Source organism: Lelliottia sp. (genome assembly GCF_045627565.1).
Lineage (GTDB): Bacteria > Pseudomonadota > Gammaproteobacteria > Enterobacterales > Enterobacteriaceae > Enterobacter.
The window spans coordinates 286733-344403 of record NZ_JAZQNX010000008.1; the positions used below are offsets into that span (position 1 = coordinate 286733).

General features: G+C 52.4%; 42 protein-coding genes and 2 CRISPR repeat arrays (2 of these 44 running past the window's edge). Of the genes, 23 read left to right on the forward strand and 19 right to left on the reverse strand.

What is annotated here, in order from left to right; all coding sequences use genetic code 11:
* The 3 genes from artI to ACKI5T_RS06225 all read right to left on the reverse strand — a co-directional run.
* Positions 1-142, reverse strand: partial view of an arginine ABC transporter substrate-binding protein ArtI gene (gene artI, locus ACKI5T_RS06215; protein WP_012016779.1) — the beginning only. The gene continues 590 nt to the left of window position 1, outside the view; only the first 142 of its 732 coding nucleotides appear in the window; its start codon is at positions 140-142; the stop codon falls past the left edge of the window.
* Between the two features lie 19 nt (positions 143-161).
* A complete protein-coding gene (artP, locus tag ACKI5T_RS06220; protein ID WP_407436370.1) occupies positions 162-890 on the reverse strand; it encodes an arginine ABC transporter ATP-binding protein ArtP in 729 nt (242 codons plus the stop codon).
* Positions 891-1107: 217 nt separating this feature from the next.
* Positions 1108-1626 carry a lipoprotein gene (locus tag ACKI5T_RS06225; RefSeq protein ID WP_407436372.1) on the reverse strand — a complete coding sequence of 173 codons (519 nt, stop codon included), beginning with the start codon at positions 1624-1626 and terminating at the stop codon, positions 1108-1110.
* 164 nt (positions 1627-1790) lie between these two features.
* Here ACKI5T_RS06225 and ACKI5T_RS06230 point away from each other — a divergent pair, with 164 nt between their 5' ends.
* Both ACKI5T_RS06230 and ACKI5T_RS06235 read left to right on the forward strand, forming a co-directional pair.
* Positions 1791-2114, forward strand: a complete 324-nt coding sequence (locus ACKI5T_RS06230; protein ID WP_407436374.1) for a heavy metal-binding domain-containing protein — start codon at positions 1791-1793, stop codon at positions 2112-2114.
* Entirely contained in the window at positions 2111-2941 is an 831-nt protein-coding gene (locus ACKI5T_RS06235; protein ID WP_407436376.1) for an N-acetylmuramoyl-L-alanine amidase, read from the forward strand. Before ACKI5T_RS06230 ends, ACKI5T_RS06235 begins: the two co-directional genes overlap by 4 nt.
* A gap of 6 nt (positions 2942-2947) precedes the next feature.
* Here the strand turns inward: ACKI5T_RS06235 and ACKI5T_RS06240 are convergent, their stop codons facing one another.
* The 4 genes from ACKI5T_RS06240 to poxB all read right to left on the reverse strand — a co-directional run bounded on the left by ACKI5T_RS06240 (position 2948) and on the right by poxB (position 8367).
* Complete coding sequence (locus ACKI5T_RS06240; protein ID WP_407436378.1) at positions 2948-3961, reverse strand: NAD-dependent epimerase/dehydratase family protein; 1014 nt, start codon at positions 3959-3961, stop codon at positions 2948-2950.
* 92 nt (positions 3962-4053) lie between these two features.
* On the reverse strand, positions 4054-5490 hold the full coding sequence (locus ACKI5T_RS06245; RefSeq protein WP_407436380.1) for a DUF2867 domain-containing protein: 1437 nt from the start codon (positions 5488-5490) through the stop codon (positions 4054-4056).
* 10 nt (positions 5491-5500) lie between these two features.
* A complete protein-coding gene (gene ltaE / locus ACKI5T_RS06250) occupies positions 5501-6502 on the reverse strand; it encodes a low-specificity L-threonine aldolase (protein WP_407436382.1) in 1002 nt (333 codons plus the stop codon).
* Positions 6503-6648: 146 nt separating this feature from the next.
* Positions 6649-8367, reverse strand: a complete 1719-nt coding sequence (poxB, locus tag ACKI5T_RS06255) for a ubiquinone-dependent pyruvate dehydrogenase (protein WP_407436384.1) — start codon at positions 8365-8367, stop codon at positions 6649-6651.
* A gap of 152 nt (positions 8368-8519) precedes the next feature.
* On the opposite strand from poxB, the gene ACKI5T_RS06260 reads away from it, so the two are divergent.
* Positions 8520-8954, forward strand: coding sequence for a DoxX family protein (locus ACKI5T_RS06260; protein ID WP_012016788.1), 435 nt, complete (start codon positions 8520-8522; stop codon positions 8952-8954).
* 199 nt (positions 8955-9153) lie between these two features.
* Positions 9154-11230: direct repeats of the CRISPR family, unit length 28 nt; unit sequence GTTCACTGCCGTACAGGCAGCTTAGAAA.
* A 121-nt stretch (positions 11231-11351) separates the two neighbouring features.
* Here the strand turns inward: ACKI5T_RS06260 and hcr are convergent.
* From hcr to aqpZ, 4 genes are all read right to left on the reverse strand, one after another.
* Positions 11352-12320 carry an NADH oxidoreductase gene (hcr, locus tag ACKI5T_RS06265; protein WP_407436386.1) on the reverse strand — a complete coding sequence of 323 codons (969 nt, stop codon included), beginning with the start codon at positions 12318-12320 and terminating at the stop codon, positions 11352-11354.
* Between the two features lie 9 nt (positions 12321-12329).
* A complete protein-coding gene (gene hcp / locus ACKI5T_RS06270) occupies positions 12330-13982 on the reverse strand; it encodes a hydroxylamine reductase (RefSeq protein WP_407436388.1) in 1653 nt (550 codons plus the stop codon).
* A 143-nt stretch (positions 13983-14125) separates the two neighbouring features.
* Positions 14126-15025 (reverse strand): lysine exporter LysO family protein, encoded by a 900-nt coding sequence (locus tag ACKI5T_RS06275; protein ID WP_407436390.1) that lies wholly within the window; start codon positions 15023-15025, stop codon positions 14126-14128.
* A 124-nt stretch (positions 15026-15149) separates the two neighbouring features.
* Entirely contained in the window at positions 15150-15845 is a 696-nt protein-coding gene (gene aqpZ, locus ACKI5T_RS06280) for an aquaporin Z (protein WP_407436392.1), read from the reverse strand.
* Between the two features lie 369 nt (positions 15846-16214).
* Here aqpZ and ACKI5T_RS06285 point away from each other — a divergent pair, with 369 nt between their 5' ends.
* On the forward strand, positions 16215-17873 hold the full coding sequence (locus tag ACKI5T_RS06285) for an ATP-dependent endonuclease (protein WP_407436394.1): 1659 nt from the start codon (positions 16215-16217) through the stop codon (positions 17871-17873).
* On the opposite strand, the gene ACKI5T_RS06290 is transcribed toward ACKI5T_RS06285, so the two are convergent.
* A complete protein-coding gene (locus ACKI5T_RS06290) occupies positions 17870-18826 on the reverse strand; it encodes a VirK/YbjX family protein (protein ID WP_407436396.1) in 957 nt (318 codons plus the stop codon). The two genes, ACKI5T_RS06285 and ACKI5T_RS06290, sit on opposite strands and share 4 nt — an antisense overlap.
* Before the next feature lie 159 nt (positions 18827-18985).
* Here ACKI5T_RS06290 and macA point away from each other — a divergent pair, with 159 nt between their 5' ends.
* Together macA and macB are read left to right on the forward strand one after the other, a co-directional pair.
* Positions 18986-20101 (forward strand): macrolide transporter subunit MacA, encoded by a 1116-nt coding sequence (gene macA, locus ACKI5T_RS06295; protein ID WP_407436398.1) that lies wholly within the window; start codon positions 18986-18988, stop codon positions 20099-20101.
* Positions 20098-22038, forward strand: a complete 1941-nt coding sequence (gene macB, locus ACKI5T_RS06300) for a macrolide ABC transporter ATP-binding protein/permease MacB (RefSeq protein WP_012016796.1) — start codon at positions 20098-20100, stop codon at positions 22036-22038. Before macA ends, macB begins: the two co-directional genes overlap by 4 nt.
* Before the next feature lie 68 nt (positions 22039-22106).
* On the opposite strand, the gene cspD is transcribed toward macB, so the two are convergent.
* Entirely contained in the window at positions 22107-22328 is a 222-nt protein-coding gene (gene cspD, locus ACKI5T_RS06305) for a cold shock-like protein CspD (RefSeq protein WP_059178475.1), read from the reverse strand.
* 319 nt (positions 22329-22647) lie between these two features.
* On the opposite strand from cspD, the gene clpS reads away from it, so the two are divergent.
* From clpS to cas6f, 9 genes are all read left to right on the forward strand, one after another.
* Positions 22648-22968: an ATP-dependent Clp protease adapter ClpS gene (gene clpS, locus ACKI5T_RS06310; protein WP_012016798.1), complete on the forward strand. Its 321-nt coding sequence runs from the start codon at positions 22648-22650 to the stop codon at positions 22966-22968.
* Between the two features lie 27 nt (positions 22969-22995).
* Entirely contained in the window at positions 22996-25275 is a 2280-nt protein-coding gene (clpA, locus tag ACKI5T_RS06315) for an ATP-dependent Clp protease ATP-binding subunit ClpA (RefSeq protein ID WP_407436401.1), read from the forward strand.
* A gap of 973 nt (positions 25276-26248) precedes the next feature.
* A complete protein-coding gene (locus ACKI5T_RS06320; RefSeq protein ID WP_407436403.1) occupies positions 26249-26497 on the forward strand; it encodes a hypothetical protein in 249 nt (82 codons plus the stop codon).
* Between the two features lie 176 nt (positions 26498-26673).
* Positions 26674-28146: direct repeats of the CRISPR family, unit length 28 nt; unit sequence GTTCACTGCCGTATAGGCAGCTTAGAAA.
* 342 nt (positions 28147-28488) lie between these two features.
* Positions 28489-29466 (forward strand): type I-F CRISPR-associated endonuclease Cas1f, encoded by a 978-nt coding sequence (gene cas1f / locus ACKI5T_RS06325; protein ID WP_407436405.1) that lies wholly within the window; start codon positions 28489-28491, stop codon positions 29464-29466.
* Positions 29463-32687, forward strand: coding sequence for a type I-F CRISPR-associated helicase Cas3f (gene cas3f, locus ACKI5T_RS06330; protein ID WP_407436407.1), 3225 nt, complete (start codon positions 29463-29465; stop codon positions 32685-32687). Before cas1f ends, cas3f begins: the two co-directional genes overlap by 4 nt.
* 376 nt (positions 32688-33063) lie before the next feature.
* On the forward strand, positions 33064-34371 hold the full coding sequence (gene csy1 / locus ACKI5T_RS06335) for a type I-F CRISPR-associated protein Csy1 (protein WP_407436409.1): 1308 nt from the start codon (positions 33064-33066) through the stop codon (positions 34369-34371).
* Positions 34368-35303 (forward strand): type I-F CRISPR-associated protein Csy2, encoded by a 936-nt coding sequence (csy2, locus tag ACKI5T_RS06340; RefSeq protein ID WP_407436411.1) that lies wholly within the window; start codon positions 34368-34370, stop codon positions 35301-35303. Before csy1 ends, csy2 begins: the two co-directional genes overlap by 4 nt.
* A gap of 14 nt (positions 35304-35317) precedes the next feature.
* Positions 35318-36316 carry a type I-F CRISPR-associated protein Csy3 gene (gene csy3 / locus ACKI5T_RS06345; protein WP_407436413.1) on the forward strand — a complete coding sequence of 333 codons (999 nt, stop codon included), beginning with the start codon at positions 35318-35320 and terminating at the stop codon, positions 36314-36316.
* A gap of 9 nt (positions 36317-36325) precedes the next feature.
* A complete protein-coding gene (gene cas6f / locus ACKI5T_RS06350; RefSeq protein ID WP_407436415.1) occupies positions 36326-36880 on the forward strand; it encodes a type I-F CRISPR-associated endoribonuclease Cas6/Csy4 in 555 nt (184 codons plus the stop codon).
* A gap of 62 nt (positions 36881-36942) precedes the next feature.
* Here cas6f and ACKI5T_RS06355 read toward each other — a convergent pair whose 3' ends face one another.
* Entirely contained in the window at positions 36943-38193 is a 1251-nt protein-coding gene (locus ACKI5T_RS06355) for a hypothetical protein (protein ID WP_407436417.1), read from the reverse strand.
* A 132-nt stretch (positions 38194-38325) separates the two neighbouring features.
* On the opposite strand from ACKI5T_RS06355, the gene ACKI5T_RS06360 reads away from it, so the two are divergent.
* Together ACKI5T_RS06360 and ACKI5T_RS06365 are read left to right on the forward strand one after the other, a co-directional pair.
* Positions 38326-39876, forward strand: coding sequence for a bifunctional metallophosphatase/5'-nucleotidase (locus ACKI5T_RS06360; RefSeq protein WP_407436419.1), 1551 nt, complete (start codon positions 38326-38328; stop codon positions 39874-39876).
* Positions 39877-39900: 24 nt separating this feature from the next.
* Positions 39901-41442: an aryl-sulfate sulfotransferase gene (locus ACKI5T_RS06365; RefSeq protein ID WP_407436421.1), complete on the forward strand. Its 1542-nt coding sequence runs from the start codon at positions 39901-39903 to the stop codon at positions 41440-41442.
* A gap of 81 nt (positions 41443-41523) precedes the next feature.
* On the opposite strand, the gene infA is transcribed toward ACKI5T_RS06365, so the two are convergent.
* The 5 genes from infA to trxB form a co-directional block, all read right to left on the reverse strand.
* Positions 41524-41742, reverse strand: a complete 219-nt coding sequence (infA, locus tag ACKI5T_RS06370; protein WP_002211347.1) for a translation initiation factor IF-1 — start codon at positions 41740-41742, stop codon at positions 41524-41526.
* Positions 41743-42030: 288 nt separating this feature from the next.
* Positions 42031-42735 carry a leucyl/phenylalanyl-tRNA--protein transferase gene (gene aat / locus ACKI5T_RS06375; RefSeq protein ID WP_407436423.1) on the reverse strand — a complete coding sequence of 235 codons (705 nt, stop codon included), beginning with the start codon at positions 42733-42735 and terminating at the stop codon, positions 42031-42033.
* A gap of 46 nt (positions 42736-42781) precedes the next feature.
* Positions 42782-44503: a heme ABC transporter ATP-binding protein/permease CydC gene (cydC, locus tag ACKI5T_RS06380; protein ID WP_407436425.1), complete on the reverse strand. Its 1722-nt coding sequence runs from the start codon at positions 44501-44503 to the stop codon at positions 42782-42784.
* Complete coding sequence (gene cydD, locus ACKI5T_RS06385) at positions 44503-46269, reverse strand: heme ABC transporter permease/ATP-binding protein CydD (protein ID WP_407436427.1); 1767 nt, start codon at positions 46267-46269, stop codon at positions 44503-44505. The genes cydC and cydD overlap by 1 nt, the downstream gene beginning before the upstream one ends.
* Positions 46270-46382: 113 nt before the next feature.
* Positions 46383-47351, reverse strand: coding sequence for a thioredoxin-disulfide reductase (gene trxB, locus ACKI5T_RS06390; RefSeq protein WP_407436429.1), 969 nt, complete (start codon positions 47349-47351; stop codon positions 46383-46385).
* Between the two features lie 549 nt (positions 47352-47900).
* Between trxB and lrp the strand changes: the two genes are divergently transcribed.
* The 6 genes from lrp to dmsA all read left to right on the forward strand — a co-directional run.
* Positions 47901-48395 carry a leucine-responsive transcriptional regulator Lrp gene (gene lrp, locus ACKI5T_RS06395; RefSeq protein ID WP_000228473.1) on the forward strand — a complete coding sequence of 165 codons (495 nt, stop codon included), beginning with the start codon at positions 47901-47903 and terminating at the stop codon, positions 48393-48395.
* 134 nt (positions 48396-48529) lie between these two features.
* Positions 48530-52279, forward strand: coding sequence for a DNA translocase FtsK (locus ACKI5T_RS06400; RefSeq protein ID WP_407436436.1), 3750 nt, complete (start codon positions 48530-48532; stop codon positions 52277-52279).
* A 127-nt stretch (positions 52280-52406) separates the two neighbouring features.
* Positions 52407-53021: an outer membrane lipoprotein chaperone LolA gene (lolA, locus tag ACKI5T_RS06405; protein WP_012016812.1), complete on the forward strand. Its 615-nt coding sequence runs from the start codon at positions 52407-52409 to the stop codon at positions 53019-53021.
* A 9-nt stretch (positions 53022-53030) separates the two neighbouring features.
* Positions 53031-54374, forward strand: coding sequence for a replication-associated recombination protein RarA (gene rarA, locus ACKI5T_RS06410; protein ID WP_407436438.1), 1344 nt, complete (start codon positions 53031-53033; stop codon positions 54372-54374).
* A 92-nt stretch (positions 54375-54466) separates the two neighbouring features.
* Positions 54467-55759 (forward strand): serine--tRNA ligase, encoded by a 1293-nt coding sequence (gene serS / locus ACKI5T_RS06415; protein WP_407436440.1) that lies wholly within the window; start codon positions 54467-54469, stop codon positions 55757-55759.
* Positions 55760-55963: 204 nt separating this feature from the next.
* Positions 55964-57671: the 5' portion of a dimethylsulfoxide reductase subunit A gene (gene dmsA / locus ACKI5T_RS06420; protein ID WP_407436442.1), read on the forward strand. It continues 737 nt past the right edge of the window; 1708 of the gene's 2445 nt are visible here — the first part of the coding sequence; its start codon is at positions 55964-55966; its stop codon lies beyond the right edge, outside the window.

A 57671-nucleotide genomic window follows, 5' to 3' on the forward strand; every position in this document is an offset into this window, starting at 1 on the left:
CGTCAAAGCCCACAATTTTGTTGTTTGCATCGATAGACTCAAACGGAGGATAAGAGGCTTCGGTGGCAAAGCGGATAGTCTGTGCTGCGGTAGCGGAAAGGCTGATGCTAGCAAGCAGTGCGGCAATCAATACTTTTTTCATTATCATTTTCCCTAACACATCAGTGAGATAAATAGTTTTTAAAGGCGTCAGTTTGCGGAGCGGTGAAGCAGCTCGCATCCCCTTGCTCGACGATAAGACCGTTTTCCATATACACCACGCGGCTGGCGGTTTTGCGCGCCACTTCCACTTCGTGCGTCACGATGACTTGCGTGATATTCGTTTCAGCCAGTTCGCGGATGATGCTGACGATCTGGGCGGTAATTTCCGGATCCAGCGCGGCGGTTGGCTCATCGAACAGCAGCACAGCGGGTTCCATCATTAGCGCACGGGCAATAGCGACGCGCTGCTGTTGACCACCGGAAAGATGCAGTGGATAGCGGTCGCTGTAAGGTTTCAGGCGCAGACGGTCCAGTAACTTTTCGGCACGCGCCAGCGCCTGATCTTTGCTTAAACCCAGCACGCGGCAGGGCGCTTCAATCAGGTTTTGCTGTACGGTCAGGTGCGGCCAGAGATTATATTGCTGAAAGACCATGCCGACGTTCTGACGCAAATTGCGGATCGCTTTCTCAGACGGCGTTTTGGCAAAATCAAAGTGATTTCCGGCGATAGCAAGCGTGCCGGAGCGTGGCATTTCAAGCAGGTTAAGGACGCGCAGCAGTGAGCTTTTACCTGCGCCGCTTGGGCCAAGTAAAACCAGCGTTTCGCCCTCGGGGCAGTTCAGCGTGATGTCGAACAGCGCCTGGTGTGCGCCGTAGAAGCAGTTAATGCCGTTTAGTTGAATACTCATCGGGGCAGTCTTTACTCATCCAGGCAATCTATAGCAATTGAGGCCGCAGATAGTACCGTTGACAGAATAGTTATGCAATATTTATGCGTTAAAAGTTAAATATAACCCGTAATTCTATCTAAACATAGCACAAAATAGCGGAAGGCAAATGGGGCGAGAATAAATGTCGGCATTCCTCATGAAATGCCGGACATTTTACGGGGGTAACGGTTTTTACTCAGCGATTTTCAATCGACTGGCGCAGCGTGCCAGCCGGGGCGTGGACGCTGCCACCGATATAGCGGACGTCATCAATTGCCCAGCATTGACCTTCGCGGATCATCAGCACTTCATCCTGCCAGGACTGGTCGCCCTGAGTCAGTTTCACTCTTAACGGGATGTTTCGTGCGTCGGTATTTGGGATGGTCGAGGCGCTGGCAACCTTCGCACTGTCAGGCGGCGTGGTGCGACTGGAGAACGGATCGGACTGAAGCAGCGCGTTGTGCTGCGGGTCGCGAGTGGCATCGCTCAGCAGTTTCGCCAGGTTGTCGCTCAGATACGGGCGCAGGGCGGTGATGTCGTTGCTGCGATGCTGAATTCGGTAGTCGTAGAACTGCTGGGCTACCACATCAGGACCGCCGTCAATGCAAGGGCCGCTGCGGGTTCCGATATCCTTGAAAGCCGGTGTAACAGGCGTGGTGCAGGCGCTGAGCAGCAGCGCGCAGGGCACCAAAAGCGTCAAAGCAGAATAGCGCATGTTGATTTCCTTAATGATTAACTATCCTTTCAATCATAGCGTAACGAACCGATAATGCTGGGGAAGTGATGCGCTAAGGCATTGAACGCTATACCCGTCATACTTCGGGTCGCCGACGGGGTGTCGCTACACGACGGTTCAGGGCATATAAAAGGAGAGACACAATGCAGTTTTCAACAACCCCTACGCTGGAAGGGCAAACGATCGTCGAGTATTGCGGCGTGGTGACGGGTGAGGCCATCCTAGGTGCGAATATTTTCCGCGACTTTTTTGCGGGCATCCGCGATATCGTCGGTGGACGTTCCGGAGCCTATGAAAAAGAGTTGCGCAAAGCGCGTGAAATTGCATTCAAAGAGCTGGGCGAGCAGGCCAAAGCGCTGGGCGCTGACGCGGTGGTAGGGATTGATATCGACTATGAAACGGTTGGTAAAGACGCCAGCATGCTGATGGTGAGTGTCAGCGGTACCGCGGTGAAAACGCGTCGATGAAACGTTTGTTGTCCCTTTCCCTGCTGGCGTTGCTGCTGGCGGGATGTGCGGGTGAAAAGGGCATCGTCGATAAAGGGGCGTATGAGCTGGATACCCGCCATCAGGCGCAGGCTGCGTACCCGCGCATCAAAGTGCTGGTCATCCATTATACGGCTGATGATTTCGACAGTTCGCTGGCTACGCTGACTGATAAACACGTCAGCTCGCATTATCTTATTCCGGCTAAACCACCTGCGCCAGATGGCAAACCGCGTATCTGGCAACTGGTGCCTGAAAGCGAACTGGCCTGGCATGCGGGCGTCAGTTTCTGGCGCGGAACGAACCGCATTAACGATACGTCGATTGGCATTGAGCTGGAAAACCGGGGCTGGCAGAAAACGGGTAGTGTGAAGACCTTTACCTCGTTTGAACCCGCGCAAATCGCCGCGCTCATTCCGCTCGCCAAAGACATTATCGCCCGGTACGACATCAAGCCGCAGAACGTGGTGGCGCATTCTGATATTGCCCCTCAACGCAAAGACGATCCCGGCCCGCTATTCCCGTGGCAAGCGCTTGCCCAGCACGGGATTGGCGCATGGCCCGATCCGGCTCGCGTCGCGTTTTATCTCAACGGAAAGCCGCCGTATCAGAGCGTAGAGCCTGCAGCATTGCTCGATCTGCTGGCGCGTTACGGGTATGAAGTGCCGGAAAATAGCACTGAGGCACAGAAGAAACGCGTCATTATGGCGTTTCAGATGCACTACCGTCCCGAGGTCTGGAACGGTATTGCGGATGCGCAGTCCATGGCGATTGCCGAGGCGTTATTAGAAAAGTACGGGCAGGGATAATTCGCGTTAGCGGTGCAGTTTGCCGTGATCGCGCAGCCACGCCGCCGTGCGCACAATGCCCTCGTCCAGCGTGACGATAGGCTTGTACCCCAGCTCGTTTTCAGCACGCGTGGTGTCCAGCGTAAAATCAAAATTAAGCTTCGAAACGCCGTAGTGGGTCAGCGCGGGCTCTTTGGCTGATTTATTGCCAAAACGCTCCATGCTGCGGGCGATCATGTCCAGCATCGGGTAGGGCACAGAACGAATGCGACAGTGAATATTCAGCTCGTCAATCAGCCGTTGCACGATGTTGCGCAGGCTCTGCGGTTCGCCGTTGGTGATGTTGTACGCGCGCCCTGAAACAAGATGATCGCACTCCGGCTGGCTCGCCAGCCACATCGCATGAATCGCATTTTCAAAATAGGTCATATCCACCAGCGCATCGCCACCGCGCGGCAACAGCACGCTGCCGTAGTGATGCATCATCTGCGCCAGACGCGGGATAAACACTTTATCGTGCGGCCCAAACAGGCTTTGCGGACGCAGAACGGTAAAGCGCGTATGAGGGTTTGACTGCGCCAGCAGATCGATGACCTCTTCGCTGGCAGCTTTGCTGCGCGCAAATTCGCAGGCGAACCGTGCGGGGCGGAAATCTTCCTGGATATTGCGATGATGGTGATAATCGAAATAGAGCGACGGAGAGGAGACATGAATGAAATTACGCACCCCCCACGCGACAGACCATTCGCCGAGACGGCGGGTGGCGCGAACGTTCGCGAGGTCAAAGGCTTCCTGCGTTCCCCAGGGCGAGGTAAAACTGGAGCAGTGCCACAGCGTATCGATTCCGGCGAGCATCACTTTTGCCTGCGAAGAAACCAGCTCCGTCAGGTCGGCCTGGATGAATTCCGCCCCCATTTTTTGCAGGAGCCTACCCATCGCTTCGTTGCGGCCGGTGGCTCTAACGTTGATGCCTTTGTTGCGAAGAAACTCGACCGCATTTCGGCCTAAGCCGCTGGTGGCGCCGGTAACCAGTACCTTCATATCAATCCACTGTGTTGAAAAGAATTTCGTGCGCATTCTTCCGTGAATCACGCCACGATGCAATGGGAAAGGTGAAAGAATCAGAGTATTAATCAGACTTTTTCTGTCTTGTGTTCTGCAAGATGCGCAATCCGTTTTGCCATGCCGCGGAAGATAAACAGGTGTGCCGGAATCATCAACAGCCAGTAGAAAAGCCCCGGCATTCCGTGCGGATGCCACCACGCACGCACGTCCAGTTCACGGTGATCGCCTTTGTCTTTCAGCGTAAAGCATAACCGCCCAAGGCCGGGCGCTTTCATGCCGAACAGCAGCGCCAGCTGTTTTTCTGGCTCAACGATAATCACTTTCCAGCTATCGACCGTATCGCCTGGCTGGAGCATGGCGTGTGCTGGACGGCCTTTTGCCAGCTTGTGTCCCACCAGCAGATCCAGCATCCCGCGCGTTTGCCAAAGAATATTGCCAAAGAAATAGCGCTCTTTGCCGCCAATTTGATTCACCACTTCCCAGAGGGCTTCAAGGCTGGCGCTGGTTTTTACCGTGAATCCCGCCTGTTTGGCGTAATAACCGTACTCCGGACGCCAGCGGGCAAAGGCCTGCGCGTCGTAACCCCAGTCGCTGGAGTTCACCAGTTTTTCTTCTTCTTTTAACGTGTTGCGCACGGCGTCGTCGAAACGAATCAGATCCTGTGGGATTAGCGCACGCAGTTCGCGGTCATCGGCCAGCAGATCGTGTTTCAGCCCCTGGATCAGCGCTTTGGCCGTCGTCGGCGGAACGGACGTAATGACGTTCAAAAACCAGACGGAGATCCAACTGGTCGGGAAGGGGATGGGCACCAGCAAGCGGCGACGCCCGCTGACCCTCATAAAATGCTCAAACTGTTCCTGATAGCTCAGCACTTCAGGCCCGGCCGCTTCCAGCACGCGATGTTGTGCGCTGGGATGATTCAGCAGTTCTATCAGATAATGCAGCAGATTTTCTAGCGCAATCGGCGTGGTGCGGGAGCGCACCCAGCGCGGCGGCGTGAGAATCGGCAGGTTGTAAACCATATCGCGCATCACTTCGAAAGCCGCTGACCCTGCGCCCACGATGATCCCGGCACGTAATTCGGTGAGCGGAATATCGGCACTGCGCAGCGTTTCCGCCGTAAGCTGGCGCGCGCGCAGGTGATCGGACTGCTCGCTTTCAGGCGCCTGCAATGAGCTTAAGAAAATAATCTGCTTAACGGGCGTTTCCAGCAGGGCATCACGTACGTTCAACGCCACCTGGCGCTCGTGCGCGATAAAATCACCGCCTTCGCCCATGCTGTGCACCAGATAATAGAGCGTATCGACGCCTTCCAGCAGGACGGGCAGTTCCTTCGGCCAGTTGAGATCAACATTGTGACAGCGGACGTTGGGCAGGTTTAGCTTCTGGAGGCGCTCAGTGTTGCGTGCCGCCGCCAGCACCTGATGTCCTTGCTCACTTAATGCGGACGTCAAATGCTGACCGATATAGCCACTGGCGCCGAGCACCAGAATACGTTGCGGCACGGTGTGCTCCTTAGCGCTGTAAAAAGGCCTGCCAGTGTTTGACCACGTCAGAAAGCTGTTCGCGGCTCACGTCAAGGTGCATCACCAGGCGCACTACTGCGGAAGCGTTGATTAGCACGCCACGGGATTTCATGAATTCGCCCAGCGCGGCGGCGTTTTCATCACCCACGCGAATGAACAGCATATTGGTGTCGTGACGCATCACGTCCGCGCCGATTTCACGCAGTTGAGTCGCCATCCACGCGGCATTATCATGATCGTCTTTCAGACGCGCGACGTTGTTTTTCAGCGCATACAATCCGGCCGCGGCCAGAATCCCGGCCTGACGCATGCCGCCGCCGGTCATTTTACGCCAGCGGTTGGCGCGCTTGATGTAATCCGCATCGCCCACCAGCAGCGAGCCGACCGGCGTTCCCAGACCTTTGGAAAGACAAATGGTGAACGTATCGCAGTATTGGGTGATCTCTTTCAGCTCGCAGCCATACTCCACCACGGCGTTAAAGATGCGTGCACCGTCGACGTGCAGCCCCAGATTGCGCTCGCGGGTGAAATCCCATGCGGCTTTCAAATATTCGCGCGGAAGCACTTTCCCGTTGTGGGTATTTTCCAGACTGAGCAGTTTGGTCCGTGCGAAGTGAATATCGTCGGCTTTGATTTTGGCAGCGACTTTATCCAGCGGCAGGGAGCCGTCAGACGCGGCGTCAATCGGCTGCGGCTGAATGCTGCCGAGCACCGCTGCGCCACCGGCTTCGTACAGATAGTTATGCGCGCCCTGGCCAACAATGTACTCTTCGCCGCGCTCGCAATGGCTGAGTAATGCCACCAGATTGGCTTGCGTGCCGGTAGGCAGGAACAGCGCCGCCTCTTTACCGCTTAATTCCGCGGCGTAGCGCTGGAGTTCGTTGACCGTTGGGTCATCACCGTACACGTCGTCCCCGACCGGGGCGGTCATCATCTCTTCAAGCATGGCGCGACTCGGACGGGTGACGGTATCACTGCGTAAATCAATCATGGCATATCCTTATATACACGCATCTTTCACGCCTTCGCGTTAGCGGCACCCGCAAACCCCAGTCACGTTCTGTGCTTCTGGGGTTTTCAGGCTCGCCGCCTTGACGCATCACGAATGATTTTGCGTATGACTTTAAAAGGATATTTTTACCTGAGCCAGTTGGTTTTTGCTAGCTCCATCACTTCGTCACCGCGACCGCTAATAATGGCGCGCAGCATATAGAGGCTAAAGCCTTTGGCCTGCTCCAGTTTGATTTGCGGCGGGATCGCCAGTTCTTCTTTGGCCACCACCACATCCACCAGCACCGGGCCGTCGATGGAAAATGCGCGCTGTAGTGCTTCGTCCACGTCCGCAGCTTTTTCCACGCGAATGCCCGTGATACCACAGGCCTCGGCGATTTTTGCAAAGTTGGTATCGTGCAGATCCGTGCCGTCAGTCAGATAGCCACCGGCCTTCATCTCCATCGCCACGAATCCCAGCACGCTGTTATTGAACACCACAATTTTCAGCGGCAGTTTCATTTGCACCACCGACAAAAAATCGCCCATCAACATGCTGAATCCGCCGTCGCCGCACATGGCGACAACCTGACGCTCTGGCGCGGTGGCTTTTGCGCCCAGCGCTTGCGGCATGGCGTTGGCCATTGAACCGTGGTTGAAGGAGCCGATGAGTCGGCGTTTCCCGTTCATTTTCAGATAACGCGCGGCCCAGACGGTGGGGGTGCCCACATCGCAGGTAAAGATGGCATCATCAGCGGCGAAATGGCTGATCTGCTGCGCCAGATACTGCGGATGAATCGCCTTTTCGCTCGGTTTAGCGAGATCGTCCAGCCCTTTGCGCGCGTCGCGATAATCACTGAGCGCTTTGTCGAGGAATTTGCGATCGGTTTTCTCTTCCAGATGCGGGAGCAGGGCCGTGAGCGTGGCTTTGATATCGCCAATCAGCGCCATATCGACCTTGCTGTGCGAACCGATGCTGCCGGGATTAATATCGATCTGGATGATTTTCGCGTCCGTCGGATAGAACGCGCGATAGGGGAATTGCGTGCCGAGCAGCACCAGCGTGTCGGCGTTCATCATCGCGTGGAAGCCGCTGGAGAAACCGATCAGGCCGGTCATCCCCACGTCGTAAGGGTTGTCATACTCCACATGTTCTTTGCCGCGCAGGGCGTGAACAATCGGTGCTTTTAATTTTCCGGCAAATTCCAGCAGTTCTTTGTGCGCGCCCGCGCAGCCGCTGCCGCACATCAGGGCAATGTTGCTGGAGTAGCGTAAAAGCTGCGCCAGTTTTTTTAATTCTTCTTCCGCTGGCGTGACAACCGGCTGCGGCGCGGGATACCAGTGCGTGCTTGCCCCTTCTGGTGCGGCTTTCAAGGCCACATCCCCCGGTAAAACCACGACCGAAACGCCGCGATTAAGGATCGCTTTGCGCATCGCAATCGCCATCACCTGCGGGATTTGCTCCGGGGTGGAAACCAGCTCGCAGTAGTGGCTACATTCACGGAACAGCTCCTGCGGATGCGTCTCCTGAAAATAGCCGCTGCCGATTTCGCTCGACGGAATATGCGCCGCAATGGCCAGCACCGGAACGTGGTTGCGATGGCAGTCGAACAAGCCGTTAATCAAATGCAAATTGCCTGGGCCGCACGATCCGGCGCAAACCGCCAGTTCACCTGTCAACTGCGCTTCCGCGCCAGCGGCGAACGCGGCGACCTCTTCATGGCGCGTCGGCATCCATTCGATGGTGCCCATTCGGTTCAGGCTGTCGCTTAATCCGTTCAGAGAATCGCCGGTCAAGCCCCAAATGCGTTTCACTCCGGCTTGTTCCAGCGTTTTCGCGACGTAAGCCGCTACGGTCTGTTTCATGGGTGTCCATCTCCGTTATGTGATAACGCTTACAAGCTTAGAAGAAAATGGCCGTTCTGCCCGTCAAATCCCCCTGATTAATAGTTACTTTCATTGTGCAACAATTCGTCATATTCTGATGAAACTTCAAGTAAAAACAGGAATCATTTCATATGGTTAAATCATTGTTAATTGCTGTTAATAAAACGCTAACGCATGAAGATTTTGGCAAGCTTTTACTGCGACTGGCGGTGGGCGGACTCATGCTGTTTCACGGGCTGCACAAGCTGATTGGCGGCGTGGATGGCATTAGTGGCATGCTGGTGGCTAAAGGATTACCCGGGTTTATCGCGTATGGCGTGTTAATTGGTGAAGTGGTAGCGCCTGTGCTGATTGTGCTGGGCATTCTGACGCGTCCGGCAGCGCTGGTATTGGCCTTCACGATGATTGTCGCCTGGCTGATGGTTGGCACAGGCAAAACGTTCGCGCTGGATGCAGTAGGCGCATGGGCGATCGAAAGCCTGGTGTATTTCTTTATTGGCGCATTAGCCGTCGCGTTTTTGGGTGCAGGGCGTTATGCCTTAGCCAAAGATCCGGCCTGGAAATAAGGTTTTATCCGGACAGGGCGAGTGTGATGTCGATATAAAAACGCGCATCTATAAAAAGGGTTCTTCGGAACCCTTTTTTGTGGGTGTTATTTAAGTTATTGATATTTATAAGTGGAATGAACATCTGCGAAAAAAGGGTTTGGCTGGCTGGAATCCAATTTCACTTTGTATATCAAAAAGAAAGGTGTAGATTGCTTCAGTTCACTGCCGTACAGGCAGCTTAGAAAATGAATGCGGCATGGAGCCAGGCAGGTTTATTCGTTCACTGCCGTACAGGCAGCTTAGAAATGACGGCGTAAAGGTCGCGCCGTCAAGGGTCAGTTCACTGCCGTACAGGCAGCTTAGAAAAGTCGGCTCGCGGCTGTGGCTGTTGAACCGTGGTTCACTGCCGTACAGGCAGCTTAGAAATAAAATTGGCTGTTTTGCATAGATGTCGCTCCGTTCACTGCCGTACAGGCAGCTTAGAAAGCTGCCCTTGCAACATCAGGGCCGTGGTATTCGTTCACTGCCGTACAGGCAGCTTAGAAATCGCCCGTAAATCCACCAGTGCTGGTGAAGCAGTTCACTGCCGTACAGGCAGCTTAGAAACTGGTCGATAATCATCACCTTATCGTGTTGAATTGTTCACTGCCGTACAGGCAGCTTAGAAAGTGGGGCGGGTTCTAATATTCCGGTTGATTCGGTTCACTGCCGTACAGGCAGCTTAGAAATTGCCGCTGCCTCATCGCCGGTGATTTGCCCAGTTCACTGCCGTACAGGCAGCTTAGAAAGCTCTGCATGTGTCCACGCTTTCCACGATTTAGTTCACTGCCGTACAGGCAGCTTAGAAAATTTTAAAGACGAACCCCTGCTCGGTGAGCGCGTTCACTGCCGTACAGGCAGCTTAGAAAAGAAGGGATATTGATTGCCCAGGCTGGCTAATTGTTCACTGCCGTACAGGCAGCTTAGAAATGGCTGATAAGAAGCGCAGCACCGTCACCATTGTTCACTGCCGTACAGGCAGCTTAGAAAATTTTGGGACTGTGGCAAGTGAATATTCAAAGTGTTCACTGCCGTACAGGCAGCTTAGAAATCGCGCGGGTCAAATAGGAGTTAAAAGTGTTTGTTCACTGCCGTACAGGCAGCTTAGAAATACCCCTTTTTTACCCTCGGGAAGTCCGAGACGTTCACTGCCGTACAGGCAGCTTAGAAATGACGAAAACAATAATAAAAAAAATAAATTGGGTTCACTGCCGCACAGGCAGCTTAGAAAAATGTAGATTTAGAAGGTTTCGCAGGGAGTGCGTTCACTGCCGCACAGGCAGCTTAGAAAGATCACGTAAACCGGATCATCTACTTTGAAAGTGTTCACTGCCGCACAGGCAGCTTAGAAAAAAGTCCGCGTTTTTCCTCGTTTTCTTTAGCTGTTCACTGCCGCACAGGCAGCTTAGAAAGCGCTTACGAATCGACGAAAACCGATCACGCGGTTCACTGCCGCACAGGCAGCTTAGAAATGACAGCCATTTATTAGCCGCTGCGCGGGTGTGTTCACTGCCGCACAGGCAGCTTAGAAAGTTCCAGTTTTCGCTATGAATAGCAGCGTTATGTTCACTGCCGCACAGGCAGCTTAGAAAGTGCTGGATAAGTTACACCAGAAATGGTACGAGTTCACTGCCGTACAGGCAGCTTAGAAATCCCAGCGTGGCTTAATCAGGCGCTCATATACGTTCACTGCCGTACAGGCAGCTTAGAAAATTTGGGCAAGATCACCGAGGACCACGGCAAGGTTCACTGCCGTACAGGCAGCTTAGAAACGTCCGATTTAGCCTCAATTTCGACCAGTAACAGTTCACTGCCGTACAGGCAGCTTAGAAAACATCCTCCAAATCCGCGCCACCCTTTATCGTGTTCACTGCCGTACAGGCAGCTTAGAAACTCGTGGGGTCATACATTGACCTGCCGGTGCGCGTTCACTGCCGTACAGGCAGCTTAGAAATCAAATGCAGGGTCCTTATACTGGCGGCGGTATGTTCACTGCCGTACAGGCAGCTTAGAAAGTTATGAAAATTGATTGCAGTTACGTCAATAAGTTCACTGCCGTACATGCAGCTTAGAAACAAAATAAACCCGATAACTACGGCTCCCGCGTGTTCACTGCCGTACAGGCAGCTTAGAAAAGAACGTCAATCATGCTGATGGGCGCGTCTCTGTTCACTGCCGTACAGGCAGCTTAGAAATTTGTGGCACCAGTGCTACCGAAACCCATCGCGTTCACTGCCGCACAGGCAGCTTAGAAAAGTTCGAAAGCCTCAAACGAGCCGAATGACCGGCTCACTGCTGCACAAGCCGCGTAGAAATAATCCAAATAAAAAGGCCAGCTGATGCTGGCCTTTCGCGTTTTAACAGGCGGGAACGATATTACGCCAGTACCAAATCACCCTGCGGATGGCAGGAACAGGCCAGCACGTAGCCGTCGGCGATTTCTGCCTCCGTCAGCGTCATGGTGCTGTTGACGGTATATTCACCGGAAACCACTTTCGTTTTGCAGCAACCGCACACGCCAGCGCGACAGGCAGCGACAATCGGAACGTTGTTGCTTTCTAGCGCTTCCATTAACGTCGTGCCGACGCGACCAAAAAAGGTCTGCGCCGGTTGCAGCCTGGTGAATTTCACGCCGCTGGTCGCGGCTTCAGCCACGGGCGTGAAGAACTGCTCTTTGAAGAAGCGAGTGACCCCTAGCGCATGTACCTCTTTTTCGACAATGTCCATATACGGCGCAGGCCCGCAGGTCATCACCGTACGCGATGCGATGTCCGGCACGCTTTGAAGTAGTTCATGACTCAGACGACCGGCCACAAAGCCGTGAGTCGCGTTATTTTCTGCCACCATCGTCACAGGATAATTTCGCCATTCGTCGGCAAAAATCACATCTTCGGGGGAGCGCACGCTAAAGATAACCTGCACATCAGCGTGCGGACGATTTTTTGCCAGCCAGCGACGCATCGACATCACCGGCGTCACGCCACAACCCGCAGCAAGCATCAGGAATTTATCATCGGCTTTGTCGTCGCAGGTGAAATCACCCTGCGCGTCGGAGAGCCAAATATAATCCCCGCGCTTGACGTCGTTGGTCAGCCACTGCGAGCCAGCGCCCTCATCAATACGGCGGATGGTGAGCGTAATGTACTCGCTGACGCCCGGCGTCGAGGAAAGGGTGTACGCACGCAGTGTGTCCGCCGCGTTGCGAATGCTGACCAGCGCGTACTGACCCGCACGGTACGGATAAAAGTCATGGCACAGCAGTGAAAGTGTCCACACATCCGGCGTCTCCTGATGGATGTGATGAACCTGCATCCGCCACGGGCATTGTGAGGTTGGCATCGTCATAAATCCTCCTTACGCGCTCAGCAGTTGCTGCATGTCTTCTTCTACGGTCGTCACGGAACGCAGACCGAATTTTTCGTTCAACACGGCCAGCAGATCCGGGGTCAGGAAGCCAGGCGCGGTCGGGCCGGTGACAATATTGGTGACGCCCAGCGACAGCAGGGTCAGCAGGATCACGAGCGCTTTCTGCTCGAACCAGGAAAGCACCAGAGACAGCGGCAGATCGTTCACGCCGCAGCCCAGTTTCTCTGCAAGCGTCACGGCCAGAATGATCGCCGAGTAGGCATCGTTACACTGACCGGCATCAATCAGACGCGGCAGGCCTTCGATATCGCCGAAGTCCAGTTTGTTAAAGCGGTATTTACCGCAGGCCAGGGTCAGGATCAGGCAATCCTGCGGGACGCTGGTGGCAAAATCGGTGAAGTAATTACGTTCTCCGCGTGCGCCGTCACAGCCGCCAACCAGGAAGATGTGACGCAGTTTTTCGCGGCTCACCAGATCGATGAGGGAATCGGCAGCGCCAAGAAGCGTCTCGCGACCAAAGCCCACGGTGATCATGTGCTCGATTTCGCTGAACGGGAAGCCCGCCATCTGCTGCGCCTGGGTGATGACCGGTGCGAAATCATCACCTTCGAGATGACTGACTCCCGGCCAGCCGACGATGCTGCGGGTCCAGATACGATCGTCATATGAACCGACGGTCGGATCGATAATGCAGTTTGAGGTCATTACGATTGGGCCGGGGAAGCGAGCAAATTCTACCTGCTGATTCTGCCAGCCGCTGCCGTAGTTCCCGACCAGATGTTTGAATTTGCGCAGCTCCGGATAGCCGTGGGCGGGCAGCATTTCGCCGTGGGTGTAGACGTTAACGCCTGTCCCTTCGGTTTGTTGCAGCAAATTATAGAGGTCTTTCAGATCGTGACCGGAGATCAAAATACACTTACCGGCAGTCGCTTTCACATTCACCTGTGTTGGCGTTGGGTGACCGTACGTGTCGGTTTCGCCTGCATCCAGAATGCTCATCACTTTGAAGTTCATCTGGCCAATTTCCATTGAGCACTCCAGCAGAGCGTTCATATCGGAAGGCCAGGTCCCCAGCCACGCCATGATTTTGTGGTACTGGGCGTAAATGGCGTTGTCGTACTGACCGAGGACGTGGGCGTGTTCCATATAGGCCGCCGCACCTTTCAGGCCGTACAGGCACAGCAGGCGCAGGCCGAGAATGTTCTCACCGATGGCCGCTTTATCTTTGTTCGGGGTGAATTCTGCCGCCTGACGTTGCAGGTCGCCCAGATCCTCGCTCACCAGCCGCAGGTCAGCCATTGGGTTATCTACCGCAGCATTGGCATCTGCATTCAGGCTTTGTGCTTTCAGTGCTTCGCGCAGGGCAATGGCTTCACGCGCGTAGCCCACAATGCGTGGAGAGTCGAAGTTAACGTTAGTCAGCGTGGAGAAAAAAGCGCGCGGTGCGAAGTTATCGACATAGTGATCCACAATGCCGTATTCACGCGCTTTTGCGGCCCAGGCGGACAGGCCTTGTAGGGCCGCAATCAGGAGATCTTGCAGGTCAGACGTTTCTGCGGTTTTACCGCACATACCTTGCGAGTAGGAGCAGCCGTTGCCGGCAGGGGTACGGATGGTTTGTTCACATTGCACACAAAACATAATCACACCTGTTAAAGTTATATTTTAGATACATGTTTAAGGTTATGCGCTTGGCGGGACGTAGAAAAGGTCTTTCTTCTACAAAGTAAAGGGATATTGATTTAGCGCAATTTTGGCGGTAGAGGGCTACCGCCAGAGAGGTATCAGGCGGAGAAAACAGCCATCAGAATCGGTACCAGCAGACTCAAAATAAAACCATGCACGATGGCGGCGGGCACCAGCTCCAGCCCACCCGAGCGCTGTAAAACGGGCAGCGTGAAGTCCATCGACGTGGCTCCGCACAGGCCGAGCGCCGTTGAGCGGCTTTGACGCACCAGCCCCGGAATGAGCATAATCGCGATCAGTTCTCGCCCCAGATCGTTAAAGAACGCGGCGCTACCGATAACCGGGCCAAATGATTCGGTGAGTAGGATACCGGACAACGAATACCAGCCAAATCCGGATGCCATCGCCAGGCCTGTTTTCAGCGGCAGATCGAGAATAAATGCGTTAATTACACCCGCGACCATAGAGCTTGCCACGACGACCACGGCGACCATCATTCCTCGGCGATTCAGCACAATTTGCTTTAGCGTCATGCCGTTATTACGCAGCTGGATACCGATCAGGAACAGCAGGAAAATCAATGTATATTCGCTGGCTTCGGTCGCGTGCTGTAAAAATGCTAACCCCGTTAGGCCGAGCAGAAAACCCAGCACCACTACACCGCAGAGTTTTAATGATTCGAGCGCCATTGCAATTCGTGACGGCAATTTTTCTTGCTGGTGATGATTTTTCCACGGAATGGTTCGTTCGAGCCAGAACAGCGCGGCAATATTGCACACCAAAATAACCACAATAGTGACAATGGAATAATGGAGAATAGACAGCAGATTGGCGGCCAAATTATCCAGGAATGCGAGACTTATCCCCATGAAAAAAAGGATGACGTAAACAATCCAACTCAAAAAGCGATTAATGAGTTTTAATGCGGAGGCGTGACGAAGGGGAATAAGGTAGCCCACTACCAGCGGCAGCAGAATGATTAAAAGTCCTGAAAACATGAACAGCCTGTCCTTTATAAGTATCTCATAGCGCCAGAGACACTACCCAATAAAGACTGCTCAGTAAAGATGCAAAATAAATGCCGGGTGGCGAAATGGCCGCCCGGCAGAGTAGAGAACGGAATTAGCTACGCTTTTCAAGCAGGGTGCGGTACAGCACGCCACCCAAAATACCGCCGATGATTGGCATCACCCAGAACAGCCACAGCTGCTCAAGCGCCCAGCCACCCTGGAAGATAGCGACGGCGGTACTGCGTGCCGGGTTAACCGACGTATTGGTCACCGGAATGCTGATCAGGTGAATCAGGGTTAACGCCAGGCCGATAGCAATCGGCGCAAAACCCGCTGGCGCATTTTTGTCTGTCGCGCCATGAATCACCAGCAAGAAACCTGCGGTCAGCACAATTTCAGTCACAATCGCTGATAGCATTGAGAAGCCGCCTGGGGAGTGTTCGCCATAACCGTTTGAGGCAAAACCGCTCGCTGCCGCATCAAAGCCCGCTTTACCGCTGGCGACAACATACAGAACCGCCGCCGCAATAATGCCGCCGACAACCTGGGCAATAATATAGCCAATCACTTCTTTCGCCGGGAAACGACCGCCAGCCCACAGACCTAATGTCACGGCAGGGTTAAAGTGACCACCAGAAATATGACCGACTGCAAATGCCATGGTTAAAACTGTTAAACCAAAGGCTAAGGCCACACCTGCAAAACCAATTCCTAATTCCGGAAATGCTGCTGCAAGCACTGCGCTACCGCAGCCACCAAATACCAACCAGAATGTACCAAAGCATTCCGCCGCTAATTTTCTAAACATAACCACCTCGTTAAATGCCACACGCTGTTCTGCGTAGGGCTGTATATCGCCTAAAGGGATGACGACTCAAAGAGCCGATATTTTAAAAAGCAATAACCTGGTCTCGCCACTTAAATAAATTCTGTTAATTTGATTTAAGGCAATGTGATGTTAATCATTATTGGAATTGGACAAAAATAAAGCGTAGCCCAATTCTGGACGCGTAGTATCTTTCGCGATTGGGCCTATTTCAAACGAAAGCTTGCGAGCAAATTCTGATTTTAAGTCAATGGGACAATTAACAAACCGACGCCAGAGTGTTCTGTCTGGCCGCTGGGCGCTATACTCCTGATAACTTAAAGGAAAAAGTGGCTGATTCGCGGGGGATATATGCTTCTCGAGCGTGTGGAGATTGTCGGGTTTCGCGGCATTAATCGTTTGTCGCTCATGCTGGAACAGAACAACGTTCTGATCGGTGAAAACGCCTGGGGTAAATCCAGTCTTTTGGATGCATTAACCTTATTGCTTGCGCCCGAATCGGAACTGTACAGCTTTGTTCGGGAAGATTTCTGGTTCCCGCCCGGCGATATTCAGGGGCGAGAACGTCATCTGCATATCATTCTGACCTTTCGCGAACTTGAACCCGGTCGCCATCGCGTTCGGCGCTACCGACCGCTTTCCCCGTGCTGGGTGCCGTGTGACGACAATTACCAGCGCATTTTTTATCGTCTGGAAGGTGAACTGGCGCAAGACGACACCGTACTGACGCTGCGCGGGTTTATGGATGCTAAAGGTCATCAAATTGAGCTTGAAAATATCGACGAACAGGCTCGCCATCTGGTGCGCCTGATGCCGGTATTACGTCTGCGGGATGCACGTTTTATGCGCCGCATCCGTAACGGTACGGTGCCTCATTTGCCTGAAGTCGAAGTGACGGCCCGGGAGCTGGATTTTCTGGCGCGCGAGCTGGTGGCGCGTCCGCAAAATCTGACTGACGGGCAGATTCGTCAGGGGCTGTCAGCGATGGTGCAACTGCTGGAGCACTATTTTTCTGAGCAGGGAACATCGCAAACGCATATCCGCCTGATGCGCCGCCGTTCGCATGACGAACAGCGCAGCTGGCGCTATCTGGATATTATCAACCGGATGATCGATAAACCCGGCGGGCGCACGCATCGCGTCATCCTGCTGGGATTGTTCTCCACGCTGTTGCAGGCGAAAGGCAACGTTCAGCTCGACAAAGATGCCCGTCCGCTGCTGCTCGTCGAAGATCCCGAAACGCGGCTGCATCCAATCATGCTCTCGGTAGCGTGGCATCTGCTCAATTTACTGCCGCTCCAGCGCATCACCACCACCAATTCCGGTGAACTGCTTTCATTAACGCCCGTCGAGCATGTCTGTCGGCTGGTGCGTGAGTCCTCCCGCGTCACGGCGTTCCGCCTCGGCCCTGGCGGCCTGAGCGCCGAAGATGGTCGCCGCATTGCATTTCATATCCGTTTCAATCGCGCGTCGTCGTTGTTTGCTCGCTGCTGGCTCCTGGTTGAAGGAGAAACTGAAACCTGGGTGATCAACGAACTGGCGCGCCAGTGTGGGCATCATTTCGATGCAGAAGGCATCAAAGTTATTGAATTCGCCCAGTCGGGGCTAAAACCGCTGCTCAAGTTTGCGAGCCGTATGGGCATCGAATGGCACGTGCTGGTGGATGGTGATGAAGCCGGGAAAAAGTATGCCAGTACCGTACGCGGTGTGCTGAGTAATAACGGGGAAGAGGAGCGCGTACATCTCACGGCATTACCGGCGATGGACATGGAACACTTTATGTATCGTCAGGGTTTTGATGACGTTTTTCACCGGGTGGCGATGATTCCGCTCAATGTGCCGATGAACATGCGGAGGGTGATCACGAAGGCGATTCATCGCTCGTCAAAACCCGATCTGGCGATTGAAGTTGCGGCGGAGGCAGGAAGAAGGGGCGTTGAGTCCGTGCCCACGCTGCTGCGGAAAATGTTTTCCCGCGTGCTGTGGCTGGCACGCGGGAAAGCGGATTAGCTGCGTGCGGCCTGATTGACCTGATCGATCAGGCTGTCCAGAAGCTCATAGCGACGACGGTACTCGGCGCGTTTCTTGCTCGCGATATCTTCCATAGGCTTGCGGGGCATTGCGAGCGAGAGCGAGAAATTGCCGGTTGGATGCTGTTCGCCACCGATGGAGCGCCAGAAGCTGTCGTAATCCGCCAGCAGTTTGCCTTCTTTTTTCTTGCGATAACGCCAGCTGCGATAAATATGCGTAGCGTTACTGACCGCCAAAATTTGCTCAACCGGGAAGGCTGCGCCCAGGGTCATGGCGGCTTCCACCAGCAGACGTTTCGGGAACAGGCCGTGGCAGGCTTTGGTTGCACCTTGAATCATTTCATGCGGCACAAAGGCTTTGGCGCCCTGCATGCCACCTATAAACAGCGTCGATTTCCCCTCAAACTGGCAAAGCGTAAAGGTCATCTCGGCCAGAACGGTGTTTTCCCGATCGCAAAACGCCAGCGTCGCTTCGCCCTCTTTATCAAGGAACGCATCGGCGCAAAGGCGAATGGTAAACTGTTGCTCGTCTTTTCCCGTCAGAGTCAGTAACGTCACACCCTGTTTGGATAAATACCCATTCATCAACGCGGCGGGAAGAACTGAATTCATTGTCTGATAATGCCAGGCCAGTGCGTCGAGGGTTTTCTGACGATTCATGTTCACAGACAGCCACGGGCGATGTAAACGGCACGGCAACCCAGGCTGGACCTGCATCATTTGCATCAGGCGTGGTTGTTTTGCCAGGCTTACCAGCAGGCGTGTGGTACTGAATGGTGTTGCCAGTGAACGTAACATGAATTTGCGTCGATACGACGGGTTTTGCCAGGCGAGGCCAGGCGTAAATTCACCAGAGGCGAGGCTTTTGAAAAGCTGCCAGCCCGATTTTGGCTGAGGCTGCTGTGAATAAGGTGTATCGACGATGGAAGACATGATGATTACCGGCTTCAGGAAAAGATCTGTATTTCAGCAGGCCTATAATCAACAACGCTTCAACAAAGGTTTCACGAGACAAAAAACAGGGGTTTCGTTGACGAACAGTTTAGATAGAATCAACGGTTATGATTGCCAGAACATTTATTTGGAATATTTATGAACCTTAAGGGAAAACGCAGGAAGCTCTATCTTCTGCTGGCAGTGGTGGTATTCGTCGGCGGTTTCTGGCTTTGGCAGGTTCTCAACGCGCCTGTGCCGCAATACCAAACGCTGATTGTCCGACCTGGTGAGCTGCAGCAAAACGTGCTGGCAACCGGAAAGCTGGACGCGCTGCGCAAAGTTGATGTCGGTGCGCAGGTGAGTGGTCAGTTAAAAACGCTCTCAGTCGAGATTGGTGACAAAGTGAAAAAAGGCCAGCTTTTGGGGGTTATCGATCCTGAGCAGGCAGAAAACCAAATTCGCGAAGTAGAAGCCACGCTCATGGAGCTGCGCGCTCAGCGGGGTCAGGCCGAAGCGGAACGTAAACTCGCGCAGGTTACGCTCGGTCGCCAGCAGGCGCTGGCTAAAACGCAGGCGGTTTCCCGCCAGGATCTGGATACCGCAGCCACTGAGCTGGCGGTCAAACAGGCACAGATTGGCACGATTGATGCGCAAATCAAACGTAATCAGGCGTCGCTCGATACGGCCAAAGCGAATCTCGAATACACCCGTATCGTGGCCCCAATGGCGGGCGAAGTGACGCAAATCACCACGCTTCAGGGTCAAACGGTGATCGCCGCGCAGCAAGCACCGAACATTCTGACACTCGCGGATATGGGCACGATGCTGGTCAAAGCCCAGGTTTCGGAAGCTGACGTTATCCATCTCAAACCGGGCCAAAAGGCGTGGTTTACGGTGCTGGGCGATCCGCTGACGCGTTACGAAGGGGTGCTGAAAGACATCCTGCCGACGCCGGAAAAAGTCAACGACGCTATTTTCTATCACGCCCGTTTTGAAGTGCCCAATCCAAAAGGCGTACTGCGTCTGGAGATGACTGCGCAGGTCCATATTCAACTCACCGGCGTGAAAGACGTTCTGACCGTGCCGCTGGCGGCGCTGGGTGAACCGGCGGGCGCGAATCGTTATAAAGTCAAAGTGCTGCGTAACGGCGAAACCCGCGAGCGTGAGGTTGAAATTGGCGAGCGCAATGATACTGACGTGGTGATAGTCAAAGGCCTGGAAGAGGGCGAGGAAGTCGTCATCGGCGAAAGTCAGCCTGGAGCCGCTAAATGACGGCGTTGCTGGAGCTGAATAATATTCGCCGGAGCTATCCTTCCGGGGATGGCGCGGTGGAAGTGTTGAAGGGGATTACGCTTCAGGTCGAGCCTGGCGAGATGGTCGCTATTGTCGGCGCGTCAGGTTCCGGTAAATCCACGCTGATGAACATTCTGGGCTGTCTGGATAAACCGACCAGCGGCACATATCGCGTGGCGGGAACTGATATTTCCACTCTCGACAGCGATGCGCTGGCACGACTGCGGCGCGAGCATTTTGGATTTATTTTCCAGCGCTATCATTTGCTCTCGCATCTCACGGCAGCGCAAAACGTTGAAGTCCCCGCGGTTTATGCCGGCGTTGAGCGCAAAAAACGACTCGAACGGGCGCAGGCGCTGTTAACCCGCCTGGGGCTGGCGGAGCGCGTTGATTATCAACCTTCGCAGCTGTCCGGCGGTCAGCAGCAGCGCGTGAGTATCGCCCGTGCGTTGATGAACGGCGGACAGGTGATTCTGGCCGATGAACCGACCGGCGCGCTCGACAGTCATTCCGGTGAAGAGGTCATGGCGATCCTGCATCAGCTGCGCGATCAGGGGCACACGGTGATTATTGTGACCCACGATCCGCAGGTCGCCGCGCAGGCAGAGCGGATCATCGAGATCCATGACGGCGAACTGGTGAGCAATCCACCGGCCAAAAAAAACCACGCGGGCGTACACAAAGAGGTGCTCCCGCCGCCGACGGGATGGGGGCAGTTTGTCAGCGGTTTTCGCGAGGCGTTAACCATGGCCTGGCTGGCGATGGCGGCGAACAAAATGCGTACGCTGCTCACCATGCTCGGGATTATTATCGGCATCGCGTCGGTGGTGTCGATTGTGGTGGTGGGTGATGCCGCTAAACAGTTGGTGCTGGCGGATATTCGCGCGATTGGCACGAACACCATAGATATTTACCCTGGTAAAGATTTTGGTGACGATGAGCCGCAGAATCAGCAGGCGCTGAAGTATGACGATCTGGCGGCCATTCAGAAGCAGCCGTGGGTGAACTCGGCGACACCGGCCGTTTCGCAAAATTTGCGCCTGCGCTACGGGAATATTGACGTCGCAGCCAGTGCGAACGGCGTCAGCGGCGACTATTTCAACGTTTATGGCATGACGTTCAGTGAAGGGGCAACCTTCAACGCAGAGCAGCTCGCAGGCAGAGCGCAGGTGGTCGTGCTGGATGCAAACTCGCGTAAACAGCTGTTTCCCACCAAATCCAGCGTAGTGGGTGAAGTGATCCTGGTGGGCAACATGCCTGCAACGGTGATTGGCGTGGCAGAAGAAAAGCAGTCGATGTTTGGTAGCAGTAAAATTTTGCGCGTCTGGCTGCCGTACACCACGATTTCTGGGCGCATTATGGGCCAGTCGTGGCTGAACTCCATCACCGTCCGGGTGAAAGAGGGATACGACAGCACCCAGGCTGAGCAACAGATTGAGCGTCTGCTTACGCTGCGCCACGGCAAGAAAGATTTCTTCACCTGGAACATGGACGGGGTCTTGAAAACGGCTGAAAAGACCACACGTACTCTTCAGATGTTCCTGACGCTTGTGGCGGTTATCTCGCTCGTGGTGGGGGGAATTGGCGTGATGAATATCATGCTGGTGTCCGTGACGGAACGTACGCGTGAGATCGGCATTCGTATGGCCGTCGGCGCGCGGGCAAGCGATGTGCTGCAGCAGTTTTTGATTGAAGCGGTGCTGGTGTGTCTGGTGGGCGGTGCGCTGGGAATTGCGTTGTCGATGCTGATTGCCTTCACGCTGCAACTGTTTTTACCCGGCTGGGAAATTGGGTTCTCACCGTTTGCGCTACTGACGGCATTTTTATGTTCAACCGCGACGGGCGTTTTGTTTGGCTGGCTCCCGGCGCGCAATGCGGCGCGGCTCGACCCGGTAGATGCGCTGGCACGCGAGTAGCGGAAATAAAAATGCCAGCCGATCGGGCTGGCATTTTGACTGGAGGATGTACACAATGAATCAGAGGGCTATGCAACGGCTTCTGCTTCGATGGGCACAATGACGCTGGCATGATTGCCTTTTGGCCCCAGGTGAACATCAAACCGAACCGACTGCCCGGCTTTTAGCGTTCTGTAACCATCCATCTGAATGGTGGAATAGTGAGCGAAGATATCTTCGCCGCCGCCTTCAGGGCAGATAAACCCGAACCCTTTGGCGTTGTTGAACCACTTAACAGTACCCATTTCCATGCTTCGACATCCTTCGTATATCTTATTAAGTAAGATGGAATGAACCGGTGGTGGAGTGGGGGCTGTTCAAAACCTCGCCAACTCACGCCTGTACAATTTAGATAAACCAACCATTGCGTCAAGTGTCAGGCGCTGGAGTTGGGACAATAATCAACCAAATTTTTGAAGCAGTTAACGCTAATGACGGGAATGTGACAGATATCGCGGATGGCATTAATAGATGTTTGTTATCTGATATCTGAGGTAGATTCAGAGTATGTACCGACTCCTGTCAGCGAAATGTTCTGCCGGAAACCGTAACCGATGATGACGACTGACAATGAGTAAGAAGAACGACTGGCTGGATTTTGACCAGCTGGCGGAAGATAAAGTGCGCGACGCGCTAAAACCGCCATCTATGTATAAAGTTATGTTAATGAACGATGATTACACGCCGATGGAATTTGTTATTGACGTGCTACAAAAGTTCTTTTCTTATGATGTAGAACGTGCAACGCAACTGATGCTTACCGTTCACTATCGTGGCAAAGCCATCTGCGGCATTTTTACCGCCGAAGTGGCCGAAACCAAAGTGGCGATGGTGAACGAATATGCCAGGGAGAATGAGCATCCGTTGCTGTGTACGCTGGAAAAAGCCTGAAAAGGCATAAAATTGGGGGAGGTGCCTATGCTCAATCAAGAACTGGAACTCAGTTTAAACATGGCTTTCGCCAGAGCGCGTGAGCACCGACATGAGTTTATGACCGTCGAGCACCTGCTTCTGGCACTGCTCAGCAACCCATCTGCCCGTGAAGCGCTTGAAGCGTGTTCTGTGGATCTGGTGGCGTTACGTCAGGAACTCGAAGCCTTCATCGAACAAACGACACCTGTGCTGCCCGTCAGTGAAGAGGAGCGCGACACTCAGCCGACGCTCAGCTTCCAGCGCGTATTGCAGCGCGCGGTGTTCCACGTCCAGTCCTCTGGTCGTAACGAAGTGACCGGCGCAAACGTGCTGGTCGCCATCTTCAGTGAGCAGGAGTCGCAAGCGGCGTATCTGCTGCGCAAACACGAAGTCAGCCGACTCGACGTGGTCAACTTTATCTCTCACGGAACGCGAAAAGACGAGCCGAATCAGGCGTCAGATTCCAGCAGTCAGGCGAGCAATCCTGAAGAGCAAGCAGGCGGGGAGGATCGTATGGAAAACTTCACCACCAACCTTAATCAGCTTGCTCGCGTTGGCGGAATCGATCCGCTGATAGGCCGCGACAAAGAGCTGGAACGCGCGATTCAGGTGCTGTGCCGTCGCCGCAAAAACAACCCGCTGCTGGTGGGTGAATCGGGTGTGGGTAAAACCGCGATTGCCGAAGGGCTCGCCTGGCGTATCGTGCAGGGCGACGTTCCGGAAATCATGTCAGATTGCACTATCTATTCGCTGGATATCGGTTCACTGCTGGCGGGTACGAAATATCGCGGTGATTTCGAAAAACGTTTCAAAGCCTTGCTGAAACAGCTGGAACAAGACACCAGCAGCATCCTGTTTATCGATGAAATCCATACCATTATCGGTGCGGGCGCGGCGTCTGGCGGCCAGGTGGATGCGGCTAACCTGATTAAACCGCTGCTATCGAGCGGTAAGATCCGCGTGATGGGCTCGACGACGTACCAGGAATTCAGCAACATTTTCGAGAAAGACCGTGCATTAGCGCGTCGCTTCCAGAAAATTGATATTACTGAACCGTCCGTTGAAGAAACGGTGCAGATCATCAACGGCCTGAAACCGAAGTACGAAACGCACCACGATGTGCGTTATACCGCGAAAGCGGTGCGTGCGGCGGTGGAGCTGGCGGTGAAATATATCAATGACCGTCATCTGCCGGATAAAGCGATTGATGTGATCGACGAAGCGGGCGCGCGCGCGCGTTTGATGCCGGTCAGCAAACGCAAGAAAACCGTCAACGTAGCGGACATTGAATCCGTGGTGGCGCGTATCGCGCGTATCCCTGAGAAGAGCGTTTCTCAGAGCGATCGCGACACGCTGCGTACCCTCGGCAATCGCCTGAAAATGCTGGTCTTCGGACAGGATAAAGCGATCGAAGCCCTAACCGAAGCCATCAAAATGGCGCGTGCGGGACTGGGCCACGAACATAAACCCGTTGGTTCCTTCCTGTTCGCCGGTCCGACCGGTGTGGGGAAAACCGAGGTGACGGTTCAGCTTTCCAAAGCGCTCGGCATTGAACTGCTGCGTTTCGATATGTCCGAGTATATGGAGCGCCACACCGTTAGCCGTTTGATCGGCGCGCCTCCGGGATACGTGGGCTTTGATCAGGGCGGTTTGCTTACCGATGCGGTGATCAAACATCCACACGCGGTTCTGCTGCTCGATGAAATCGAGAAAGCGCACCCGGATGTGTTCAATATCCTGCTGCAGGTGATGGACAACGGCACGCTGACCGATAACAACGGGCGCAAAGCGGACTTCCGCAACGTGGTGCTGGTGATGACCACCAACGCCGGTGTGCGTGAAACCGAGCGTAAATCAATCGGCCTGATCCACCAGGATAACAGCACCGATGCGATGGAAGAGATCAAGAAGATCTTTACGCCGGAATTCCGTAACCGTCTGGATAACATTATCTGGTTCGATCACTTGTCTACCGAGGTGATTCACCAGGTTGTGGACAAGTTCATTGTCGAATTGCAGGTTCAGCTTGATCAGAAAGGCGTATCGCTGGAAGTGAGCCAGGAGGCCCGCAACTGGCTGGCCGAGAAAGGCTACGACCGTGCGATGGGTGCGCGTCCAATGGCGCGAGCCATTCAGGATAACCTGAAAAAACCGCTGGCTAACGAGCTGCTGTTTGGTTCTTTAGTGGACGGCGGGCAGGTGACTGTGGCGCTGGATCAGGCGAAGGGCGAACTGACGTATGACTTCCAGAGTGCGGCGAAGCACAAGCCGGAAGCGGCTCACTGAGTTGTATTAGTTTAAAAGCCGGGTTTTATAACCCGGCTTTTTTGTGCCTGATTTTCTCCCTCTCCTCTTTGGGGAGAGGGCTGGGGTGAGGGGAACATACGGCTGAGGTGGTCATTCCGTTCACTTTATGTCACCTGCTACTCTTTCATCACATCACCGGTGAACGTGCCGGGAGGGGGGCACCGCCACCCCCCTGGCGACCCGGGCTCCCGGCAAGAAACTCGCCGCTACGCGGTACCCTCAGCTTATTCCTCCAGGCTATCGGGTCGGGCACCAGCCTGCATCCCTGCAGGCTATGCCCTCGCCGCGCATCCCTGTGCGTCGCCCCGGCCTGACGGAACCGCTTCGGCGATTTTCAGCCGGACCATGACATCGCGGTAAGTCTCTCGTTAAAAGGAAGAATTTGCGTCGCTTTGGAATAATAAATTACTTGGGAACCCTCAGCTCGTGGGAGAGGGCATCAGGCAACGCTATAATTTTGCGAGGCGCTTTCCAGAATTTCACTCTTATGATTGCTGGATAAATCACAGTAATAAAATGGCGGCGCACCTGCAAAATCAGGTGTCGGGATTGGCGTCCTGAAAGTGTGTGAGCAGCAGTAATGCTGCAGGCTTCGTTCGCCCTAAGGAAAGGGTATACTTCTGCATCTGGCGGGCGAATCGGAAGCTTCTTTTGAAGCGCCAGTAGCACACACACTGGTACGCCAATTCCTTTTCGCTCGCCACCAGCGAATCTGGCGTTTCCTGCAGTGGTAAATTCAATGTGTGTGAAGGAATGACCCAATGAATACAGAAAACAATTTTACTCAGCTTTATAGCGAACTTAGCCTTACTCCCGATCTTGCAACGCTTGCCGAGCGCTGCAAATTGCTCACTGAAATTCTGCTCGACTGTAAATCGCTCCCGCAAACACACCCGTTAGCCGCTGTCTTACGGCATATCTGGATGTTTTCCAGACTGAGTCAGATAAATCGATGGCTGACTTCCGCATCGTTGAGTTTTCTAATAAGCAGTCGCTGCCTCAGCCAGGCGTTTGGCTTCTGGAGGATACAGAGACACAGTGCAACTATTGTCGTGCCTTAAACCATGTGCTGCTGATCTCGCATTTTGACCGGGATATGCTCCCGCATCTGACCGGCTTGCTGCATGATATTGCCCACGCTTTGGCAGATGATCTTGCGGCATCAGCTCAGGAAAAATCCATTAACATCAATCATTGCTAATTTTGTACGCTCTCCGCCGGGAGCCATTTCCCGGCGCGTTTATCATGACCCTATTTTTTGATGCCTCCGTAACCTATTGATTTTAATCAGCCATAAAAGATTGCAGAAAAAAGGGTTAAAACGCCAAAAGTTGATTATTTTCTTTTGGAACAATAAGATGTCCACGCTCCGCTCCAGTTCACTGCCGTATAGGCAGCTTAGAAAGATCCGGCACGCCCGATGCAGACACTTGCAGTCGTTCACTGCCGTATAGGCAGCTTAGAAACTCACGCGGGGCCAGCGTGAGCAAGACCTGCTGTTCACTGCCGTATAGGCAGCTTAGAAAACAGCGCACCATCTTCCCGATACCAGCCTACAGTTCACTGCCGTATAGGCAGCTTAGAAATGCGGCAACTCAAGCGCGTCAGACGTCAGATCAGTTCACTGCCGTATAGGCAGCTTAGAAACGGTTAAACTGACAATAATTAGCGGCATATTCGTTCACTGCCGTATAGGCAGCTTAGAAAGCCGGCAACTGTTCGCCGGTGTAAAAGTTCACGTTCACTGCCGTATAGGCAGCTTAGAAAAGATGGCACCCCGCTGCCGCCGTTCAATTTCAGTTCACTGCCGTATAGGCAGCTTAGAAAATCCGGCGGATGACAACCTCTTCGGCGTTTCGGTTCACTGCCGTATAGGCAGCTTAGAAAAGCACGCAGCTGAAGTCATCGCGCTCGGTCTTGTTCACTGCCGTATAGGCAGCTTAGAAAAGTGCGTGTTTGTGATGTTCGCGTGAACTTCTGTTCACTGCCGTATAGGCAGCTTAGAAAGCAACGCGGGTCAGGAGCCGAAGGGGGCCATGGTTCACTGCCGTATAGGCAGCTTAGAAATCAAAATCATCATTCATAGCGGACATCCTCCGGTTCACTGCCGTATAGGCAGCTTAGAAATTACGCCATTGCCCAGCGAGCACCAACCTATAGTTCACTGCCGTATAGGCAGCTTAGAAATGAAAAGGTCGTTATCGTGGCATCGGGATAACGTTCACTGCCGTATAGGCAGCTTAGAAAGAAACCTTTCATCTCGGTCATCATTTCCATGACGTTCACTGCCGTATAGGCAGCTTAGAAAAGATAACGGGAACATCATTGCTAAGGCGTTTTGTTCACTGCCGTATAGGCAGCTTAGAAACGTGACGCGCGATTATTTTCGCATTCTGGTGAGTTCACTGCCGTATAGGCAGCTTAGAAATGAAGGCGATAACCACTACTCAGTTAATTGTGGTTCACTGCCGTATAGGCAGTTTAGAAAGGATGGAACAAAGAATCGTCGTGGTTGGTGGGGTTCACTGCCGTATAGGCAGCTTAGAAAGCACTTTGATTTCAGGACGAGCGTTCTCCATCGTTCACTGCCGTATAGGCAGCTTAGAAATTGACATGTTTGCTGGCAGCGGGACGACGGGGCGTTCACTGCCGTATAGGCAGCTTAGAAAAATTGGCCGTGGATGCAAAAGAACTGGCAATCGTTCACTGCCGTACAGGCAGCTTAGAAATGAAGCTCTAGAGCCATAACCTGAACTTCATGCGTTCACTGCCGTACAGGCAGCTTAGAAATGAGCGATGATCTCCGTATCAGACTGAGCAATGTTCACTGCCGTACAGGCAGCTTAGAAATGGTGAGTTCTCTCGCGGCAAAGGGCAAAACGTTCACTGCCGCCCAGGCAGCAGCCAAAAATACAAACCCCAACTCTATTCTTTAACTCATTAGTTAAACCAAAAATAAGCATAGGTAATTATTCACTTAAATATTAATCGCCTTATTAAATTTATATGTAAATAATATAAAAACTAATACCTATCCCCTGTGGGATATATAAATTCTATTTTTATTGAAATGAATCACCTGTGTTTTATTAAAAGTTAAGGTTGATTTATTTAAGTGACTGCGTTTTAATTCTCAGGTCAGAAAAAAGACTTTAATATTCATATTAAACAATATTTAATAAAGGTAGGGCTATGCCTGTAAATGGAATTACGCCTTCGGATCTCAAAACCATTCTCCATTCAAAACGTGCCAATATTTATTATCTGGAAAAATGTCGTGTTCAGGTCAACGGTGGGCGAGTGGAGTATGTCACGCAGGAAGGTAAAGATTCTTTTTACTGGAACATCCCTATTGCCAATACCACGGCAGTCATGCTCGGAATGGGTACATCGGTAACCCAAATGGCGATGCGGGAATTTGCTCGCGCAGGGGTTATGGTCGGTTTTTGTGGCACGGACGGTACACCGCTTTATTCAGCTAACGAAGTGGATATTGATGTTTCCTGGATTACTCCACAAAGTGAATATCGACCCACCAGCTATTTACAGAATTGGGTATCATTCTGGTTTGATGAGCAAAAAAGGCTGCAAGCCGCAAAACATTTCCAGTATATCCGGTTGCAACAAATCGAAAAATATTGGCTGGCATCAAAAAATCAGCGTGATAAATCATTCCATCCAGACAGTCAAAATCTGAAAAATATACTTGAACGCGCCAGACTGGCAATGGAATCTGCAAACGATCACACCACGCTGATGCTTCAGGAAGCACAGTTGACCAAATCGCTTTATAAACTGGTCAGCCAAACCGTTGGTTATGGCCATTTTACTCGCGCTAAACGTGGCGGTGGCGTGGATATGGCAAACCGCTTTCTCGATCAGGGAAATTATCTGGCCTACGGACTGGCCGCTGTCGCCACATGGGTAACGGGAATTCCGCATGGTCTTGCGGTGATGCACGGCAAAACCCGCCGCGGCGGGTTGGTTTTCGATATTGCGGATTTGATTAAGGACGCCCTTGTCATGCCGCAGGCATTCCTGGCTGCCATGGAAGGCGAGGATAATCAAATGTTTCGCCAGCGATGCATAAATGCTTTTCAGCAGGCTGACGCCCTGGATCTCATGATTTCCTCCCTTCAGGAAACGGCGGAAGGGAGTGCGCTGCGATGAACGTTCTGATTATTTCCCGGTGCACCAAAAATGCCCGCGTAGAGAGCTGTCGGATAGTTGATCAGTTTGCAGAAAGAACGGGGGATGCCGCCTGGCAAACCGTGATTACGCTGGAAGGGGTCAATACGCTCAGAAAGTTGCTGCGTAAAACGGCGCGCCGCAATACGGCGGTGGCCTGTCACTGGCTTAAAAAGAACGGACAAACAGAATTATTATGGATTGTCGGTAATCTTCGGCGGTTTAATGCGCAGGGGCGTGTACCCACTAACCGCACGACGTCAGATGTGGTCAAAAGCGAGGTTGAACATGGCTGGCACAGCGCAGAAAGCATCGCTCTGCTGGCCGCCATTGCTGGACTTTTTCATGATTTTGGCAAGGTAGGGCGCTGTTTTCAGCAGACCTTGAAAGGCGTCAGTAAGCATCTTTGCCAGCCTTTTCGTCATGAGTGGATTTCAGTGCGTCTGTTTCAGGCATTTGTGGATAAAAAAACGGATGCAGAATGGCTCGCAGAACTAACGAATCTGAAGGCGTCTGATGAAACCGCCATCATGAATGCGCTTGTTGCGGATACACCCTCGAAAAGTGACAGCCCGCTCAGCACGTTGCCGCCGCTGGCGAAGACCGTCGCCTGGCTGATGTTGTCGCATCACCGTTTGCCGCAGGCGCTATCGTCGAAGCCGCAGCTGGAATATTGCACCGGCTGGATCGACAGGCAACTCAACGCTGACTGGAATTCACTGAATCACAAAATCAGCGACACGCACAAATGGACAGATCGCGATTTTAAGCAGGTGTGGCAATTTCCTGAAGGTACGCCTCTGCGAAGCGCTGTCTGGCGTGAAAAAGCCAGGCAGATTGGCAAGCGAGCCAGGAATGCGGTTTCGCTCCTTCACTTTGGCTCGCTTGAAAACAGTTTTACCGTCCATATGGCGCGGCTGTCGCTGATGCTGGCCGATCATTTTTACTCCTCTCAGCCACCGTCTATCGTCTGGCAGCAGGACAACTATGACGTATGGGCCAACAGCGATCGCCACACCAAACAGCTGAAACAAAAGCTGGATGAGCATAACACCGGTGTCGCGCATCACGCTTTGTTGTTAGGACGTTCTTTACCACAGATACGTCGTTCATTACCTGCGATGACCCGTCACAAAACCTTTCGCGAACGGGCAAAAGATGCGCGTTTTCAGTGGCAAAATCGGGCCTGGGATGTCGCGTTGGCCTTACGTGATCGCAGTGCAGAGCAGGGCTTTTTTGGTGTCAATATGGCCTCTACCGGCTGCGGTAAAACCTTCGCCAATGCCCGCATTATGTATGCCCTCGCCAGTGAACAGGAGGGTTGCCGGTTCAGCGTTGCTCTTGGTTTGCGTACACTAACGTTGCAAACCGGGCAGGCGCTGCAGTCTCGTCTGGGTCTGGATGACGATACGCTCGCGGTCGTGACGGGGTCCGCCGCCGTGCGTGAACTCTTCCAGCAGGGACACGATGATGAGGATACCAGCAGCGCCAGCGACGAGGCATTTTTTGCCAGTCATCACTACGTGCACTATGAAGGTAGCACCAGTAACGGTGTTGTTCAGCAATGGCTGGCCGCGGAGCCGGCACTGAATCGTCTGGTTAGCGCACCGGTGCTGGTGACGACTGTTGACCATCTGATGCCCGCGACCGAAGGCGTGCGAGGCGGCAGGCAGATCCCTGCGATGCTACGTCTGTTGACCAGCGATCTGGTTCTTGATGAGCCGGATGATTTCGATATCGATGATTTGCACGCTTTGTGTCGGTTGGTGAACTGGGCGGGAATGCTCGGCTCTCGCGTGTTGCTCTCGTCTGCAACGTTACCGCCTGCGTTAACAGAAGCTTTATTCGAAGCCTATAGGAAAGGACGTGAAGCCTATCAGGCTGCCTGCGGCATTCCTGGACAACCGGTCAATATTTGCTGCGCGTGGTTCGACGAATATGGCGCACAGTCGCAAGAGGCTTACGATGAGACGGTATTTCGACAAGCCCATTATCAGTTCGTGGCCCATCGCGCACGACATTTACTGGAACAACCCTGCCTGCGCTTTGGCAAGCTGGCAAAAATAGAGCCAGCTTCTGACATCATTAAAACGGTGGCGAGCACGCTTTATCATCACATGCTGGCGTTACATCAGCACCATCACACTGTTCATCACTGCGGAAAAACGGTGTCGTTGGGTTTGATTCGCCTGGCGAATATCAATCCGCTTGTTGCCGTGGCACAGGCGCTTATGGCGATGCCTGCGCCAGAAAATTACTGCATCCATTATTGCGTTTACCACAGTCAGCATCCGCTGGCGGTACGGTCGAGTATTGAGAAACGGCTGGATGCGGCATTTACCCGTCACGATCCGCAACATATCTGGCACTTACCGGAAGTGAAACAGGCGCTCGCATCGCCCTTCCAACATCATCTCTTTGTGGTGGTGGGGACCTCCGTGCTGGAGGTTGGGCGCGATTTTGACGCTGACTGGGGCATTATCGAGCCCAGTTCGATGCGCTCACTCATTCAATTTGCTGGGCGTATTCAGCGCCACCGCCAACAACTCCCGGAAAGAGAAAATGTGGTGATCCTGAGTCGTAATATCCGTGCGCTACAGGGTAAAACCATCGCGTACTGCAATCCGGGTTTTGAGACGAATGAACATCTTTTTCCACATCATGATTTAGCTGATCTGCTGCCCGACGCCAATTTTCAGCACATCAACGCTATCCCGCGCATCGTGGACGATGTAACTGATAACGCGTTTGCCCGCCTTGAACATACCCGGTTGCGTGCCGCGTTACTTGATGGAGGCGATAAACGTGACGTTATTGCCGCGCAGTGGTGGCGCTTACCGCTGACATGGAATGGCGAATTACAGAGACGTACGCCTTTTCGCCACGCTTCGCCACAGGAATCATTTTTCCTGACCATGGATCAGGATGACGATACGCCTGTTTTTTGTCTGATGCAGAGTGATGGCGTGCTGAAACCCTCGCATCTGTTTCGCGAACATTCATTTTTACTCGCTGAAAGAGTACAGGCGTGGTTTGCCGTTGATTATCAGGCGGTTTTACTTGATCTGGCAGAATCAAAAAATATGGAGCTTCACGCGGTATCACGACGGTATGGCGAAATAACATTACCCGTTGGTAAAGAGAACGCCACAGACCAGTGGCGATATCACCCGATTTTGGGTGTGTTTCGCGCCCTCAATTAAGAGGGCGCGAGCTGCTTGTACAGCAGTAGAGCAACTATTAAAAATCGCAAATGGCATATTTCTAAACTACCTGTGCAGTAGTTGCAGGACTCTAATCAATAAAGAGGGGGACAGTCAATTATCTATTTTTAGAAATCTCAAATTGCATAGGAGGGAATGGACTCTGCTATTATTTAAGCCACCTTAAAACATGTGGTTATGTAAGAAATGAAAAATTCATTCAAAATATTAATCTATTGCGTTTTTATTGCATACCCTTTTTTGACGAAGCAAATTTCATTTAACCAATCCTTCAGGTTAGAACCGAACACTGGCATAAATAATGCGCTGATAATGATAATTAAGAAGGGAACTTAATATTGGAAAGGAGAAGTTGATGTTTCAAGGACAAATAATTCATCATATTGCTGAATATATTGCCGGGCGACGGCAAACGAAGCTGGAAGCGTTTGATAAAGAGGCCGCTAAGCGAAGTGATGCCGATATTCATGCACTTGCGGTAGAGCGTCGTGAGCTTGAACTTCGCTATGAGCCGGCAGCCTGGCTAACGGACGCCGCGAAGCGAGCCGGGCAAATTAGCCTTGTTACCCATGCGGCAAAATTTACTCATGGTGATTCGAAAAGCAGCAGTATATATAGCGAAGCAGTCGCGCATGAAGGGTATCTCAGCAGCTCTGCGTTGCCAGATCTGGAAACGGATGCAGTCGGAAATGCAGCAGTACTTGATGTAGCGAAATTCCTGCAAAGCAATATCGGCGGTGATTCACTACTGGCCTGTCTGAAACGTGGCGATCATCGACCTTTTGCCGCATTTACAAATGATGCTGTTCAGTTGAACGAATGGATTTCCGGGTTTTCCAGGGCGTTAGACACTGGCGAACCCGCTTCGCATAAGCTGGCTAAGCAGAGCTATTTTCCCGTGGAGGGGGGATATCATTTACTGAGCCCGTTGTTTGCAACATCGTTTGTTCATGCATTTCATAAAAAAATGAGCACGCTGCGTTTTGGTGACGACGCGAAAGCTATCTGGAAGGCACGACGTGAAAGGACCTGGCATCCGCAGCCTTTAGTCCTGTTTCCTGAATTGGCTGAAACGCATTTCGGCGGGACTAAACCGCAGAATATCTCTTACTTAAACAGTGTGCGTGGGGGGCGGGTCTGGCTGCTCCCGGCTCAGCCGCCGCAATGGAAAAGCGCTGACACATCACCCGTAAATTTACGTTCCGTTTTTGCCCTTGGCGGATCGTTCGACAGACGCGCCAGCGGCACAGTCAAGTTATTAGTTTCACTGCTGACCAGAACCAAAAATTATCACAATCGACAAATACGTGATGCCCAGGAAAATTACGTCGATGCTCTGATTGATCTCCTGTTCGTTGTGGTTTCAGAGCTGCAGCGAGAAGAGTGGCAAAACTGGACGCTTCAAAACCCTCAATTGAAAACGCATCAGCAACTATGGCTCGATCCCTGGCGTACAAAAACCGATGAGGTTTTCCGTCAGGAGCGTGACAAAGATGAATGGCAGCGAAGCGTGGCGGAAGATTTTGCGCTGTGGCTGAACGTCCGCTTGTACAAGGCTTTACCAGAAGTGGGCGCGGTGGAAAAACGAGAGTGGGAAACGCGCGAACGATTACGCACCAATTTGCGCGTATTTGAAAAAATCATTAAGGAGGCGCTGAAATGAGCGCATTAATCCTTTTTCGCCGCATGCGTGTCGAGAATGCAAATGCCGTGGCGGGCATTACATATGGTTTCCCGGCTATTACCCATTTTCTGGGCTTTACTCATGCGCTGTCGCGACAGGTTGAGGCGTCACAAAACCTTCAACTTCGGGGATGTGCGGTAGTGAGCCATGCCCATCAGATACACGCGCACACTTCAGGCCGTGACCATCAGTTTGCTCTGACCCGCAATCCGCTCACACGAGAGGGAAAAACCGCCTCATTCAATGAAGAAGGCCGCATGCATATGACCGTTTCGCTGCTGATCGAGTGCCACGGTGAAATTGCCAACGGGGAATACGGTCAGGAGGCTCTCACGGAATATCTGCGGCAGATTTGCCCCACCTTGCGGCTGGCGGGTGGAATCATTATCGATATTCAGGATATTACGGTTTTGGATATGCCAACCACTGAAAATGAACTTTGCGATTTGCAATGGCGTTTGATGCCGGGTTTTGTACTGCGCGATCGCAGTGCGTGGCTAGTGGAACACCATCAATCATTACTGGCTAACAATCCGCACGCCACCTTACTGGATGCGTGGCTTGATTTTGCGGCGCTAAAAATGCAGGCCGAAACGCCAGAAGAAGGTGATATCAACGAGGGCGATTCGGCGCAATGGAAACATATACCTAAACCCAAACCCGGTTATCTGGTTCCGCTGATGACCGGTTATCAGCGCATTTCTGAGCTCTACGCGCCGGGGGGCGTCGCCAATGCGCGCGATGATCAGACGCCGTTCGCCTTTACCGAAGCAGTATATGGGGTGGGTGAGTGGTGCGGGCTGCATCGCATCAAATCGCTGGAAGAGATCTTCTGGCGTTATCACACCACCGAAACCGGCTATTACTGCCAGGGCGCGGATGCACCGTTGGCAACTCAACATCAAAACTGAAAAGGGACTCTCTCATGGCAAAGGCTCCAACCGCCGTCAAAACGGCTTCTGTCCTGGCATTTGAACGCAAGCTGGCAACTTCTGACGCCGTCATGTTTTCAGGTCACTGGCAAAGCGAACGCTGGCAGCCCATTCGTATCCAGGAAAAAGCAGTGCGCGGCACGATATCCAATCGCCTGAAAAATGCCGTCGCCAGCGATCCGGCTAAGCTGGATTCGGAAATCCAAAAGGCGAATTTACAGCGCGTTGATGTGGCGGCATTACCTGCAGACGCAGATACGCTGCAGGTAAAATTCACGCTTCGTGTGTTGGGAAATCTCTCTACGCCGTCCGTATGCAATGACCGGATTTATCAGACTGAATTACAGCAGGTCATTGATAGTTATATCAGCGAGCATGGTTTTGCCGAACTCGCGCATCGATATGCAACAAATCTGGCGAATGGCCGTTTTTTATGGCGCAACCGCATTGGCGCAGAAAAAATCACGGTGAAGGTGAAAGGAAGCAAACTCTGGGAGTTTGACGCGCATGATTTTGCACTCCGCGATTTTACCGCCAAAGATGACCAGCTGAAAGAGCTGACAAAGGAGATTGAAAAGGGTTTATGTGGTAAGGGGTTTGTTTTGTTGAATGTCGAAGCGCAGGTACTTTTGGGCGCAGGGCAAGAGATTTTTCCGTCGCAGGAGCTGGTGTTAGACAGTAACAGCACCAAGAGTCGCCTGTTGTATCAGGTTGATAATGTTGCGGGAATGCACTCGCAGAAAATCGGTAATGCGGTGCGCACAATTGACACCTGGCATTCTTATGTCGATGAGTTGGGGGCGATTGCTGTTGAGCCGTATGGATCGGTGACCAGTCGCGGCGTTGCCTGTCGTCAGCCAAAAGAGAAAATGGATTTTTATACCTTGCTTGATAATTGGGTGACAAAAGGACAGACGCCGGACGTAGATCAGCAGCATTACGTTATGGCAGTGCTTATTCGCGGTGGCGTGTTTGGTGAGAAGAGCGAATAAGGAGCGGGAATGGATCATTATCTGGAGATCCGGGTTCTTTCCGATCCCGAATTCAGTGAAGAGACACTGATGGCGGCACTTTTCGCCAAACTGCATCGTGCGCTAGGGGCGAGAGGTCAGGGCGATATTGGTGTTAGTTTCCCGCGATATTCTCTTAAACCCGGAGACACGCTGCGACTGCACGGTAGCGCTAATGCGCTAGATGAACTGGAAAGCCTGGCGTGGCGTAAAGGGCTAAGTGATTACTGCCAGTGTGGGAAAATATCGCCTGTGCATGACGTTAAAGGTTGGCGAAACGTCAGCCGGGTTCAGGTAAAAAGTAGCCCTGAGCGCCTGCTGCGTCGGTCCGTTAAAAAAGGTTGGCTGACGGATGCGCAAGCTCAACAACGATTACTGACTATGCAGACGGAGCACAGCGAGTTGCCTTGGCTTAATTTGCGCAGCCTCTCAACGGGGCAAGCGTTTCGTTTGTTTTTTCGTCATGGTGATATTGTCGATACCCCAATGGAAGGTGAGTTTTCCAGCTATGGATTAAGCCCGACCGCGACGATCCCCTGGTTTTAAGTCACAAAACGCACCTGCTTTGGGTGCGTTTTTTTAACAGCAACCGGTTATCCGATAAGGCGTTATGCACGTTGCTGATTAAATATAAACGCCAGGCACACCAGGTGCGCGCTTATCACGTGGGCACTCAGCCTGTGGGAATCTTTTGACCATGGATGCGCGGTTAGCCAGCGAATGAACGTTTCGCAGGATGACAGGCTAATATCCGCAGCGGAAACAATTTCTCTTTGACCGGTGAGTAACGCAATCATCCTGTGGCCTTCGCCATGACTCCAGCGCTGCCAGATATTTTCCCACCAACCTACTCGCCAGGTTCCACTGTGACGAAAGCTGCTAAGAAGAGATGCCGGTTCACCGGAGTCTTCGGTGACAAACCACAGATGAGTTTCACCTCGGCTGACTTCAGACGCCCAGGCGGTAATTGCCGCGCCTCGCAGAACACATTCGTGGGAGAGGTAATGATCGGTTACCGCTGGAAAGCAGCGCTTCATGCGTTGGAAATGTCCATGCAGAGCAATAACCGGGCGAATAATGCAGCCTTTATCATTACGCTTGAGATCTGCGCAGCCATACTGGATTTCGTCAAATTGACTGCGCCTCATAAACTGGCATTCCTGTTGTTTTACCTTTTCAATACCTGTCGCGACAGAAGGCTCCAATCGCGATGAGGAGACAGCGTGATAGAGCAGCGAATCACCTGCCACCCAGTCACAGTAATTGGTGGTTATCTGGACGATGCGCCCCGATCGTGTATCAGCACTTATCACAACATACAGGTTCTGATCTGCCGCTTTGCCCTGGAAGGGTAAAACATGTGTTGTTGTCGCGATACGGCTTACTTTTTCTTTCAGCTGATGCAAACGGTGGCTGCACCAGATTGCGGCTTGTTCAAGTACCCGGTATTGCGACGTTTCACCATCATGCTGCCCACTGCTCAGTCGTGAAAGTAAATTATCGATGAGGAGGGCATTACGGGGGGTAATTTTAGCGGGAGTAGTAACCTTCCGGCAGCGGCGACATTGCAATCGCGTATTACCAATTTGTGTTTTTCCATAGAAAATCGCGTCGCTTTCAAAGCAATGTGGACAACGGTGCTCTGCTGTATCGGTCCTTTTAATAAGCGAGCGGGTAAACCAAAAATTAAACTCATGCTCATTAAATAAGGGCGGAAGACCGCCGCATTTTTTGCATTCCAGTGCGGCATAGCCAAGACGATAAACGGGATAAATATAGTCGCTGGTATCCGCTATTCCTAGATTTGGACATGACCAGCTTTTGCAGACATTTAAACTGATTTTTAAATCACTGAGCATTCGTTATTACCAACTGATTTTGTAAGTCGTTAACTATTGATCAAGACCGATCGTTGTCGTCGTGATGTGATTCACAAAATACAGTTACTCAGACGAGAGAATAATGTTCTTTATTTAATCTGAGGATAGACGATGAAACGTACACTTTTCGCATTAATAGGGCTGGCAGGAATTTCTGCACAGGTTTTCGCGCAGGATATGACAGTCATTTACACCAATGACCTTCATGCGCATGTTGACCCTTATAAATTGCCCTATATCGACAGCGGGAAAAGAGCAGTCGGTGGATTCGCTAATATTTCTACGCTGGTGAAACAAGAGAAGAAAAAGAACAAAGCCACTTTCTATTTTGATGCTGGCGACTATTTTACCGGGCCTTATATCAGCAGCATGACAAAAGGCAAAGCGATTATTGATATTCTGAATACCATGTCGCTGGATGCCGCATCGGTGGGAAATCACGAATTTGATCATGGCTGGGATAATACTCTGCTTCAGTTGAGCCTGGCGAAGTTCCCGATCCTGTTGGGAAATGTTTTCTATCAAAACAGTGACGTGTCTTTCTGGAACAAGCCTTATGTCATTCTTGAAAAAGAGGGGATCAAGGTCGGCGTTATTGGCTTGCATGGTGTGTTTGCATTTGATGATACGGTCTCTGCATCCATGCGCCAGGGGATAGAAGCGCGTGATGAAGTGAAATATTTGCAACGATATCTGGATGAATTACGTGGAAAGGTGGATATCACGGTTGCGCTCGTTCATGAAGGTACGCCGGCTCGTCAGTCCAGCATTGGTAGCACCGACGTAAAACGCGCCCTGGATAAAGATATTCAGACGGCGAAACAAGTCAAAGGACTGGATATTCTCATTACCGGACATGCACATGTGGGAACCCCTGAACCTATCAAGGTGGGTGATACTTTGGTCCTTTCGACAGACAGCGGCGGCATTGATGTGGGTAAGCTGGTGATGGATGTTGACCCTAAAATGCATCAGCACAAAGTTAAAAGTTTTGAGCTGAAAACCATTTATGCTGATGAGTGGAAAGCGGATCCCGATACTCAAAGTGTCATTGATGGCTGGAATAAAAAACTTTCAGAGACCGTTCGTCAAAAAATCGGCAGCACGCCTGTCACCTTGACCCGCGCTTATGGTGAGTCCTCACCTTTAGGCAACCTTTTTACTGACGCGATGATGGCGGCGGCACCAGATGCACAAATTGCGCTGACCAATTCAGGCGGTCTTCGCGCCGATTTAAGCGCCGGACAAATAACCTTGGGTGATGTGATTAGCGCATTCCCGTTCCCAAATGAACTGACCGTCATGGACCTTAGCGGCAAAGAATTGCGCGGTCTGATGGAGCACGGAGCAACGCTGAGCAATGGGGTTCTGCAAATGTCAAAAGGCGCTGAAATGCGCTACGACGTGCAAAAACCAGTGGGACAACGCGTCGTGCTGTTTAAACTCAATGGCAAAGACATTGTGGACAGCCAATCCTATCGCGTCGCGACCAACAGCTTCCTGGCACCAGGCGGCGATGGGTTCAAAGATTTTATTACCGGGAAAAATAAACTCGTCCGAGGCGGATATAACCTCTCTGATGCAGTTATTGATTATCTTCAAAAAGGCCATCAAATCACTGAACCTGAAGTGAATGAAATGCGTGTAGCGACAACGAAGTAAATCGTTAATTAAAAGGAATTGAACATGTCTATTACATATACAGGAATGGAACTCGCCCCAGCAAATAACCAATTGGCGGCGTATATTACATTTGATTCTGATTCAGCGGTGAGCTTGTCATATACCGTAATCAAACGCGCAACAAGCAGCACGAGCGTTGATTTCACCTATGAGTCTTCAGCATTACTCAGCACCGAAAACGGTAAGTTGAAGATTCCCGTTATTGGGCTTTATGCTAATAATATTAATCAGGTGCGTGTGATATTCAGGGATTCTGACGGGCAGGAGATTTACAACAATATTATAGAAGTGGATACGCAGGGACAAACATATCGTGAAGCGACAATTTTCCATCTGAACATTGAGCAAACAGATCGCAATCTTTTTTCCTCTGTCTGGGGAAACAGTTGGTTGATGACAACCAACTGCGATGGATATGATCGCAATGGCGATCTCCGCTGCTATTTTTCTGCACCGTATCGTAATCAGATGCTCCGAACACATAATGGTTATTTCTATATGGGGAGCGATGAAGATGAGCATTGGTATGGTCGTCGTTTCTTCAAAATAGACATTCTCGGTAATGAAATTCTTGAATTTATTCTGCGCGACAGTGATGGCAATCTTTATGCCAATACGCATGATTTAACCTGGGATTCAGCGGGCAATCTTTATATGGTCGGGAATGATATTCCGGACCGCTCAACAAATACTATGCGCCAGGACGCCTGGATTCTAAAATTCAACGAACAAACCGGGAAAATGATTTGGGCTAAGAATTATTCAAGTGCCTTTGATGGCTCACAAATCCTTAATAATAGCCCTACCAATGACGCACATCTTAATTCTCTCACCTGGCTACCATCAAGCGCCAAAAATGATGAGGCAATTATTACGCATTCCCGATCCGCCTGCGTAACATTTGGAATATCACCTGAAACGGGAGCGATATTGTGGACCATCAATACTGGAGGTTCAAATCTACAATTTCCTTCAGGGGTTGAGTGGTCAACGGCAACAAAACTTGCCATGGATATTGGTGCAGAACTTGAAAATGGGGCACACACTGTTTTCGTGACCAATAATGATCTTATTAAGGCAAATATTCAGCTCCAGCCTGGCCAGTTTGTCGTTTCTTTATTTAATAATCGCTCATGTGTGGACAGTGATGGAGTCGCTGTTGTCCGTCCGATTACGGCCGATTCCAGTGTGACGCCGTATCAAACCAATCCGGCTTGTGTGATGTTTTATCTGGTGGACCTGAACAATAAGCTAGTGACCAGAGCTAACAAAACAATCGAATTACCCGGCAACAAAGTCCCTCAGATCACAGATTTTATGGGGGCGGTTTTCGAGCATGGTGAATATTATTCGGTATACACCAACCACGCCCGTTCTTTCTTTATTTGTGATATTGCGGGGAACGTGATTGCATCAATTTATGACGTGATCTGCTCTCTTGATGGCTATCCAGAATTTTCCGGGGAGTGCTATCGGGCAAGACTGTTCGAGGGTGATGAACTGTCCAGCCTTGTTAATGTTGGGGTTGAGCGCGCAAACGCTTAAATACGTTAATAACAGAAATAAAAAAGGCCGGGAATTATCCCGGCCTTTTCAATATTCATCTGCCATTACAGGCGAAAACGATTAGCGACTACGGAAGACAATGCGGCCTTTGCTCAGGTCGTACGGGGTCAGCTCGACAGTCACTTTGTCGCCCGTCAGGATGCGGATGTAGTTTTTGCGCATCTTTCCGGAGATGTGCGCGGTTACCACGTGACCGTTTTCCAGTTCTACGCGAAACATGGTGTTAGGCAACGTATCAAGTACGGTGCCCTGCATTTCAATATTGTCTTCTTTGGCCATCTAATCCTCTGGGGTATCACTACCAAGTTTTGAACCGGCAAGATAATGCCGAAATTCATCAATTAAGTAAAGAATTGCGCGTTTAAAACGCAACAAAACAGTTTCGGCGCATTGCCCAGTCGTCACGGTTTAACCGTACGAGAAGCGCATTCGTAAAGGGGTGACGACAGGATAAACGTCAGGACGTTATCTGATGCGAAGAATTCCCAAACGGCGGCGGGGCAACAGGCAGAAGCTACTCTGCGGCACCAATTATAACACTCCTCATCAAAAATGGGCGGAAAACATTTACACCTGAGGCATAAAGAGTGTTCTGGGCACCCAAAAGTTTTGTGGGAGCTTTTGCTGGCGCAGATTGTCCAGTTCATCGAGGTAATGGCGACGGGTAATTTCTACCGCACCGAGTGACGCAGTGTGTTCGTTTAGCACCTGACAATCCATCAGTTGGCCGCCGCGCAAGGAAAACTCCTGGCAGAAAACCAGCAGTGCCGTTTTAGACGCATTCACGGCGCGGCTAAACATCGATTCACCACAGAATAATGTCCCTTGCGCCACGCCATACATTCCGCCAACCAGCGTGTCATTGTCCCAGACTTCAATCGAGTGTGCATAACCCAGTTCATGTAAGCGAAGATAGGCGTTGATGATATCGTGGGTAATCCAGGTGCCTTCATCACGATCCGCCGCGCATCCCTCAATGACCTGCCCAAAGGCATAATTAAGCGTGACGCGGTAGGGCGATTTGGTATGAAAGCGCTTCATGCTGCGACTGAGGTGAAACTGCGATGGCTCCAGTATCGCGCGGGGATCGGGCGACCACCATAAAATGGGATCGCCGGGTGAAAACCACGGAAAAATCCCGCGCTGGTAGGCCATTAACAGGCGTGCCGGGCTTAAATCCCCGCCGAGTGCGAGCAGCCCATTGGGTTCACGTAGCGCCCCCTCTGGCGAAGGGAACGCAATATTATGACGAGAAAGCTGGACCAGGCGCATGACAGCAGAACTCCAATACGCGAGCTAGGATCGGTTCAAATATAGTCTACAGACGTTGTTTAAACTGGTAATAACGACCCTGTTTCGCTAACAATTCTGCGTGACTACCTTGCTCAATAATCTGTCCGTTGTCCATGACAATTATTTGATCAAAATTCGCCAGCCCGCGCAGGCGGTGAGTCACCATCAGCACGGTTTTGTTTTTCATGGTTTGCGCCAGTAAATCAAGAATTTGGCTTTCAGTTGTTGCGTCCAGGCCTTCTGTCGGTTCATCCAATAACATGAAGGGCGCATCGTGCAGTAATGCTCTTGCGACTGCCAGACGGCGCAATTCACCACCGGAAAGCTGACGCCCGCCTTCGCCAAGCCAGGCGTTCAAACCGTCATCCTCAAGCAGCTTGTGCAAACCCACTTGTTCAAGAACAGCGCACAACGCCTCATCAGAAGCGGTAGGGGAGGCCAGCAGGAGATTGTCGCGCAGGGTCGCACTAAAGAGATGAACGCGCTGCGGAACGACGCTGACCATTTTGCGCAGCGCCTGCTCGTTAAAATCGGTGAGTGGTGTGGTATTAAAAATAATCTGTCCCTGGCGCGGATCCCACGCACGGGTCAGCAACTGTAAAAGTGTCGATTTGCCACACCCCGTGCGGCCCAGAATGGCGACATGCTGTCCGGCCTGGACTGTCAGAGTGATTCCATCAAGCGCATTTTGCGTTTGTCCATCATAGGCAAACGTCACATCCGTCAATTGCACAGCAACGCGCTCTGGCACGACTGAGTGGCCTTCCTTGAACGTGACTTCCGGCGTTTGCTCAACGATCTGCGTGATGCGCACCGCAGAAGCGATAACCTGCCCAAGATGCTGGAATGCACCGGTCACAGGCGCGAGCGCCTCAAAAGCCGCCAGTGCACAAAAGACGAACAGAGCAATCAGCGCACCGGGCTGGGTATTTCCCCCCACGCCTCCGGCGGCCATCCACAGCATCGCAATCACGGCGAAACCGCCAATCAACAACATCAACGCCTGAGAGAGCGCCGTCAGTTCCGATTGCCTGCGCTGGGCTTCATGCCAGCTCAGCTCAGTGCTTTCCATCCGGGCGCGATAGCGTCGGCTGGCACCAAAAATGGTTAATTCGGCCTGGCCTTGCAGCCATGATGTCAACTGCTGACGGTAGTCCCCGCGCAAACGCGTGAGTTTTTCGCCCGTTGCTTTGCCCGCGCGATAAAACAGCGGTGGCAGCACGAGAAGCGTGAGTAACATTATGCCGCCGAGCGTAATAGCAATCGGCACATCAAGCACGCAAAGCCCCAGCGTGACAACGATGATAACCACAAAAGCCCCCACCAGCGGGGAAATCACGCGCAGGTAAAGGTGATCCAGCGTATCGACGTCAGCTACAACACGGTTCAGTAATTCTCCCTGGCGAAAACGCGCCAGGCCGGCAGGAGAGAGCGGCAGGAGTTTGCTGAAAGTGAAAATACGCAGATGCTGCAGGACGCGGAAAGTCGCGTCGTGGCTGACCAGACGCTCGAAATAGCGACCTGCGGTACGTACGATAGCCGTACCACGCACGCCCGCAGCGGGCAGCATATAGTTGAAGCTGTATAACCCGGCGAAGCCTGCGACGGCAGAGGCAGACAGGAACCAGCCTGAAAGCGTCAGCAGGCCAATGCTTGCCAGAAGCGTGATAATGGCAAGCACAACGCCGAGCGTGAGCATCCATTTATGGCGTTTATAAAGCGCGAGATACGGGAGTAGGGCACGCATTAAATATCCTCCTGACGATTCGCCAGCAGAGCCGCAAAGGGCCCCTGAGCGGCTGCGAGCGTAGCGTAATCGCCTCGCTCAACTATACGGCCATTTTCCATCACCCAAATTTGATCCCAGTCGGCAATGCCTTCCAGTTGATGCGTCACCATGAGTGTTGTCTGCTGCTTTGACGCGTCATTCAGCGTCTGCATAACGCGCTGTTCGCTGTGCGCATCCAGGCTTGCGGCCGGTTCGTCGAGCAGCATTAGCTGGCTGGCGTTAAGCAGGGCACGTGCCACGGCGATGCGCTGTGCCTGGCCAACGGAAAGTCCTGCGGACTGATCGCCCACCACGGTATCGACGCCGTTAGGCAGACTCGGCAGGAACTCGCTAACCCAGGCGCGATCGAGCACCGACTTGAGCTCATCTTCATGCGCATCCGGGCGCGCCAGTAAGACGTTTTCGCGCAGCGTAGAGGCCGGTAATTGTGGGTTTTGCCCCACCCAGCTTAACTGTTTGCGCCAGGCATCGGGCTCAAGCGAGCGCAGTTCGGTTCGATTGACTTGCAACGAACCGGTGTAAGCCATAAATCCGGATAAAGCATTCAGCAACGTACTCTTCCCCGAACCACTCGTGCCGACTAAAATGATGCGCTGACCCGGAGCAAGCGTGAAGTTAAGTGGACCAGACAGCACTTTGCCTTCTGGCGAAAGCACCGAAAAATCGTGGGCTTCAAGAGTGATCGGATCTTTACTGTTGAGCGTAACTTCACCGCGCTCAGGATGGGCAAGCGGTGTTTCGAGGAATGTTTTCAGGCTATCAGCGGCACCAACGGCCTGCGCTTTGGCATGATAAAACGTGCCCAGATCGCGTAAGGGCTGGAAAAATTCGGGTGCCAGAATGAGCGCGAGGAAACCGGCAGACAGCGTCACTGCCGTGCCGTAGTGACCAAAATCGAGCGCGCCGAGATACGAGAAACCGAAGTAAACGGCCACCAGGGCAATCGAAAGCGACGTAAAGAATTCAAGTACGCCGGAGGACAGGAAGGCCATTCGCAGCACTTCCATCGTACGCTGGCGGAAATCCTGTGACGCGAGGCGAATATTGTCAATTTCGGCTTCACCACGACCAAAGACGCGCAGGGTTTCCATCCCACGCAGTCGGTCCAGGAAATGTCCGCTCAGGCGGCCAAGCGCAAGGAAATTGCGTCGGTTGGCATCAGCAGCGCCCATTCCGACCATTGCCATAAACATCGGTATAAGCGGTGCCGTCCCCAGCAAAATTAACGCAGCAACCCAGTTGGTTGGGAAAATGGCGAGCACAATGAGCAGCGGAACAAAAACCGCCAGCGCCATCTGAGGGAGATAGCGGGCATAGTAATCATGCATATCGTCGATTTGTTCGAGAATAAGCGTCGCCCAGCTTCCGGCAGGTTTTCCCTGAATCCAGGCGGGTCCGGCTTCCTGAAGCCTGTCGAGCACTTTGCGTCGGATTTCATAGCGAATTTGCTGCCCGGCATGAAAGCCTACGCGCTCGCGAAGCCAGACGACCCAGGCGCGAAGAACAAAGACCAGCACCAGCACGACAAAAGGCATCAACAGCGCCTCGCGCGGGATGTTTTCCATAATCATATGGTTGAGAATGCGGGCCAGCAGCCATGCCTGGGCGACAATCAACAAACCGCTGATAAAACCCAAAAGGCGGGAAATATTCAGCCAGCGGCGCGAAAGAACGCTTTGCTGTTTAAGCCAGCGAGTTAACTCTTGTTGACGGTTTTTTTCCATTGCGTACTTTGCAGGTAACATTATTAGAATTGGGCTTCACAATGTTACATGCCAGACAAAATAAAGGCGACCTATCGTCGCCTTTATTTACGTTTGTTACTGACTTGTAAAGATTATTTGCTCAGTTCAGCCAGTCCGTCCAGATAGCGCTCGGCATCCAGCGCAGCCATACAGCCTGTGCCCGCAGAGGTGATCGCTTGACGATAGATGTGGTCCATGACATCTCCCGCAGCAAAGACGCCTGGGATGCTGGTTTGGGTGGCATTGCCGTGGATCCCCGACTGCACTTTGATGTAGCCGTTTTCCAGCTCAAGTTGACCGTCAAAAATACCGGTATTTGGGCTGTGGCCGATGGCGACAAACAGGCCGGCCACTTCCAGGGATTCGATATTATCGCTGTTTTGCGTATCGCGCAGGCGCAGGCCAGATACACCCATTTGGTCGCCGGTCACTTCTTCCAGCGTGCGGTGGGTATGCAGAACGATATTGCCGCTAGCGACTTTATCCATCAGACGTTTGATCAGGATTTTTTCGGCACGGAAAGTGTCGCGACGGTGAATCAGGTGCACTTCAGAGGCGATATTGGCCAGGTACAGGGCTTCTTCAACCGCGGTGTTACCGCCACCGATGACCGCCACTTTCTGGTTGCGATAGAAGAAACCATCACAGGTTGCGCAGGCAGAGACACCGCGTCCTTTAAACGCTTCCTCCGAAGGCAAACCCAGATAACGTGCAGACGCGCCTGTTGCGATGATGAGCGCGTCACAGGTGTACTCGCCGTTGTCACCGATCAGACGGAAAGGACGGTTTTGCAGATCAACTTTGTTGATGTGATCGAACAGAATTTCTGTGTCGAACTTGGTCGCGTGCTCGTGCATGCGCTCCATCAGCAGCGGCCCGGTCAGGTCATGCGGATCGCCTGGCCAGTTTTCCACTTCCGTTGTGGTGGTCAACTGACCGCCTTTTTCCATGCCGGTGATCAGAACCGGTTGCAGGTTAGCGCGTGCAGCGTAGACCGCTGCGGTGTATCCCGCAGGTCCAGAACCAAGGATTAGCAGCTTACTGTGTTTGGCCGTGCCCATGAGATCCTCATTAGTGTTGGCAGACATTTGCTCGGATTGTAGGGAATTTGTTGCCGTAAAAAAAGAGCACAGCAATTTTGTAAACGATTTGTGCAATAGCCATCGGCGATGATGCGGCGTTAAAAGCGTAACAATATAACGTTTTCTGATGAAAATCGGTCGTTTATAAGGCGACAAAATGAGGATTAATGCCCGAGCGCAATGAATAACTGGCACGTTGTACTAAAAAACAATGTTTTGCTTTGACAATCCCCTGCGCTTTTGCGAAAACATTGAAGGAAGAAAAAATCTGCGCTAACGGTGTGTCGCATAGACATGCACATATACGCCATTTTTACCGGGTCAGCGAAAATTGCATAGGGTGTGGACAGATACCCTAAGTGATATCCAAGACAGCCTCTGGGCAACGGTCTTCTTACCGTAGAACCCGAATCTGCATCGCGTACACATTATAAAAGGCGATGCGATAAGCAACGGGTACAGACTCTGAACAGTGAAGTGCTAAGGGTCCAGGCAGGAGTAGGGAAGGAATACAGAGAGACAATAATAATGGTAGATAGCAAAAAGCGCCCTGGCAAAGATCTCGACCGCATCGATCGTAACATTCTTAATGAGTTGCAAAAGGATGGGCGTATTTCCAACGTCGAGCTTTCAAAACGTGTGGGACTTTCTCCGACGCCTTGCCTTGAGCGTGTGCGCCGACTGGAAAGACAGGGTTTTATTCAGGGCTATACGGCTCTGTTAAACCCGCATTATCTGGATGCCTCACTTCTCGTTTTTGTTGAGATTACTCTGAATCGTGGCGCACCAGATGTGTTTGAACAATTTAATACCGCTGTACAAAAACTTGAAGAAATTCAAGAGTGTCACTTGGTTTCAGGCGATTTCGACTACTTGTTGAAAACCCGCGTACCTGACATGTCAGCCTATCGTAAACTGTTAGGTGAAACCTTGCTGCGACTGCCTGGTGTGAACGACACCCGTACCTACGTGGTAATGGAAGAAGTCAAACAGAGCAATCGTCTGGTAATTAAGACACGCTAATACGGAACAGGTGCAAAATCAGTGTAATTTGATTACACTCCTGTTAATCCATACAGCAACAGTGCCGGGTATCCCGGCGCTGTTGTCCGTTTTAGCAAACAGGCAGGAAATGCCTGATACCTGGAGAGCCTTTTTTGAGCCAGGAATATACTGAAGACAAAGAAGTCACTTTAACGAAGTTAAGCAGCGGGCGCCGACTCCTGGAGGCGTTACTGATTCTTGTTGCCCTTTTTGCCGTCTGGTTGATGGCAGCCTTACTCAGTTTCAACCCTTCCGACCCTAGCTGGTCGCAGACTGCATGGCATGAACCTATCCATAATCTGGGTGGGGTGCCTGGCGCGTGGCTGGCTGATACGCTGTTCTTCGTGTTTGGCGTCATGGCTTACACCATCCCTGTGATTATCGTCGGGGGGTGTTGGTTCGCCTGGCGTCACCGTCAGAACGAAGATTACATCGACTATTTTGCGGTATCACTGCGTCTTATTGGTGCATTAGCATTGATCCTGACATCCTGCGGTTTGGCCGCGATCAATGCCGATGATATCTGGTATTTTGCCTCTGGTGGGGTGATTGGCAGTCTCTTAAGTACTGCACTCAAGCCTATGCTTCACAGCAGCGGCGGCACCATTACCTTACTGTGCATCTGGGCCGCGGGCCTGACGCTGTTTACAGGGTGGTCATGGGTCAGCATTGCTGAAAAACTGGGTAACTTTATCCTCAATATTTTGACCTTCGCCAGCAACCGCACGCGTCGTGACGATACGTGGATTGATGAAGACGAATACGAATACGAAGATGACGATGATGAAGAGGCATCGTCAACAGCAGACCGTCGTGAGTCTCGCCGCACGCGTATCATGCGAGGTGCGCTGGAGCGTCGTAAACGCGTCGCTGAAAAATTCACGAATCCTCTGGGCCGCAAAACCGATGCAGCACTTTTCTCCGGCAAACGCATGGATGATGAAGAGCACGTCGAGTACAGTACCGCAGGTGTCGCCGCCGATCCGGATGATGTTTTGTTCTCTGGTCACCGGGCAATGCCTGGCGATTATGATGAGTATGATCCCTTATTAAATGGCCAATCGGTCACGGCACCGGTTGCCACCGCAGCACTTGCAACTACGGCAGCTCAGGTTTACGCCGCGCCAGTAGAAGCCGTCATGCCTTCTGCTCCTGTACTCACGGCAGATACCGATGTGCAGCAGCCCGTTATTAACTGGCAAACCGCACCTGGTGTTCACACGCCGGAGCCGTCTATTGCACCTCAGCCAGAAAGTTACACGCCTGCTCCGCATCAGGAGTACTCGCAACAGCCGTATCAACCTGACACGCCATATGAACCGCAAGCTTATCAGCAGTTTGAACAGCCTGTAGTTCAGCCTGTAGTTCAGCCGTATCAGGAACATGCGCCTGAACATGTCGAGCCTGTTCAGGATTATGTTGAGCCAGCGCCAGAAGTGGAGGAGACAAAACCGTCCCGTCCACCGATGTATTACTTTGAGGAAGTGGAAGAGCGCCGTGCACGCGAGCGGGAGCAGCTCGCTGCCTGGTACCAACCAGTGCCTGAGCCTGCGAAAGAGCCAGCCAGCACGCCTGCATTTTCCTCTTCCGTTGCTTCTGGTTCCGTTGCTTCTGGTATGGGTTCCGCCTCCACCGTTGCGCCTGTTGCGGCGGGTGTTCAGCAGGCAACTTCACATGCGACAACCGCTGCAGGCGTCGCTGCGCCAGTATTTAATCTGGCGGCCGGCGCTGCACCACGCCCTCAGGTGAAAGAGGGGATTGGACCGCAGTTACCACGACCAAACCGTGTGCGCGTGCCAACCCGCCGTGAACTGGCTTCGGCCTCCTTTGGCATCAAAATTCCTTCTCAGCAAACATCAGAAGAGAGAATGGCTGAAGAAGATTATGACGACGCTGAAGAAATGCATCAGGATGAGCTGGCTCGCCAGTTTGCCGCGCAACAGAACCAGCGTTATAGCGAAGAACATCAACATGACGCGTCGCACTATCCTGCCCAGGACAGTGAAGATGATGCAGCCGAAGCTGAACTGGCGCGCCAGTTCGCCGCGACGCAGCAGCAACGTTATTCTGGCGATCAGCCTTCGGGTGCGAATGCGTTCTCATTGTCAGATTTTGAATTCTCGCCGATAAAAGATTTGATTGATGATACGCCGAGTGCGCCGTTATTTACGCCGAGCGTCATGCCAGAACAGGAGCAACCGCGTCAGTCGTTTGCCCCGCCACAGCCACAACATGTTCAGCAACCTGTCGCGGTGCAACAGCCTGCCGTTGCACCGCCGCAATATGCGCAGCATCAGCCGTCTCCTGCACAAGCGCAGGAAAGTTTGATTCACCCATTGCTGATGCGTAATGGTGACAGCCGTCCGGTACAAAGACCAACGACGCCGTTGCCGTCGCTAGATTTATTAACCTCTCCGCCTTCCGAAGTGGAGCCGGTAGATACCTTCGCACTTGAGCAAATGGCGAGACTGGTTGAAACGCGTCTGGCGGATTTCCGCATTAAAGCGGATGTGGTGAACTACTCCCCGGGCCCGGTCATCACGCGTTTTGAACTGAACCTGGCGCCGGGCGTTAAAGCTGCGCGAATTTCCAACCTGTCTCGGGATCTGGCGCGTTCGCTCTCGACTGTCGCAGTACGTGTGGTTGAAGTCATTCCGGGCAAACCCTATGTCGGCCTGGAACTGCCTAACAAAAAACGTCAGACCGTCTATTTGCGTGAGGTTCTGGATAACGCGAAATTCCGTGATAATCCATCGCCGCTCACTATCGTGCTGGGTAAAGACATTGCGGGTGAACCCGTGGTTGCGGATCTGGCGAAAATGCCCCATCTGCTGGTCGCGGGTACAACAGGTTCCGGTAAGTCTGTCGGCGTGAACGCCATGATTCTGAGCATGCTTTATAAAGCCCAGCCGGAAGACGTGCGTTTCATCATGATCGACCCAAAAATGCTGGAGCTTTCTGTTTATGAAGGTATTCCGCATCTGCTGACCGAAGTGGTTACCGACATGAAAGACGCAGCCAACGCCTTGCGCTGGAGCGTCAATGAGATGGAGCGCCGCTACAAACTGATGTCGGCACTCGGCGTGCGTAATCTTGCAGGTTATAACGATAAAATCGCAGAAGCGGCGCGCATGGGTCGCCCGATTCCCGATCCTTACTGGAAGCCAGGTGACAGCATGGCTACTGAGCATCCGGTTCTGGAAAAACTGCCTTATATCGTTGTGCTGGTGGATGAATTCGCCGACCTGATGATGACAGTTGGAAAAAAAGTGGAAGAGCTGATCGCTCGCCTGGCACAGAAAGCGCGTGCGGCGGGTATTCACCTTGTTCTCGCGACGCAGCGTCCCTCTGTCGACGTCATTACCGGTTTGATTAAAGCTAACATTCCAACGCGTATCGCCTTTACCGTATCGAGCAAAATTGACTCGCGAACTATTCTCGATCAGGGCGGCGCGGAATCGCTGCTCGGCATGGGTGACATGCTCTACTCTGGTCCGAACTCGACAACGCCAGTGCGTGTGCACGGTGCGTTTGTTCGGGATCAGGAAGTTCACGCCGTCGTGCAGGACTGGAAAGCGCGCGGTCGCCCGCAATACGTTGACGGTATCACCTCTGAAAGTGAAAGTGAGGGGGGCGGCAGCGGTGGCTATGATGGCGCTGAAGAGCTCGATCCTTTATTCGATCAGGCAGTTAACTTCATTACGGAAAAACGTAAAGCGTCCATTTCTGGCGTGCAGCGTCAGTTCCGTATTGGTTACAACCGTGCGGCGCGTATCATTGAACAGATGGAAGCACAGGGTATCGTGAGCGAGCCCGGCCACAACGGTAACCGCGAAGTACTTGCTCCGCCGCCGTTTGAGTAACATGTCATCGTTTGCAAAGATGGGTAAAACAGTAAAAATTAAGCATTTTCTTCTGTTACCTGCCGGTTGGCAGGTTCAGAATGGATGACAGAACCCCATTTTGGGATGACGAATTTAAGGACTGATAATGAAAAAAATCGCAATCGTCGGAGCATTATTGACCAGCTTTGTTGCCAGTAGCGTCTGGGCCGATGCCGCAAGTGACCTTAAAAGCCGCCTGGATAAAGTCAGTAGCTTCCATGCCAGCTTCACTCAGAAAGTGACTGATGGCAGCGGAAATGCAGTGCAGGAAGGTCAGGGCGATTTGTGGGTTAAGCGCCCCAATCTTTTCAACTGGCATATGACGCAGCCGGATGAAAGCATTCTGGTTTCCGATGGTAAAACCCTGTGGTTCTACAATCCCTTTGTCGAACAGGCTACCGCGACATTATTGAAAGACGCGACCAGCAATACGCCGTTTATGCTGATTGCGCGTAACCAGACCAGTGACTGGCAGCAGTACAATATCAAACAAAACGGTGATGATTTTGTTCTGACCCCGAAGACCAGCAACGGTAACCTGAAGCAGTTCACGATTAATGTGAGCAACAACGGGACAATTAATCAGTTTAGCGCTGTGGAACAAGATGAGCAGCGTAGTAGCTATCAGCTTAAATCCCAGCAAAATGGCGCTATTGATGCATCCAAATTCACCTTTACCCCGCCGCAGGGCGTAACGGTGGATGATCAACGCAATAAGTAAGAGGCGTGAGTGGGCAATCTTTCGCTCGATTTTTCCGAGAATGCATTTCAACCTCTGGCCGCTCGCATGCGGCCAGAAAATTTAGCGCAATATATCGGTCAGCAGCATCTGCTGGCTCCCGGGAAACCGTTGCCGCGCGCTATTGAGGCCGGGCATCTGCACTCAATGATCTTATGGGGGCCGCCAGGCACCGGCAAGACTACGCTGGCAGAAGTGATTGCTCGCTATGCCGATGCTGATGTCGAACGTTTGTCTGCCGTCACCTCCGGTGTGAAAGAGATCCGCGAGGCTATCGAACGTGCCCGGCAAAATCGCAACGCGGGTCGTCGAACCATCCTTTTCGTTGATGAAGTTCATCGTTTCAATAAGAGTCAGCAGGATGCTTTTCTGCCGCATATTGAAGATGGGACTATCTTCTTTATCGGTGCAACCACCGAAAATCCTTCCTTCGAACTTAACTCTGCACTTCTCTCACGTGCGCGCGTTTACCTTTTGAAGTCGTTGACGACGGATGATATTGAACAAGTGCTCACTCAGGCGATGGAAGACAAAGCACGTGGTTATGGCGGGCAGGATGTTGTTCTTCCGGACGATACGCGTCGCGCGATTGCTGAGTTAGTGAACGGCGATGCGCGACGGGCATTGAATACCCTGGAAATGATGGCTGATATGGCCGAGTTGGGTGACGCGGGCAAACGCGTACTGAAATCTGAATTGCTGACGGAAATCGCCGGAGAACGCAGTGCGCGTTTTGATAATAAAGGCGATCGGTTTTACGACTTGATTTCTGCCCTGCATAAGTCTGTTCGCGGTAGCGCGCCAGATGCTGCCTTGTACTGGTATGCACGTATTATCACAGCGGGTGGTGACCCTCTCTATGTTGCGCGTCGCTGTTTGGCGATAGCGTCAGAGGATGTCGGTAACGCGGATCCACGAGCCATGCAGGTCGCCATTTCAGCCTGGGATTGCTTTACGCGAGTGGGTCCTTCAGAAGGCGAGCGCGCCATTGCACAAGCCATTGTTTATCTAGCATGTGCACCAAAAAGTAATGCCGTCTATACCGCCTTTAAAGCCGCGATGGCGGATGCGCGGGAGCGTCCGGATTATGACGTGCCAGTTCATCTACGCAATGCGCCGACCAAACTCATGAAAGAGATGGGGTATGGGCAGGAATATCGCTACGCGCATGATGAGCCAAATGCCTATGCCGCGGGCGAGGAATATTTCCCGCAGGAGATGGCACAAACGCGCTATTATCGCCCGACAAACAGAGGTCTTGAAGGCAAGATTGGCGAAAAGCTCGCCTGGCTTACCGGACAGGATCAAAATAGCCCTATAAAACGCTACCGTTAGCGCGATCGTTGCGGTAATGTTGGCATAGTATCCTTGTGGCCGCAGGCTGTGGTCACATTTCCCTCATTTAATTCGATAAGCACAGGATAAGCATGCTCGATCCCAATCTTTTGCGTAACGAGCCAGACGCAGTCGCTGAAAAACTGGCACGCCGGGGCTTTAAGCTGGATGTAGATAAGCTGCGCGCTCTTGAAGAGCGTCGTAAAGTTCTGCAGGTACAAACTGAAAATCTGCAGGCTGAGCGTAATTCTCGATCGAAATCCATTGGCCAGGCGAAAGCACGCGGGGAAGATATTGAGCCATTGCGTCTGGAAGTGAACAAACTGGGCGAAGAACTGGATCAGGCGAAAGCTGAGCTGGAACTTCTCCTGGCTGAAATTCGTGATATTGCATTGGCGATCCCGAACACACCTGATGATAGCGTTCCTGTCGGTAAAGACGAAAACGACAACGTTGAAGTAAAACGCTGGGGCACGCCTCGTAAATTCGACTTTGAGGTTCGCGATCACGTGACTCTGGGCGAAATGCACGCCGGTCTGGACTTTGCGGCCGCGGTGAAATTGACCGGTGCTCGCTTTGTCGTGATGAAAGGTCAAATTGCGCATCTGCATCGCGCATTGGCGCAATTCATGCTGGATCTTCACACCGAGCAACACGGCTACAGCGAAACCTACGTCCCGTATCTGGTAAACCACGATACGCTGTACGGTACTGGCCAGTTGCCTAAGTTTGCCGGCGATCTGTTCCATACGCGTCCGCTTGACGAAGAAGCAGAGAGCAGCAACTACGCACTGATCCCAACGGCTGAAGTGCCGCTGACTAATCTCGTGCGTGATGAAATTCTCGACGAAGACAATCTGCCTATCAAACTGACCGCACATTCTCCATGCTTCCGTTCCGAAGCGGGATCTTACGGTCGTGACACACGCGGTCTGATCCGTATGCACCAGTTTGATAAAGTTGAGATGGTACAGATCGTTCGCCCGGAAGTGTCGATGGATGCGCTGGAAGAAATGACTGGCCATGCTGAGAAGGTTCTGGAGCTGTTAGGCTTACCGTATCGTCGTATGGCGCTTTGCACAGGCGACATGGGCTTTGGCGCAACCAAAACGTTCGACCTGGAAGTTTGGGTTCCTGCTCAGAACACCTACCGCGAAATCTCTTCATGCTCGAACGTGGGCGATTTCCAGGCGCGTCGTATGCAAGCGCGTTGCCGCACCAAGGCTGACAAGAAGACCCGTTTGGTTCACACGCTAAATGGTTCTGGTTTGGCTGTCGGCCGCGCATTGGTTGCGGTGATGGAAAACTACCAGCAGGCAGATGGCCGTATCGAAATTCCTGAAGTGCTGCGGCCCTATATGAAAGGCCAGCAATACATCGGTTAATCTGTTTTAAAAATAAAAAGCGCCTGAGGGCGCTTTTTTTATGCCTCTGCTTTGACTCCAGGCAATGTCTGCTCCTCCTAAAGTAGTAATACTCCTTTGAATGAAACCCAGCACGTTATGTGTCTGAATAACTGTTTCTCTATATAAAAAACTATATAGCGGTCTATGCCGCATCTTTTTTGTGAGCAACCAAAGTGAGTATCTATGAAAATCAAAGCGCCTGATGCTTTATTGGCTGCCGAGGTGAGCCGTCGCGGATTAGTCAAAACGACTGCGATTGGCGGCCTGGCCGTTGCCAGCAGTGCGTTCACCTTACCCTTCTCACGTATCGCATCGGCGGCTGACGTTATTGCGCCGAAGACTGCGGCTGAAAAAGTGACGTGGAGCGCCTGTACCGTTAACTGCGGCAGCCGTTGCCCGCTGCGGATGCATGTTGTCGATGGCGAAATCAAATACGTTGAGACGGACAACACGGGTGATGATAACTACGAAGGGTTACATCAGGTTCGTGCCTGTTTACGTGGCCGTTCGATGCGCCGTCGCGTTTACAATCCGGATCGTCTGAAATACCCGATGAAACGTGTGGGTAAGCGCGGTGAAGGCAAGTTTGAGCGTATCAGTTGGGAAGAAGCCTTTGATACGATTGCCAACAACATGCAACGCCTGATTAAAGAGCATGGCAACGAGTCTATCTACCTGAACTACGGAACCGGCACGCTTGGCGGGACAATGACCCGCTCCTGGCCGCCAGGCAAAACGCTGATTGCACGTCTGATGAATTGTTGCGGCGGATATCTTAACCATTACGGTGACTACTCTTCTGCGCAGATCGCGGCCGGGCTAAATTACACCTACGGCGGTTGGGCCGATGGCAACAGCCCGTCAGATATCGAAAACAGTAAGCTGGTGGTCCTGTTTGGTAATAACCCTGGCGAAACGCGCATGAGTGGCGGTGGGGTGACCTACTATCTGGAACAGGCCCGTGCGAAATCGAATGCCCGAATGATCATCATTGATCCGCGCTACACCGATACAGGCGCTGGCCGTGAAGACGAATGGATTCCGATCCGCCCAGGTACGGATGCTGCGCTGGTTAACGCGCTGGCGTGGGTCATGATCACTGAGAACCTTGTTGATCAGCCATTCCTGGATAAATACTGCGTTGGATACGACGAGAAAACCTTGCCAGCCAGTGCGCCTACAAACGGACATTATAAGGCTTATATTCTTGGACAGGGCAGTGACGGCGTAGCGAAAACCCCGCAATGGGCATCAACGATTACGGGGATTCCTGTCGAGCGTATCGTACAGCTGGCTCGAGAAATCGGCTCGGCTAAACCTGCCTACATCAGCCAGGGTTGGGGACCTCAGCGCCATGCCAATGGTGAAATTGCGACTCGCGCGATCTCAATGCTTTCGATTTTGACCGGTAACGTTGGCATCCATGGGGGGAATAGTGGTGCGCGCGAAGGCTCCTATGAAGTGCCATTTGAGCGCATGCCGACGCTGGAAAATCCAGTACAGACCAGTATTTCGATGTTTATGTGGACCGACGCGATTGAGCGTGGCCCGGAGATGACGGCGCTGCGCGACGGTGTGCGCGGTAAAGATAAACTCGATGTGCCTATCAAAATGATCTGGAACTATGCAGGTAACTGCATTATCAACCAGCACTCCGACATCAACCGCACGCATGACATCCTTCAGGATGATAAGAAGTGCGAGATGATTGTGGTGATCGACTGTCACATGACCTCCTCGGCCAAATATGCCGATATTCTATTGCCGGACTGCACCGCCTCTGAGCAGATGGATTTTGCCCTTGATGCTTCCTGCGGCAACATGTCCTACGTCATTTTCACCGACCAGGTCATCAAACCACGCTTTGAGTGTAAAACCATCTACGACATGA

Bases quoted from the DNA above. Each gene is read 5' to 3' on its own strand.
- artP (WP_407436370.1), bottom strand. From the start codon at position 890: ATGAGTATTCAACTAAACGGCATTAACTGCTTCTACGGCGCACACCAG.
- ACKI5T_RS06225 (WP_407436372.1), bottom strand. From the start codon at position 1,626: ATGCGCTATTCTGCTTTGACGCTTTTGGTGCCCTGCGCGCTGCTGCTC.
- ACKI5T_RS06230 (WP_407436374.1), top strand. From the start codon at position 1,791: ATGCAGTTTTCAACAACCCCTACGCTGGAAGGGCAAACGATCGTCGAG.
- ACKI5T_RS06235 (WP_407436376.1), top strand. From the start codon at position 2,111: ATGAAACGTTTGTTGTCCCTTTCCCTGCTGGCGTTGCTGCTGGCGGGA.
- ACKI5T_RS06240 (WP_407436378.1), bottom strand. From the start codon at position 3,961: ATGAAGGTACTGGTTACCGGCGCCACCAGCGGCTTAGGCCGAAATGCG.
- ltaE (WP_407436382.1), bottom strand. From the start codon at position 6,502: ATGATTGATTTACGCAGTGATACCGTCACCCGTCCGAGTCGCGCCATG.
- poxB (WP_407436384.1), bottom strand. From the start codon at position 8,367: ATGAAACAGACCGTAGCGGCTTACGTCGCGAAAACGCTGGAACAAGCC.
- ACKI5T_RS06260 (WP_012016788.1), top strand. From the start codon at position 8,520: ATGGTTAAATCATTGTTAATTGCTGTTAATAAAACGCTAACGCATGAA.
- hcr (WP_407436386.1), bottom strand. From the start codon at position 12,320: ATGACGATGCCAACCTCACAATGCCCGTGGCGGATGCAGGTTCATCAC.
- hcp (WP_407436388.1), bottom strand. From the start codon at position 13,982: ATGTTTTGTGTGCAATGTGAACAAACCATCCGTACCCCTGCCGGCAAC.
- ACKI5T_RS06275 (WP_407436390.1), bottom strand. From the start codon at position 15,025: ATGTTTTCAGGACTTTTAATCATTCTGCTGCCGCTGGTAGTGGGCTAC.
- aqpZ (WP_407436392.1), bottom strand. From the start codon at position 15,845: ATGTTTAGAAAATTAGCGGCGGAATGCTTTGGTACATTCTGGTTGGTA.
- ACKI5T_RS06285 (WP_407436394.1), top strand. From the start codon at position 16,215: ATGCTTCTCGAGCGTGTGGAGATTGTCGGGTTTCGCGGCATTAATCGT.
- ACKI5T_RS06290 (WP_407436396.1), bottom strand. From the start codon at position 18,826: ATGTCTTCCATCGTCGATACACCTTATTCACAGCAGCCTCAGCCAAAA.
- macA (WP_407436398.1), top strand. From the start codon at position 18,986: ATGAACCTTAAGGGAAAACGCAGGAAGCTCTATCTTCTGCTGGCAGTG.
- macB (WP_012016796.1), top strand. From the start codon at position 20,098: ATGACGGCGTTGCTGGAGCTGAATAATATTCGCCGGAGCTATCCTTCC.
- cspD (WP_059178475.1), bottom strand. From the start codon at position 22,328: ATGGAAATGGGTACTGTTAAGTGGTTCAACAACGCCAAAGGGTTCGGG.
- clpS (WP_012016798.1), top strand. From the start codon at position 22,648: ATGAGTAAGAAGAACGACTGGCTGGATTTTGACCAGCTGGCGGAAGAT.
- clpA (WP_407436401.1), top strand. From the start codon at position 22,996: ATGCTCAATCAAGAACTGGAACTCAGTTTAAACATGGCTTTCGCCAGA.
- ACKI5T_RS06320 (WP_407436403.1), top strand. From the start codon at position 26,249: ATGGCTGACTTCCGCATCGTTGAGTTTTCTAATAAGCAGTCGCTGCCT.
- cas1f (WP_407436405.1), top strand. From the start codon at position 28,489: ATGCCTGTAAATGGAATTACGCCTTCGGATCTCAAAACCATTCTCCAT.
- cas3f (WP_407436407.1), top strand. From the start codon at position 29,463: ATGAACGTTCTGATTATTTCCCGGTGCACCAAAAATGCCCGCGTAGAG.
- csy1 (WP_407436409.1), top strand. From the start codon at position 33,064: ATGTTTCAAGGACAAATAATTCATCATATTGCTGAATATATTGCCGGG.
- csy2 (WP_407436411.1), top strand. From the start codon at position 34,368: ATGAGCGCATTAATCCTTTTTCGCCGCATGCGTGTCGAGAATGCAAAT.
- csy3 (WP_407436413.1), top strand. From the start codon at position 35,318: ATGGCAAAGGCTCCAACCGCCGTCAAAACGGCTTCTGTCCTGGCATTT.
- cas6f (WP_407436415.1), top strand. From the start codon at position 36,326: ATGGATCATTATCTGGAGATCCGGGTTCTTTCCGATCCCGAATTCAGT.
- ACKI5T_RS06355 (WP_407436417.1), bottom strand. From the start codon at position 38,193: ATGCTCAGTGATTTAAAAATCAGTTTAAATGTCTGCAAAAGCTGGTCA.
- ACKI5T_RS06360 (WP_407436419.1), top strand. From the start codon at position 38,326: ATGAAACGTACACTTTTCGCATTAATAGGGCTGGCAGGAATTTCTGCA.
- ACKI5T_RS06365 (WP_407436421.1), top strand. From the start codon at position 39,901: ATGTCTATTACATATACAGGAATGGAACTCGCCCCAGCAAATAACCAA.
- infA (WP_002211347.1), bottom strand. From the start codon at position 41,742: ATGGCCAAAGAAGACAATATTGAAATGCAGGGCACCGTACTTGATACG.
- aat (WP_407436423.1), bottom strand. From the start codon at position 42,735: ATGCGCCTGGTCCAGCTTTCTCGTCATAATATTGCGTTCCCTTCGCCA.
- cydC (WP_407436425.1), bottom strand. From the start codon at position 44,503: ATGCGTGCCCTACTCCCGTATCTCGCGCTTTATAAACGCCATAAATGG.
- cydD (WP_407436427.1), bottom strand. From the start codon at position 46,269: ATGGAAAAAAACCGTCAACAAGAGTTAACTCGCTGGCTTAAACAGCAA.
- trxB (WP_407436429.1), bottom strand. From the start codon at position 47,351: ATGGGCACGGCCAAACACAGTAAGCTGCTAATCCTTGGTTCTGGACCT.
- lrp (WP_000228473.1), top strand. From the start codon at position 47,901: ATGGTAGATAGCAAAAAGCGCCCTGGCAAAGATCTCGACCGCATCGAT.
- lolA (WP_012016812.1), top strand. From the start codon at position 52,407: ATGAAAAAAATCGCAATCGTCGGAGCATTATTGACCAGCTTTGTTGCC.
- serS (WP_407436440.1), top strand. From the start codon at position 54,467: ATGCTCGATCCCAATCTTTTGCGTAACGAGCCAGACGCAGTCGCTGAA.